The organism is Chitinophaga sp. CC14 (genome assembly GCF_048957795.1).
Lineage (GTDB): Bacteria > Bacteroidota > Bacteroidia > Chitinophagales > Chitinophagaceae > Chitinophaga > Chitinophaga ginsengisegetis.
This window is the reverse complement of record NZ_JARBFY010000005.1, coordinates 807,400-865,070: the sequence shown is the minus strand read 5'-3', so window position 1 is coordinate 865,070 and position 57,671 is coordinate 807,400. Positions and strand designations below refer to the sequence as shown.

The following is a 57,671-nucleotide window of genomic DNA, read 5'->3' as shown; positions in this document are numbered from 1 at the left end:
TGAGAAAGATGCCATGAAGAATTCCGACTATGGCGCGATGTGGATGCTGGCTACTATTACGGGCGACAGCGTATTGCAGCAAACACGCCTGCCTTATGCCCGCAATTTTAAACTGCAGCAACAGGATAACAGCCCCGGCTTTTTCCACGGCGCCGCAGCAGGACAATATTATCTTACAAAAAGTAAAAGATTTACAGAAGAGTGGGGGCCGTATGTAGAACCCATTGGGGTTACTTATTACATGATGATGGACATAGGGAATGTTCTGCTGTTCAATCCCGGCGACACGGTATTAAAGAAAGAACTGCAATCCGCTGCCGACAGGTTGCTCGCCTGGATGCAGCCGGAAGGAAAGTGGGCCGTAGCCTACGACCACGCTTCACAAAAGGAAATGTTTACAGAAGTGGAAGACCTGCGTCCTACTTTTTACGGACTGGTGATAGCCTGGAAAATATTGAAAGACAAAAAATACCTCGATGCCGCTAAGCGTGCAGCCGACTGGTACATCCAGCATGCTACCGCAAAAGGACGCTTTCTCGGTGTTTGCGGCGACGCCCGCTTTGCGCCGGATTTTGCCACTGGTCAAAGCGCGCAGGCACTGCTGGATCTTTACGACATCACAAAAGAACGCAGGTATTTGCAGGCAGCTGTGAGCACCGCACAATTGTATACTACTTCTATTTACACTCACCCTGTTCCTTCCGCCAAAAGTAAAAAGGTGAATGGTATACAACGGCAGGACTGGGAGATCAGCCAGGCCGGACTGAGCTTCGAGCATGGCGGTATCCTCGGTTCTGCCAACCATCGCGGCCCTATTCTGCTGGCCAGTCATGCCGGCATGTTTGTGCGCATGTTCACCCTCACCGGCGATTCCCTGTTCCTGAATATGGCCAGGGCCGGTGCTTTGGGCAGAGATGCGTTTGTAGACAGTGCCACCAGTGTAGCCTCTTACTATTGGGATGTGATGAATAAAGGGGCCGGTCCTTACCCGCATCACGCCTGGTGGCAGGTGGGCTGGATCACCGATTACCTGCTGGCAGAAATGGAGATGCGGTCGGCCGGGAAAATTCAATTCCCGAGAGGATTTATCACACCCAAAGTAGGGCCGCATCAAACCTATGGTTTCGCTGCCGGAAAGGTGTATGGTACCAGTGCGGATTTGTTGTTGAAAGATGGATTGCTGAAAACGGATAACCCTTACCTCGATTACTACTGCGCCATCAACACGCAACAGGGGAAGCTGTTCCTGCTGTTGCTGAACAGCGACGATGATCCGCTGAAGTGCACGCTGGATATTGATTATACCAAACTATTGCCTGGTAAAACCATCAAACCTGTTAGCTGCTACCGGATCAGCAAAAACGGAAGTAAAAAGACGATTGATGCAACGCATTCATTCCGGGAAGATATAATGCCTTATGGCCTGAGTGTAATAGAAATAGATTATGAACTATCCGCTAAGTAAATATTTATTCCTGGCTGTAATGCGCTGCCTGTGCAGCGTATCAGCGGTACAGGCGCAAACCGGCTACCTGGTGGAAGCGGAAGATTTCCAGTTCAAAGGCGGTTGGCAGGTGGAGAGAGTACCAGGAGAACAAGTGTCCGGTAACACCATTCTCCGCGTTTTTTCCGGTAAGGTAAAAGCGGCAGATGCGCTTACCGTGATCAATAGTAAAACTGCCGGTACATATACCGTTTGGGTACGCACGCCGGACTATCCCGCTAATAAGCCCGGAACCCGTTTGTTCCAGGTAGCTATCAATGAACAACCGCTGGAAAAGGAATTGGGTCAGCATGGCAAAGAAGGCTATTATTGGGAGAAAGCCGGTACCACTACACTTGATGCCGGTGAAAATGTGATCGCACTACAGGATACGAAGGGTAATTTTGGAAGATGTGATGCCATCTTACTGGCTACTGCCGGCTTTGATCCGAACACGGAGCCGCTGGCTTCACTACAGCGTTTTAAAACAACGCCACTAACGGTGAAGTATATACCCCCCGCGCCGGCTGCTGCCGCTGTGAAAAGTATATCAACGCAGGGGGCCGTTATCGCGGGTATTAGCAATAGTAAACTCCGGCTTCAATTCCTGAAAACATCCGGTCAGCAGATAGTTGCCGGTAACAGTATCCGGAAAGGCAACCAATGGATCAATAATGAAGGGAGTAGAATATTCCTGCTCACCGCCAAAGATCCGCAGATCAGCTTTGGCAGTTTTTTCCCTTCGTGGAACGGGTCCGCCGCCTCAGGCAGCTTTCAGAGCAGTGGCAAAACGTTCACGGTACTGGCCCCGGAAAGTCTTACCAACCCTTTCCTCGCAGGGGCGTTGCAGGAATGCCTGCCTACTGCTGTGAATCAGGTATCTGAGAAAAAACTGGAAGTTACTTATCAAACTGCCGGCGGACAAACACTGAAAGGCACCTGGCAGCTAACACCAGGTACCCAACACTTGTTACTAACGTTAACATATATACCAAAACAGGCAGGATACTATAGTCTGGCTGTAACCGCTTTTGAAGGAGTAAAGAAAGAAGATGTAACCGCCATCCAGCTGCCTCCCATGTTCCAATACCAGCGCATCCCGGATAACCCCGTAATGCTGCCTTCCGCCATGATGCCGCAACCGCTGGCAATAATGGAAACGAAGCAGGGGATCGCTACTTTTATTTCCGGAACACCGGCAGATTTTCCATTGGATTGGGGAGAAGCCGGTACTTCCCCGATGGGCTTTGCCATTAAGAATAAAGAAAACAGCGTACAGCCGGTAGCGTTATCGCCGGTACTGGGCCTGGATGATTCCAGGCGCGCATCCGGGCAATCCATCACCCGCGAATTTGCACTGGGGGCATTACCATCGGGCTGGAATGATGCACTGGCGTATATCTCAGACAGTATCTATAAAGTAAAGGATTACCGCACGCAGAGACAGGTTTCTCTCACAGAAACCGTTTTCAATATTACAGACCTGATCCGGAACGATACCGCCGCCGGCTGGGCGCCGGAGCTGAAAGGCTTTTACGATATTGAGGCAGATCCGAAAGTGACGCCTACCGTTGTACAGGCTGCGCCACTGGCAGTAGTTTCAGCCGCAGTGCTGGAAAAGGACGAAGCGTTTTTTATCAGCAGGGCATTGCCTACCATTGAGTATACGCTGTCGCGCAGCGGGTTCCGCTGGTCCAGAGGTGTTGCGGGAACACCGTTTAATAAAGATAAGCAGTCGCTGGTGCTGAGTCCTTATAACTCACAATTCACCACGGCCTACTACGAGGGATTACATCAGTTGCTCGGTGAAGCCAATCCCTGGTTAAAGGAAATCGCGCTTCCCGGAAATAACATCAGGCCCGCAAAAGGCTACTCCGTGAACATCCCTGCGTGGACGCAGGAGCTGGCGGCTTACCGTTTCACCAAAGATAAAAGCTGGCTGGCCGCTGCAACAAAACATGCGAAAGCCTATATTTCAACGGAAGTGTATGGCCCTAAAACTACGCCATTAAGTAAGCAACCTTTTTATAATGCTTCCTTTTACGCCTACTGGTGGGACCTCACAGACCTCTACGACCTTACAAAAGATACTACGTTCCTGCATGCCGCAGAAACTTCCGCTTTTCAAACGCTGGCAGGAATAAGGGTGTACCCGGAAGTAAAAGATCAGCTGCAAACCATTCATCCGGACAATACCTACGATGGCAACACTACCTTATGGTGGAAAGGCGGAGAGAAATACCGCCTCGGATTTCCAAGAAAGAAGGGCGATGCACCTGAGAAGCAGGTACCGCAAAGTTTGGTATCTCCCGTAGGACTAGGGTTTGAACAACCCTTTACATTGTTTGATCCGGGCAAGCTGGTACGGCCGGTATTCATGAGCAGCTGGGCGCCTCACCTGTTGCGTTTATTTTCTGAAGATAACAGGACGATATTTGAAACCTATGCCCGCAATGCGGTGATAGGCCGCTTTACGAATTATCCCGGCTACTACGCCACCGGCTTTACCGATATTACCATGCAGCCGGATTTTCCTTACAAAGGCCCGGATGTAAGCTCCGTTTATTATCATCATATACCGCCGCATCTCGTATTTACGCTGGACTTCCTCATTACCGAAGCTATGCAGCGTTCCCTGGGGAAAGTAAATTTTCCCTATGGCAAGCAGGATGGCTTTGTGTGGTTTAATAACCGGGTATTTGGCGGCGGCCGCGGTAAAGTATTCGATGATGAAGCGGTGCGCCTCTGGATGAAACGCGGGCTGGTGCAAATAGAGAACCCCGCCGTGAATTATGTGACCGCTATTTCTGAAAACCGTTTCTGGTTACTGTTATTGAATGAGTCAACAGAAAAAGTATCTGCTGATATTCTTCTTGGAAAAGAAGCAGCTGTGCAGGATAACGTGGCTGCTGCGTATTATGCCACTGCTGCTGCCTCGCCTGTCAACGTTCCTGTGAATAACCGGAAACTGCGTGTATCCGTTGACGGTAAAGGATTCTCCGCCATCTCTTTTCCGTTGAAGATAAAGAGCGAAGTGAAAAGTATAGCGCCGGTAAAGAACGGTATGCAGGTGCTGGACCTCGGCGCGGGCATCGGCAAATGCTATGCCTTCAGGATACGTTCGCCCTTCGGGTGGGATGCTATATATACCTACCTGGAATCGCCGCCTGAAGCAGGTTTGCAGGCGACTTTCAGTTTGAATGGAGAAAGCCGTGTTATCACTGCCTATCCTTATGAAAACTCGTTTTATCCCGTGAACACAACCGCAGGAGTTGTGCTGAAAGTAAAGGTAACCACCTCCGGCGGACAGGTGAAAGAAGGGACCATCACATTTGATAACAACTCTAAATGAGTAATATGAAGCATTATTTTATCCTGGTTTTATGTATAGGTATGTCGTTGAAAATAGCGGCACAAAATAAAGAAGATGCCGAGAGAGCAAAACTCATTGCCGTTTCGCAGGCAGGCGCCTCGCCGCTGCACTTTAACCCGGCTGACAGCACGGTGCCATTAATAACGCCCGGCAACTTCAATAACCCGGTAGAATGCACGGTGCGTAACGGCGCGCCACACTTCTTCAAAAAAGTTTCGTCAGGAAAGCCGGTCACCATTGGCTTCATAGGCGGAAGTATTACGCAGGGGAATCAGTGCTACCGGCCACAGGCCACCCGTTATATCCAGTCGATGTACCCGTCTGTAACCATGAAAGGCATTAATGCCGGTGTTTCCGGAACAGGCACAGATCTGGGCGCCTGCCGCCTCAGGGATCAATTACTGCAATATCACCCCGACCTGGTATTTGTAGAGTTTGCCGTGAACGGCGCCTATACTGATGGAATGGAAGGTATTGTGAGGCAGATACGTCAATATGATCCTACCATCGATATCTGCCTGATCTATACTATCCATAACGGGCATATGAAAACTTACCTGGAAGGAAACATCCCTGAAAACGTGCAGGGGCTCGAAAAAATAGCGGAGCATTATCAGCTGCCATCCATACATCTCGGTATGGAAATCGCCGTACTGGAGAAAGAAGGAAAGCTGGAGTGGAAGAGCGACAGCGCCACTGTACCGGGTAAAATTGTTTTTTCCCACGATGGTATACACCCGGTAACAGCAGGCGGCAACCTGTATGCCGCAGCCATTGCAAGAGGCATGAGTAAGTTGAAACAACACACCGTTATATCTTCCGGCGCATTGCCCGCTCCGCTGATAGCAGACAACTGGGAAGACGCCGGTATGTATGCCCCGCAGGATATTGCCACATTCAGTCCCGGCTGGAGCAGCGTTAACACCGCTAAATCACCCCAGAAACAATTCACCGGCTGGTTCCCTTATATCATGAAAGCAGATCAGCCAGGCGCTTCCTTTACTTTCAGATTCAAAGGCAGCATGTTTGGCTTTTTCGATATCGGCGGCCCCGAAATGGGGCAGGTGGAACTCATCATTGATGGTAAGCCTGCAACACTGGCCGACGGTGGTGTTAAAGGCGCCCGCCAGCTAAAGGTGGTGCCCGCAACAGATCCCAATGGCAGCAATGTGATCAACCGGTTTAATAACTTCTGTAACAACCGGTATCGCGGCCAGTACGAGTTCATCACACTTACACCGGGCATTCATACCATCACCATCCGGGTATCTTCTGAAAAGGCAGATAAGATAAAGATCCTGGGAGATAAACAACTGGAAGATATTACCAGGAACCCAGCTAAGTACGATAAAACAGTGGTGTATATCGGGAAGATCCTTTTAAGAGGAAAGCCCCTGTAATAGCAGCAACTTTTTATGGGAACATTCCCGTGAAATGGGAATGTTCCCAACTTTTTTAGCCGCCCGATATTTTGAAGTTACGAAGCACAGGCTGTTAATTTGAAGGATTAAAAAACTGATACAGTATTATATTATTTCACGTTCATATGCGGTGCTTGTTAATCATAGCCTTATTATTGCCTGTTCGTATTGCAATGGCAACAGATACCTTGTTGCTGGAAAGTCCGCATAAAAAACTGTGTGCAAAACTCTTTACAGAACAGGGCGCCCTCACATACCAGCTACAGGCGGGCAAACAATGGGTGATCCTGCCATCGCGGATGGGCATTAGAGTAAATAATAAAACCAGTGGCGCCCATGTACAGCAGATATCCATCTCCCGAAGGGAGATCATCCGGGAAACTAATCCTACCCGGTTAAATGTGGCCGCAGCTATACAGGAGGGCATTGCTTACACCATCAGCATAAAAGAAAATAATAGCAGCTATACCATAGCATGCAGGATGTTTGATAACGGCTGCGCCTTTCGTTATATAATAGATGGAACGGAAGATAAGCATGTGCAGGAAGAGTTCACTTCTTTTACGGTACCTGCTTCATCCGGCGTATGGTATTTTGAACGCAACAACAGCTGGAAACTCCAATCCTATGCAGGGTTGTGGCAGCATACTTCTATCGGCCAGTTATCCACCATTTCAGAACAGGGGCCTATACAAGGTAAACCGCTGGTAATTGAACTGCCGCAAAAAAAGTATGCGGTGATTACAGAAGCAGCTTTGTATAACTATAGCGGCATGCGGCTCAAAGCATCTGCCAATGGCGGTTTGAATGTGAATTTTACCGAAGGAGATACCGGCTTTGTGGTGAAAGGAAAATTAGTTACCCCATGGCGTACGATCCTGTATGCAGATAACCTCAACGCGCTGGTAAATAACCACGTGATTGAAAATCTTAATCCACGCCCCGACAGCCACTTGTTTGCCGATATCACTTATATAAAGCCCGGTAAGAGCGTATGGAGCTGGATTACAAGAGATGAACACTATATGGAGCCCGCAGAAGAAGCGCGGTTTATCGACGCCGCTGCCACTCTCGGTTTTGAATATACCCTGCTGGATGAAGGCTGGGAAACCAAATGGCCCCGCAAATGGGAACAGCTGAAAACGCTGTGCCAGGATGCAGCAAAGAAGGGAGTACATATATGGGTATGGAAAAATTCCAAGGAGATAAGAGACTCCGCGCAGCGGGATACTTTCCTCGACAGCGTAGCGCTGGCGGGCGCAGTAGGCATTAAAACAGACTTTATGAACAGTGAGGCCCAGCCGCTGATCGCATTTGAAGAAGGGCTGTTAAAAGCAACTGCCGCCAGGAAGCTGATGGTCAACTTTCACGGCTGCCAGGCGCCTACCGGGGAAAGCAAAACCTATCCCAACGAAATGACGCGCGAAGGTATCCGTGGTATGGAACTGAATATCATGAAAGAACCTATTCCCGCGTGGCATAACGCTGCATTGCCTTTCACCCGCTTTCTCTGCGGACATGGCGATTATACGCCCGGTTTTTTCAGCAACAGGGGACCCACTACCAATACGCATCAGCTGGCACTGCTGTACATCTTTAATTCACCGTTTCAATGCATCGCGGAAAACCCGGTTACGCTGTTGAATAATGATACTTACAAACCCATTCTTCCCCTGCTGAAAACATTGCCGGTAACATGGGATGAAACCATTGTGCTGCCCGGCAGCAATATCGGCAGGATGGCGGCTTTTGCCCGGCGGAAGGGACACGATTGGTATGTAGCCGTGATCAATGGAACAGACAGTGCAGCCTCCTTTATCCTGCAACCCTCTTTTCTCGATAAAAAAACAAAATATACAGCAACACTGATCACGGATACACCTGATGGAAACGCCTTTGTATCAGCATCTCCAAAGGTCAGTGCAAAGTATTACGGGAAAATAATTATCCCCGCAACAGGTGGTTTGGTTTTAAAGTTAGCGGCACATAACAATGGGAGTAATTAAAAGAATATATCGCAATATCGGGTTGTTGTGTATCACTGCTGCCACAGTGAATGCACAACAACAGGTAGCTGTGAACCGGCAGCATATTGTTATCACTGCCGCCGGCCGCCAATACGTATTTGCTCCGTCGTTTGTGGTGTTGTATAACACCACAGATCCCGGTATGGCGCTAAAGCCCGCCGGGATTAAAAAAGTAGAATACAATGTGCTTACCTGGAAAGTAGCCGATAGCACGACGGCCGACTTTAAGCAGAAGAAAATAAATGCTTCCGTAGCCGGTGATGGCTTCGACGACAGGATACTGCGCAGCAAAGGAGAATACAGGACCGCGAATATATTTAACGCCGGGGAAAGAACAGAAATCGTGGCCAATAGTATTGAACAAAAGAAAGACACTGTTTTCTTCCGTTTTCCATCTTCCCAAAAATTCCGGTTATCGGCGTATGTTATTATCTCCGCCAAACCTTACCCGGTGTTACGGTACAGCTTCCAACCCTTACAGGACGGCTATTACAGCGTTGGTTATACCGGCGCGCCGGCATCTGCAAAAGATAAAGTCACTGCCATATGGCAACCACTGATCTGGCAGGAAAAGCGGATCCCGGATGCCGCCTATCTTACGCCGGCATTTATGGCCACTTTGCCCACTACGATGGTATACGACGGCGCCGCAACCATAGGCGTGCTGGCAGCTCCGGAGTACCTTCCTTTTCAGCCGCTGCCTGTATTGGCCAACAGCCAGTTTGGTATTGCGCTGCTCAATAAACGGCAACAACTGCAACCACAGGTATACGCGCCCATACCGGGAGGCTACGGCTCCCGCATGAACGCCGGACAAACATTCCGTTTCGGACTTCAGCTGGTAGCAGAACCGCTCGCCATTAACAATACCTATGAACGCATTGCGGAAAAAGTATTTGGCTTCCGCGACTACCGGCATAATGATATTTCTTCGCTCAACACTACGCTGGATAATATGGTGGATTACGCCATGACTGATTACGCCTGGTTTATAGACAGTCTCAAAGGCTGCGCTTACTCAACAGACGTACCCGGCGCGGTTAAAAATGTTTCCAGTCTTAACCCACTGGAACTGGCCCTGGTAAGGGATGATACAGCGATGTTTGAGAAAAGGGCATACCCGTTAATGGAGTTTATGCTCTCAAGAGAGAAGTTCCTTTTCAGCCTGGACAGCACCCAGAAGATCCAAAGCCCATCCCGCAGGTTAAAAGGCCCGGTAGCACCACTGTCGGAGCTGGCGGCCCTCTACGAGCTGTCAGGAGGTACCAATGATTTTTACCTGCAAATGATGCAGCGTGAGTATAACACCGACCGTGTGCGCAACCTGGATGTAAAAGAAAAAGGCAATAACTGGATTAACGCGATGCACCTGTACCGCGCCACCGGCGACAAAAAATACCTGGATGCCGCGGTAGCCAAAGCAAAGCAATACCTGGAACAACGGGTGAACCAGCCACAAACCGCTTTTGATGATCCGTTCTCCGGTAGCTTCTTTTTCTGGCCCACTTATACAAACCGATGGATAGAGCTGCTGCAACTCTATGAACTTACCGGCGATAAACCTTTCCTCGATGCAGCGGTGCAGGGAGCCCGCAACTATACGATGTTCACCTGGATGTGCCCTGCCATTCCCGATAGCCTGATCACCGTAAACAAAGGCGGCAAGGCGCCCATGTACTGGTACCTGCAATCCAAAGGACATCAGCCAATGTACTACCCGGAAGAAAACGCGCCGGCATGGCGACTTTCAGAAACCGGTCTTACCCCGGAATCATCCGGTACCGCCACCGGTCACCGTGCTATTTTTATGGCTAACTATGCCCCGTGGATGTTGCGACTGGGATATTATGCGAAAGACAGCTTTCTCCTGAATGTAGCTAAAGCAGCCGTGATAGGCCGGTACAGGAGCTTTCCTGGATATCATATCAATACAGCGCGTACTACTGCTTATGAAAAAACAGATTTCCCGCTGCATAAACACAAAGACCAGAGCGTAAACTCTTTCCATTATAATCATATCCTGCCTATGGCTTCCATGCTGCTCGACTACCTCGTAACGGACACCTATATACGTAGCAAAGGAAGTATTCATTTCCCTGCCGCCTATATCGAAGGATATGCCTACCTGCAAAGTAATATGTATGGTATGCAGAAAGGTGCTTTTTACCAGGATAAGAACGTGCAGCTATGGATGCCTGCAAGATTGCTGCGCATCAGCAACACTGAGCTGAATTACATCGCCGCGAGGAAGGATGATAAACTGCTGCTGGCTTTTACAAATCAATCGGCGCAACCCGTTACGGCTACTGTTACGGTTAATCCCGCATTGGTGAAGCTGGCCGCCGGAAGTAAAGCGACGTCATACACCGGCGCGGAGCCGCCGCCGGGCAAAGACAGTACTATTGTTGTTACCGTACCGGCTAATGGAATAACGGCTGTGGCGATTACGGATGTAGTATATCGCAGTAATGGGTTTCAACAACAGGTACTATCAGGTGTCAACAATCACAGTCCTGACTATGCCAAACTTAGCACCGGCAACGCACATGCGCTGCTGTTTAAGTTCGGCAGTTATGGCAGGCGCCTGTATATATACCTGGAAGACGATGATACCAAATTGAAAAACGTCTCCCTGTATTATACAAACAATACCGGGAAAGAAACAAAGATCACTGATACGATATACCCGTTTGAGTTTACCGTACCATTAACGGAACAGCAACCGGTGGAATTTCGTTTGTCCGTAACCGGTATAGATAGAAAAACAGAAGAAAGTAAAACAATAATGTTGGGAGATAAAAAATAACATGCCCTATGTACAATTCTCAGATACATAAATTTCTCAGGACAACAGCAGCCATCGTGCTGACTGCCTGTATCCATGTGTCCGCGCAATCCATACATGTAAAGGATTTTCAAGCTATCCCCAACGACGGACAGGATGATGCCAAAGGCATACAGGACGCATTGAATTATGCAAAAGCAAATCATATCGCTACCATACTTTTCGACAGTGGCCGCTATGATCTGCTGCAGGTAAGTGCAGCCGGGCTGAATGCTTATACGGGTCTTACATCATATGCCGGGCTGCACCTGCGGGGCGCCGTGAGTGCGGATCATACGCCTGCCACATGGCTGGTGAAAAAGAATCCGCAGCAGAATAATACGGTACTACCTCCGCACATGCGTTTTGATCAGTGCAGTAACCTGGTGATGGAAAACCTGGTGTTCGATAATGATCCGCAGTATGCCACTGCCGGAACGGTGGTAGAGAAAGATTCCTCGCATGTAGTGGTGGAAGTATTCGACGGATTGCCGGCCATTAATGGCATGGGTTGTTATACCGCCAACATATGGGACAGCGCTACACGTATGCTGAAACAGGTGCCCAGTCTTACTTTCGTTGATGATGTAGCCACGCAGCAACTTTACTGGCAACTGGAAACGCAGGGGCAAAAGAATTATATGCGGATGAATAACGCCCGCTTTGCAGCGCGCCTTACTGTGGGAAATGTAGTCTCCTGGCACTTCGGCGGAGAAACCATGTTCCAGGTGGCGATAAATAACTGTAATGATCTTGTTCTTAGAAATATCTCGATGGTAAACATTGCAGGATTCGGCATCCATACTTATGCCTGCAAAAATATTACCGCGCAACAAATCGTATTCAAAGCCACCGGCCGGCAGCTGGCCGTGGGTCCGCGTGACGCCTGGAAGATAAACAGCTGCAATGGCCTGGTGGCAATAGATAGCATGTATGTGGAAGGTGTTCGCTGGGACGGGCAAAATGTACATAGTTCCTTCTTCCAGGTGAAGGAAAAGCTTGCCTATAATAAAATGCGGGTATGGAAAAGATATACCGGTATAACCCCTTTTTTAAACGACAGCATCGGGCTCTGGAATGGAAATAATGTAGTAAATAAAATGCCCGTCGCCTGGCAGCCGGAACCCGCGGGTGATGGCGGGATTTATGGTGTTATCACGCTGCAGGATTCCCTGCCTGGTTTTGTACAGGCCGGAACACTCGTCACAGTATACGACTGGGATATTGATGAATACAGGTTATCGCATACAGCCTTCAGGAACATTGCCGGATGCGCAGGCGTTATCAAATGCACCAAAGCCAGGCTGCAGCAGATTTCCTATGATCACATCATGTATCCCGCGCTGGTGCTGGGCACGGAAATTACCACGCATAATGAAGCCACTTTCCCGCAGGATGTGATGATCCGGGAATGCAGCTTCAATGCCAGCGGATGGGTGCCGCGCATAGGTAAAGCCGGGCTGGTAGGCATTGGCAACAGCGGTACGGAAGCAATGGCGATAGCCACCATACAGTTTGATCACTGCACCTTTTCCAACGCGCCTGTGGGTATTGACGCCAGTGGTATTAAACTGCTGAAGATTACCAATAATCATTTCATCTCGGTAAATCAATCTTTTAAAGTAAATAATAGTAACACCGGCCAGGTGATCTTTGAAAATAATACTGAAAAATGAAGATGAAAAATATACTGCTCCTGTTATTGTTATGTCCTTTCCTTGCGATGGCGCAGGGAACTTCAAAGGCGCCGCTCAATGGCGTATGGACGTTTGCATTAGATCCGCTTAACAGGGGAGTACCCGATAAATGGTATGCTACAGATTTTGCTTCCACGGGCTTTGATAAGGTACAGGTGCCGCATAGCTTTTCGGTGGATAAGCGTTACTTTTTTTATACAGGAACAGCGTGGTATTTTAAAAAATTCAATGCGCCTGTTGTGCAGAAAGGGGAACGTACTTTCCTGCAATTTGATGCGGTGTTCTATAAAGCAAAGATCTGGCTGAACGGGCAGGTTGCCGGTGAACACGAGGGTGGCTATACGCCTTTTGAAATAGAAGTAACGCAGTTGCTCAAAGATAAAAATACGCTTGCCGTATCGGTAAGCAATGCCTGGGACACTACCACCATTCCCGGCGCAAAAGCCAGCGATGCCAAAGATGCGCCCAACGTGGCGCAACTCTATGCCTGGATGAATTACGGCGGTATTACCAGGCCGGTGCATGTTGTTACGCGGCCCGCTGCCTTTATACAAAACATAAAAGTAGTAGCCGAACCGGATCTGAAGAAGGGAACTGCGCGTATACAAGTAATCACTTTGCTGAAAAACTACCAGTCGCCCGATGTAAAAGTGAACATCTATCAATCGGGTATCAAAAATAATATCCGCTTTAAACAAACATCCGCCAATGCTTCGCAGGTAACGCTGGAAGGCGTGCTGCCGGCTGCAAAATTATGGAGCCAGGATGCGCCGGATCTTTATGAAGCCGAGGTGATTGCCGGTGCTGATACGATGAGGAAAACATTTGGTATCCGCCGGCTGGAAATTAAAGGCACGCAACTGTTGCTGAATGGTGAGTCTATCCGTATGGGCGGCTGTAACCGGCCACTGGACTATCCCGGGTACGGTTCCCTTGATCCGGATGAGGTGTTGGAAAAAGATCTCAACCTTATCAAAAGTGGCAGCATGGAATTGTCCAGGATCAGCCACTACCCGGTATCAGAAAGCATGCTTGATTGGGCGGATAAGCACGGTCTGCTCATCATCACCGAAGCTGGTAACTGGCAAATGACACCCCGCCAGATGGCTGATCCGCTGATGCGGGGAAAGTATCAGTCGCAGCTAAAGGAAATGGTGGAACGGGACTGGAATCACCCCAGCATCATTGCCTACAGCCTGGGGAATGAATTCCAGTCGCAAACACCGGAGGGTATTTCCTGGGTAAAGGACATGGGCGTATTTGTAAAATCACTGGATGCGAGTCGCCTTGTAACCTTTGCCAGCTTTAATGTTTGGCGTGATTATGTAAAGCGCCCCGAAGATGAAGCTTCGCTGTACGTGGATTTTATCAGCACCAATATTTATGGCAACGATCAGCTGGCGCATCTCCGGCATATTCATGAAATATATCCCAACAAACCTGTTTACATCAGCGAGTTTGGTATGCGGCTGCCACAAAACGGGAAAGAAGAAGACCGCATCGCCTATTTCAAAAGAGCGCTGCAGGTGTTCCGCCAGTGCGATTATCTTATTGGCGCCTCCGTATGGACGTTTAATGACTACATGAGCCGGTATCCCGGAACAGACGCAAATGGTTACCGCGCATGGGGACTGGTGGCGCCCGACAGGACCCTGCGTTCCGTGTATCCTGTATGGCAGGAGGAATTTTCTCCCGCTATTATTGAACTGGTAAGAATAAATGAAGATAAAGCCATTGTTAAAATCACAGCCCGTGCTGACTTTCCTTCTTATGTATTACGCAATTACCAGCTCAGGTATGGGAACAATTCGCTGGAGTTGCATACACTGAAGCCCGGCGAAAGCCAGGAGGTAACCATACCCGTTACCGGCAAAACGCTCACGGTAGCATTGGTGAAACCCGGTGGCTTTGTAGTAGTAACAAAAAATATAAAGGAATAGCACACGAATCGCTAAAATTATAACCGTACAATCATGATAAAATCTGGAGAAACAAACAGTCGCTCTTTCCCCGGCATAGCTCTCAACGCCGACCTGGTCATCACGGGTGGTGGCCTTTCAGGTGTGTGCTGCGCCATCACAGCGGCCAGGCAGGGATTAAAAGTAGTACTGGTGCAGGACAGACCGGTACTTGGAGGGAATTCAAGCAGTGAAATCCGCTTATGGATACTGGGCGCCACGTCACATATGGGCAATAACAATCGCTGGGCGAGGGAAGGTGGTTTGGTTGATGAGATCCTGGTAGAGAATACCTATCGTAACCCGGAGGGCAACCCCATTATATTTGATATGGTGCTGCTGGATAAAGTGAAGAAAGAACCCAATATCACCCTGTTGTTAAATACAGCCGTATATGCGGTTGAAAAAAAGGATGCCACTACCATCAGTTCGGTGAAAGCTTTTTGCAGCCAGAACCAGAAGGAATACCTGTTAAGCGCCCCCTTGTTTTGCGATGCCTCCGGCGATGGGGTAGTGGGCTTCCTGTCGGGCGCCGCCTTCCGCATGGGCGCAGAAAGCAGGGAAGAATTCGGTGAAAAATTTGCTCCTTCCGCCACCTATGGAGAACTGCTCGGACATACCCTGTACTTTTACAGTAAAGATACCGGCAAGCCGGTAACATTCATCCCTCCTGAGTTTGCCCTGAAAGACATTACGAAAATCCCGCGGTTTAAAACATTCAATGCAAAGGATTTTGGTTGCCGCCTCTGGTGGGTGGAGTATGGCGGTCGCCTTGATACCGTACACGACACAGAAGATATCAAATGGGAGCTGTGGAAAGTAATTTACGGCGTATGGGACTATATCAAGAACTCCGGCAACTTCCCTGAGGCAGACACGCTTACCCTGGAATGGGTGGGCGCTATCCCCGGCAAAAGGGAAAGCCGCCGCTTTGAAGGCGACTACATGATGAAACAGCAGGATGTTATTGAGCAACGCACCCATGAGGATGCGGTGGCATTTGGCGGCTGGTCTGTGGACCTGCACCCTGCCGACGGCATTTTCAGTGAAAAACCCGGTTGCAATCAATGGCATAGCAAAGGCATCTACCAGATTCCCTATCGCAGTCTGTACAGCAAAAATATTACAAACCTTTTCCTGGCAGGACGCATCATCAGCGCGTCGCATGTGGCGTTCGCCTCCACCAGGGTTATGGCCACCGCGGCTTATGTATCGCAGGCCGTAGGAGTAGCCGCCGCTGTTTGTAAAGAGAAAAATATTTTGCCCGCGGATATTTTTAACAAAGGACAGATCACCACCTTGCAACAACGCCTGCTTAAAACCGGGCAGTATGTTCCCGGGTTGGTATTAAAGGATAGCCAGGACCTTGTGCAATCTGCCGTGATCACAGCATCCAGCGAACTGGTGTTTAAGGAGTTTCCGGGTAAACCGCTTCTGAAGCCGTTAACGCTATCCGTAGCACAGATGCTGCCTTTGCAAAAAGGGGAAGTGGCTCCATTTGTTTTTCATGCAGATGCTACCGGTAATACTGAACTGGAAGTGGAACTGCGCGTCAGCAGTAAGCCCGGCAACTACACACCGGATATCACTTTGGCAAAACAAACCATCCCGTTACACCCCGGCAGGAATTGTGTGGATCTTCGCTTTAATACATCTATAGAAAATACCGCCTACGCATTCGTCACCTTTATGAAAAATCCGGCGGTAGAATTGCATTTTACAGAGAAGAGAGTAACCGGGATGTTGTCTGTATTCAACAGTGTAAATAAAGCCGTTTCCAACTACGGCAAACAAACGCCTCCGGAAGATATCGGCATGGAAGCATTTGAGTTCTGGTGCCCGCAACGCCGGCCGGAAGGGCATAATATCGATTTGAAATATCACCAGGGTATCAATCTGTTTCAGGCAGAAAATATCCGTAACGGAACCGACCGGCCTACGTCCGCACCCAATGCCTGGGTGGCCGACTGGAACGATCCGCAGCCCCGGTTAACGTTGAAATGGAATACGCTGCAACAGATCAGTACCATCGACCTTTTCCTGGATACAGATTATGATCATCCGATGGAATCCGTATTAATGTCGCATCCCGAAACAGTAATGCCGTTCTGCGTGAGACATTACAGGATCAAAGATGCCGGCGGAAATATTGTAGCAGAGAAAAAAGATAATTACCAGACGCACAACCGTATTCAGTTGGAGCAACCCGTTATAACAGATACATTGATCATTGAGCTGGAGCATCCATCTGCCAATGTGCCTGCTGCGTTGTTTGCGGTACGCTGTTATTAGAGAAGCGTTCGTTTTGATTCCTATACTATAAGTGCGGAGAAGCCTTCAGATCGGGAGATTTGGAGGCTTTTTGTTGTAACCCCACTAATCTTCCTCCCCCTCATTCCGGCTTTCTTTTTGTACCGCCTAATCCTGGTACAAAACGTTTCCTATGACACTACCATTCCAGGCAAACACGGATCAACCGGTACTCGATGATCTGAAAGCCCGTATTCTCGCAACCAGGTGGTCGGATGCCGTAAATACAACCGGCTGGGAATACGGAGTGAGCCTTACTTACATGAAAGAGTTGGCTGCTTACTGGGTAAATGATTTTGACTGGAGAAAAACAGAAGCCCGCATCAACGCCTGGCCCAATTTTATCACGGAAATTGATGGCTATAAAATACATTACCTCCACATAAAAAGTAAACACCGGGATGCCATTCCGCTCATTATTTCTCACGGATGGCCGGGTTCTTTCCTGGAGATGCTGAAAACTATTCCACACCTGACGGATAATGAAACAACGCCTTTTGATGTAGTGGTGCCGTCACTATTGGGGTTTGGCTTCTCAGATAAGCCAGCGAAAGAAGGCATAAATGCTTCGTTGATGGCAAGCCTCTGGGTGAAGCTGATGGCGCGGCTGGGATATGATAAATTTATTGCACAGGGCGGCGACTTTGGCGCTATCATCTCTACACATATTGCCATGCAGTACCCGGAGAAGCTGACCGGATTGCACATGAACTATATTCCTTTCAATTATAAACCATTTATGCCTCCCGGTGAAAAACTGACAAAGGAGGAGACAGCGGCGCAGCAACAAACGGTTCAGTTTTTTCAGGCAGAAGGCGCTTATGCCCAGGTCCAGACAACGAAACCACTTACGCTTTCATATGGCCTCCACGATTCGCCGGTAGGGCTGTGTGCGTGGATCCTCCAGATCTTTCGCAGCTTTTCAGATCCCTGTGCAGCGTTGGAGGAGTTGTTTACAAGAGATGAACTGTTATCAAACGTCACCCTGTTCTGGATCACGCAAACGATTCATTCTTCGATGCGTTTATATAATGAGATCCGGAAAGAACCCCTGGAGGTCGGAGAAAAAGACTTTATAAAAGTACCTGTTGGCATTGCCCACTATCCTTATCCTCTCAGCTTTCCTGCGCGGAAATACGTTGAAAGAGGGTATAATGTCTGCTATTGGAAAGATATGCCAACAGGCGGACATTTTGCAGCAATGGAACAACCAGAACTATTTGCGGAAGATATAAGAGAATTTGTGAACACCATTTCACCAGAGTAAACGGTATATACTTTAATCATCCATTTTTCTCCTGGCATTTAAATATTTCCGCACAGGTATGTCATAAAACACCATCACGAGGTAAGAAAAGCCCACCAACAGCAGGGTTCCGGCGGTGATGACAAAGGCCAGCTGCATGGTTCCGGGTTTGTACGCAGCAAAATAGCTGGCAAAGATCCATATCGCGGCATAGTGTGTCATGTATAGCGGATAAGATATCTTCCCGGAAAAAACACAAAGTTTTTTTAACCCGGAAGTAAGGGTAGCACCTGCGCCGAGTGCAATCAGTAAAGGGAAATAAAATAACACCACTATCACCTCTACCAGCCAGTTCCACTGAAAATGGGGCATTAGAAAGGGGACCATCAGTAATACCGACAAACCAATGAAGCCCAGCCGGTTCTTGATGATCCAGTTAAAACGGAATACCAGTAGTCCGGCTAAGAAGGAATAGGAAATGCGTGCGCAGCCGTCCCAAAAGTTATCTTTTCCCCAGCCTCCCATCAGGTTACCGGCATGATAACCCACTATGGCAATACCGGCGGCGGCAAGTATAGTTAATATTACCAGGTAGTGCCGGCTTATTTTAACCAGAATAAGCGCATACAGTATATTAGCTACATATTCCCAGAACAATGACCATGCAGGCGCATTAAAACTAAACAGGTTAAACCATCGCTCTGGCATTTCCGGAAAGGGAATCAGGAGAATACTGGTAAGAAAGAACAACGCTATTTTGCCAAATCCATATAACTCCGGGTGACCGCCAAACGGATCAAAAAGAAAACCCAACAGTCCCAGTACTGACCCGAAAATGACGAGGGGATGCAATCTGATGATCCTGGATTTAAAAAACTCCATGACCCCCATTTTGCCAATGCGGTTATCATAGGCGTATCCAATCACAAACCCGGACAAACAGAAAAAGAAATCGACCGCCAGGAAGCCATGCCCCACGAAGTTCTTGCTGTAGTCGGTATACACAACTTCCATAAAATGAAAAACAACTACTGTTAAAGCGGCTATTCCTCTTAATCCATCTAATATTTCAAAATGCTGTTTGGTTTTTAGCAGGTCCGGGTTCAATTTGTTCACGTTCATTGTTAGAAAAAGGGGTAAATAAATAACATTATTTTCAGATTTCCTAACTGCCGGAATTCCGGCCGGCCAAAGCTGGTGTGCCTTTTGTGAACAGGCTACTATAAATTATATAGTATGGAAACTACAGACATCACCGTTTATATCGACAATAAACCTTACCGTTTTCACATTGATGTGGATTATGAAAATGAGAAAACCACCTACAGGGTATCTACTGATGAGGAACACAGCGAAACGCTTGATTTTATGCCCTCACATCTGCAGTTTAACGAAGACGGCGAAGTAACCCTGAAGGAAAGACTGCATACGGTAGAGCAGGAGCAGATTGCGCGGCTCATCTGGCAGGAGATCATTGATAAGATGAAACCCTGAAACGGTATGTGGCAGGTTTGCTACAACATTGCCTCCGGTCTCAGCCGGAGAAATGAGGAGATGCCAATATAGTATCAAAATTTGCTAATCACTTTGAATTTTTTAGCAAATGATATTATAATTTGATCCCACTGTATTCCCGTTTCCCACAGGGTGGTTTTAAAGTGAGGTCATTTAATGAAAACAACCGAAATCATCAGCGAAGAATGTTATGCCATCCGTCTGCAACAGGGCGATGAGGCAGCATTCCGGTATATAATGAACCGGTATTTTGCGGTCATCACTAATTTTGCCAGGAGGATTGTTGTCAATCATGCGATCGCAGAAGATGTGGCAGAAGAAACATTTATAAAATTATGGAACGACCATGCAAAGGTCGGCTCCTTTCAATCTATAAAGGCGTTCCTGTATATCGCCGCCAGGAATGCATGTTTTAATGAATTGAGAAAAGAGAAGAACCTGCAATACCGTCATCATGCCTACGCCGCCAGCATGACCGCCGAAGCGGATTTTGTAGCCAACGAAATTATCCGCGCAGAAGTAAAAGCAGAGATATTAAGAGCAGTGAACAGTTTACCCGAAAAAATGAAAAGGGTATTCCAGCTCGGCTTCCTGGAGGGCCTGCCCAACCGTAAAATTGCGGAAGAATTACAGGTATCCGTTAACACCGTTAAGGCGCAGAAATTCCGCGCACTGGAACTGGTAAAGGGAAAGCTGCAGGGAAAAGATATCCTGCCCTTTGCTTTAATAGTATTGGCGGCACTTCACAAAGATTAATCCCCCTTCTTCAAAAATATTTTAAAAAACTTTCCCGCCCACTAACCCGAAATGATCCGGGCAGTGTATCCACTATATAACGGCATTATTTTTTTCTCAGCAAAGATGTGCAGTCCGTGGCCCTGTAACGTGTGGTCGCAGTGGTCACGGCTGCATACTATTATTTTCTATGGAAGAAAAAGACGTACAACAGCTATTACATATCGCGGGGCTCATTTACCGGCAGCGATCCGGGGAACTGGATGATACAGAGCAGGAAACGCTGAACAATTGGCTGGCCGCCAGTGAACAAAACAGGCAGCTGTTCCGGGAACTCTCCGGTCAGGACCTGGAAGCCATTACGCGCAACGAGGCGGATCCAACTAATCTGCAGGCATCCATTGAAAGAGTATACCTGGCCACTGGTATTAAACCCGGACCGGCACGTATATATATAAATAAGTGGAGAACCTGGAGATGGGCTGCTGCCGTACTGTTGCTCGCTGTTGCCGGCGCCGCCGGTTTGCAGCTGGCAAAGGAAAAAAATAAACCAATGGCTGCCATCCATACCACCGATGTGGCCCCCGGCAGCCGCAAGGCCACGTTGAAACTGGGCAATGGTACTACCATTGTCCTCGATGATGCACAGAATGGCGTTATCGCCAGCCAGGGTAAAACTGTGATCAAAAAATCAGGCAATGGTCAGCTGGTATATGATGCGTCTGCATCCGTTGCCACGGAAATCACTTACAACACCATTACCACTCCCAACGGCGGCGAATACGAAGTGATTCTGCCCGATGGCTCGCATGTATGGCTGAATGCCGCTTCATCCATCCGTTTCCCGGCAGCATTTACGGGCAGTACCCGTGAGGTGGAAATTAACGGGGAAGCCTATCTTGAAATAGTAAAAAATGCCAAAGCACCCTTCATCGTAGTTTCCGGCAAACACTCGGTGGAAGTGCTGGGAACAACATTCAATATCCAGTCCTATCCAAAAGAAGAAAACATCACCACTACATTAATACAGGGAAGTATCCGCATCGCTGCCGGCAAGTATACAAAGGTATTGCAGCCTGGTCAGCAATCGCTGGTGAGCAGCAACAACGTTAATAGCAAGATCCGGCTGGCCACCGGTGTGAACATCGACGAAGTACTCGCCTGGCGGAATGGCAAGTTCATTTTTGACGACGCCTCACTAAAAACGGTGGTCAGCCAGCTGGAACGCTGGTACGATGTAAATATTGATTATACCGGTATGGAAGACTATCGCTTCAATGGCGAAATATCAAGGAATGTAAGTCTTTCTAAAGTATTAAAAATGATGGAACTCACCAGTAATATCCACTATAAGATAAACGACAGGAATATCTACATGACAAAATAAGCAAAGCAATTAAGACAAAAAACCGGAAGCGCGGGAACGCTGCCGGTTATCGTCAGGCTAATGGGGACTTCGTATCAATAAAATCCTTCAACCTTAACATCGCAAATGTATGAATTTTATCATTCATCGCAAGGACCATCTGCGCCCATCCAAACCGGTGCCAGGGAATTGCTTTATCAACCATTCCAAAGTACTCCTGGTTATGAAACTAACTGCTTTACTCCTAACAGGTATCTGCCTGCAGGTCAGCGCAACGGCCTGGTCACAGGAGGTCACCCTGTCAGAGAAAAACGCGCCGCTAAAAAAGGTATTGCAGCAGATCAGCAAACAAAGCGGATATACCTTTTTTTATGATGCCCGCTATCTCAACGAAGCCAAACGTATCAACCTCGACGTTACCAACACGCCCGTAGATAAGGCGCTGGACGCCTGTTTCGCCGGCCAGCCGTTTACCTACGAAATGCTGGACCGCACTATTATTGTAAGAAGAAAAAAGACGGAAGAAAAAAACACCACACCAACAGCAGCCATCAGCTGGGTGCTGTCGGGTAAAGTGATCAACGAAAAAGAAGAACCCCTGCCCGGTGCTACCATCAAAGTATTGGGAACACCCAAAGGCGTGGTGACAGATGTGTTTGGAAAATTCCTGGTAGAAATCGGCAGTGAAAACGACTCCCTGTCGGTTACCTTCATCGGTTATAAAACACAGATCATACACCCCGGCAATCAGAAAACGATCGTCATAAAATTGCTGCCCGATCTCGAAAACCAAAAACTCAACGATGTGGTGATTGTAGGTTTTGGTACCCAGAAAAAAATATCCGTTACCGGCGCCGTATCTACTGTAAAGGTGAGTGAACTGCAACAATCTTCCACCGCTTCCCTGTCCAACACCATCGGCGGCCGGCTTCCCGGTATTATCACCCGCCAGAACTCCGCGGAGCCTGGATTTGACGCCGCCAGCGTATTTATCCGCGGCCTCGGCACCTTTGCGGGTAACAAGTCGCCCCTCATCCTGGTAGACGGTATTGAGCGTGATATGAACAACCTGAATGTACAGGAAATTGAAACCTTCTCTGTACTGAAAGATGCGTCAGCTACCGCTGTTTACGGTATCCGCGGCGCCAACGGCGTAATCCTCATCAATACAAAAAGAGGCGCGGAAGGCCGGCCTATTGTTTCGTTCCGCACAGAAACCGCCCGTCTTACCGGCATGCGTTTCCCAAAATATATCAACAGTTACGAATACGCCATCCTGGCCAATGAAGCCATGAAGAATATCGGCAAGCCTCCTTTCTATACAGATGAACAGGTACAGAAATACAAAGATCACTCAGATCCTTACCTGTACCCCGACGTAGACTGGATAGACGTGGTGTTGAAAAAACATACCATACAAACCATCAATAACCTCAGCGTAAGAGGCGGCAACCAAACATTCCGCTACTACACCAATGTAGGTTATACGTTTGTTGATGGTCTTTATAAAGAAGATAAATCCGTTCCCTATAAAACCAACACCAGCTTAAAACGCTACAACTTCAGATCCAATGTAGATGCCAATCTCTCTAAAAACCTGACGATGGACCTGAGTCTTGGTGGCATCATTGAAAACGGCAACGCTCCCGGTTTACAAGGCGGCGCCCCCGAATTATTCGACGCACTCAGATGGACGCCCAACAATGCTTACCCGGTGAAAAATCCCAACGGATCTATCCCTGGCCTGGGCACTTTCCTGAATGAAAACCCTTTCACAAAAAGTACGCAAACCGGCTACCAGAAAAGGTTCCGGAATACGATTCAAAGTTCGCTCGGCGCTACCTGGGACTTGTCGTCGCTGGTTACAAAAGGACTGAAGCTGAGAGGACTCTTTGCATACGACTACTACGGCGCCATGACCACCGTGCGCGTTAAAAGCCCCGCGTCTTACCAGTACCTCGGTCCGGATGCCAACGGCGTGGATCAGTATCAGCTCATCAAAACAGAACAGGCGCTGGGCTACTACACCAACTCCGGCGCCAACCGCGCCGCTTACCTGGAAGTATCTGCCAACTACGACCGCACCTTTGGAAATCACCGGATAGGAGGGCTTATACTGGGCAACCGGCGTGAGTATGTAGATCTGCTCGCGGGCAGCTCTATCGGCAACATTCCTTTCAGGAGACAAGGGCTCGCCGGTCGCGTTACCTACGACTATAACTCAAAATACCTGCTGGAATTTAACGTCGGATACAACGGGTCGGAAAACTTTCCCAAAGGAAAACGGTATGGCTTCTTCCCCTCTGCAGCTGCCGGCTGGCTCGTGTCCAATGAAAATTTCTGGAATAAAGATATCATCAGCTTCCTGAAAATAAGAGGCTCCTACGGGCAGGTTGGTAACGACCAGATAGGCGGCGCCCGGTTCCTGTTCCAGACCACCATCGATAAAGCCCCCGGCCACACCTGGTTTGATCCGTATTACATGTTTGGCGCCAACCAAACCTACCAGACCGGCGCCTTCATGGAAAGCCGCATCGGCAATCAGAACGTAACCTGGGAAGTAGCCACCAAAGGGAATGTCGGGGTAGACATGGAACTGCTCAACGGAAAAGTTACGCTCACTGTAGATGCGTTCAAGGAACGCAGAAATGGTATCCTCATCGCACGGCAGCAAATACCCATATCAGCAGGTTATCCGGCAGGGATCATACCCTATGCCAACCTCGGAATAGTGAACAATAAAGGTGTAGATGGCAACATCGAAATAAAAAACAAAACAAGATCAGGCTTCTACTATTCCATCCAGGGCAACTTCACCTATGCCCACAATGAAATAGTAGAAGATGATTCTCCGGTAAGACCACTGGCTTACCAGAACAGCCGCGGGCAAAGCATCGACCGCCCCTTCGGTTATGAAGCCCTCGGCCTGTTCAAAGACCAGGCAGACATCGACAAGAGTCCTTCGCAAACAACGCTGCAGTCGGTGATACGCCCCGGTGATATCAAGTACCGCGACCTGAACGGAGATGGCAAAATAACACCCGACGACAGAACCTATTTCGGCTACGCACGCAATCCGGAAATTATGTACGGCTTCGGCGGCACCGTGGCGTGGAAAGGAGTAGACATGAGCATCTTTTTTACCGGCGCAGCCAAAACAAGCTACCTGCTCAGCGGCCGCAGCTCCTATGCCTTTACAGGTGGTGTAGGCAATTACAACGTGATGCGCGAAGTATACGACAACCGCTGGATACCGGGAGCCGATAATACCAATGCCAAATATCCTACCGTAATTGATATCAATAATACCAACAACTATGTAACCAGTACCCTCTACATGAAAAACGGCAACTACCTGCGCCTGAAATCTGCAGAGATCGGGTATACGTTTACCAAAACGCTCACAAAAAAGGTCGGTATCAGCAGCGTCCGTGCATTTATGAATGGCACCAACCTCGCCGTATGGGATCATATCAAAATAGCGAATCCTGAAATTGATAACGGGGAAAGTCTCTACCCGCTGCAAAGCAGCATCAATGCAGGTGTACAGGTAAATTTTTAAAGCATTAAAATCATTAGGATGAAAACGATCACAACATATTGTACGTTCCTGTTCCTTCTCGTGGCAGCCATATCCTGTAAAAAAGATTTCCTGGATAAAGCGCCGGATGATGATCTCACTATTGCCAACGTATTCTCTAACCGCGATTACGCCAATAACTATCTCACTAACGTATACTCACATCTGCCCGACGAAATGGTATGGGCAGACAATAAAGACAATCCCTTTCATGGCGCTGCCGATGAACTGAAACAGTTTTACCCGCCATCGTTCTGTAACAGCATGACTTCCGGTGCGTGGGATCCCAACTCCACCGTGATTAATCCCTGGGCCAGGAATTATGCGGGCCTGCGTAAGGCAAATATCTTTATTGAAAACATCGACAAAGTACCGCTGGATCAGTTCTATACAAAGGAAGCTCGGGACCGGCAGAAAGGAGAAGCCATCTTCCTGCGCGCATTCTATCACTTCCTGCTGGTAAGGCTCTACGGCCCCGTGCCTATCGCCGACAGCAGCATTTCGCTGGACACCGATTTTAAAAGTATCCGGCGGCAACCCCTGGAGAAATGCGTGGCATACATCGTATCACAATGCGATCAGGCAGCTGCACTGCTGCCGCCACGTATTACTTCCGAAACAGAATACGGCCGGCCCGCAAAATCTGCCGCACTGGCGCTGAAGGCAAGAATGCTGCTGTATATGGCCAGCCCGTTGTTTAATGGCAACCCCGATTATGTGAATGTAAAAGATCATGAAGGCGTGGCCTTGTTCCCCGCCTATGACGCCAGCCGCTGGCAGGTAGCAGCTGATGCCGCAAAAGCCTGTATCGATCAGACACAGGCCGCCGGTTACGCGCTGTATACTTCTCCCGGTAACAACCCGGTGAAAAACTACCAGGAAATATTTTACATGAACAACAACCAGGAAGTATTTTTTGCCTATAACGATGGCACTTACGACGGACTGGATGTTTATAATGAACCGCTTAGTCTTGCTGGCTTTACTTTACATGCGCCTACACAGGATATCGTGGACCAGTATGAAATGGCCAACGGACAACGCCCCATCACCGGTTATACCGGCGATCATTCACCCATCATCAACCCGCTGTCAGGTTATACGGAAACCGGCTTTACGGATGCACCGGGGCCGGATAATTTGTATGTAGCCGGCACCAGCAACATGTACGTGGGCCGTGAGCCACGGTTCTATGCCAGCATTAACTTCTCCGGGTCGGTATGGAAAACACGTACCGGCGGACTGGAATTCTGGTTTAAAGGCGCCGACGGAAAGCAACGCGCCGGCGGAGGGAATTACAGTGTAACAGGTTATCTGCTGAAGAAATTATCTGACCCGAATTTTGTTTTTAAACCACAGGAGAAGAGAACGCTGCGCACCTGGATTTTCTTCAGGCTGGGAGAGCAATACCTCAACTATGCAGAAGCCCTCAATGAAGCACAGGGCCCCGTGGCAGACGTGTATAAATACGTAAACCTGATCAGGAACCGTTCCGGGCTGCCCGCGCTGCCTGGCGGATTAGGGAAAGATGAAATGCGTGAACGCATTCATCACGAACGACAGATAGAGATGGCGTTTGAATCGCACCGGTATTTCGACTGCCACCGCTGGAAGATCTCTGAAACAACAGACAACGCCAACATGTATGGGCTGAATATCTATGCAGGAGAATCAAAAACAGATCCTGTCTTCTTTAAAAGAACCGTTTTTGAACGGAGGGTTTTTGAAAAGAAACATTACCTGTGGCCCATGCTGAAATCTGAAACTGATAAAAATCCTAATCTCCTGCAAAACCCAGGATGGTAAAAAAATAAACCGGATGAAAATAATATTGATGATGTTAATCCTTCTGCCATTGAACCTGGCGGCGCAGGAGCTGTATAAGTTTCCGGCAGATGCAGATACCCGCTGGATCAGCTTTGAAAACCGCTCCGGCGCCAAAGGGAAGGCAGGAATAGAAAACAAAGGCGCCAAAGGACACGCATGCGATACGCTGAAAGCAGGCGGCAGTGTGACTTTACTGGATTATGACGGCCCTGCTGTTATTAACAGGATCTGGCTCACCACTTCCCATAAACCGGAATCGCTGCGGTCCATTCACATCGATATGTATTGGGAAGGCGCATCCAAACCCGCTGTGTCCGTGCCTTTGGGCGATTTCTTCGGCATCGGGCTGGCACGCAGAACTGCGTTTCAATGCGCCCTGTTTTCCGATCCGGAAGGAAGATCTTTTAACAGCTATATCCCTATGCCTTTTAATAAACATGCAAGGATAGTACTGGTGAATGAATCAAAGGAAACACACCTGCTGTTTTATGATGTGAACATCACCGCGCTGAAGAAGCCGCAAAAAGACCTGCTGTATTTTCATGCGTATTGGAGCAGTAATCAACAAACCAAACTGGGAGATGATTTTGAAATGCTGCCCGCCATCAAAGGGAAAGGCCGTTACCTCGGCAGCAACATGAGCGTAATAGCGGATACCGCGTATGGCAATACCTGGTTTGGTGAGGGCGAGGTAAAGATGTACCTGGACGATGATACGCAGTATCCTACATTGGCTGGTACCGGCACAGAGGATTATATAGGCACCGGCTGGGGACAGGGCGTGTTTGCACACCTTTACCAGGGCTGCCCCATTGCAGACGCTGCAAAAAAACAATATGCTTTCTATCGCTATCATATTCCTGACCCGGTTTATTTCCACAGTGGTTGTCGCGTTGTGATCCAGCAAATGGGCGGAGGCGGAAGAGATCAGCTGAGAGAAATTGTAAAAGCGGGCGCGCATTTGAAAGCAGTAACAGTGACCACGCCGGCCACCATCGTTAAAATCCTGGAAGAACCTGGTTACCCGGATCTCTTTGATGAAAAATTCCCCAACGGCTGGGTCAATTTTTACCGGTTGGATAATTATTCCGCCACTGTTTATTTCTATCTCGATAAACCGGAAAATAACCTGCCAGCGCTGGCGCCACTGGCGGAACGTTTGGCTGGTATACTATCATCAACGGGTAAATGAATTTTATGAACTGGAATCAACTGGATCTGTGGATAGTTATCAGTTATTTATTGCTCATGCTGGGCATGTCTTTCTGGCACCGGCGTTTCTCCGGCTCCAACCTGGAAAACTTTTTCCTCGGTGGCCGGAAAATACCCGGCTGGCTGAATGGCATTTCTTATACGGCCGCATTGGTAAGTCCGGATGCGGCTACGGGTTATGGCGGCCTTGCTGTAGTAACGGGCGCTTTTATCTCCTGGTGGTACCTGAGCCGGTTCGGACTCGCCTTGTTTTTTGGCGGCGTACTGTTTGCCGTTTTCTGGCGACGGCTGAATCTCTTCACCACGCTGGAGTTTTATGATCTTCGTTTTCCCCCGCGTGCGGCTGCAGCCATGCGCTTATGGATTGCCATCCGTACTTCCATGATCGCCATGCCGGCATGGACGGGCATCACCTTACTGGCGGCGTATAAAATTATGGGTCCAGCATTCGGACTCACAAAGGCGGAAACACTGTACCTCGTAGTGCCCATCTCTTTCCTGTTTGTTTTCTTTTCAGGATACAAGGGAGTGGTGATTTCCAACCTGATCCAGATGGTGATATTTTTTGCGGGCACGCTTACACTGGCAGCGCTTACGCTTTCATATTTCGGCGGCGCTGCTGCCATGACTGCCGCACTGGGACACGCTTTCAATAGTACACATCCTGAAGTATTACAACTGATGCCACCGGGCGAACATCCGGTATTTCCGCTGGCTGCCGCTATGGCCTGGATGGTAGGGCAAAGCATTGGCTACGGCGGTGATGCGGCGCCTATGGGCGGTGCAATGGAAGGACAACGGATCCTGTCTACCCGCACACCGGCGGAGGCGCTGACTATGTATGTGGTAACTGCGCTCAGCATGTTCCTGCTGTTACTGCTGGTTACGCTTCCAAGTATATCCGCTGCCGTTATATGGCCGGAACTGCGCGTGGAAGGGGCCGACAGGGAACTGGTTTACGGAAAGCTCATGAAAACAATGCTGCCTGCCGGCGCAATGGGGTTGCTGGTGGCCGCTATGATGGCAGCTACCATGTCTACCGTAGGCGATAATCTCAACTTCGGCAGCCAGGTGCTGGTAAGTGATATCTACCGGCGCTGGTTTGTAAAAAACGCCAGCGAAAAACATTACATGCTTATCGGAAAGCTGGGAATGGCACTCATCCTTTCACTGGCCGTGGCGGTGGTATTCAACGTGAGCATTATTACCGACGTAGCCATTTTTATGTTACAACTCAGCGCTGCAGAACTGCCGGCCAACTGGGCACAATGGTGGTGGTGGCGCTTCAATGGCGCGGCGCGTATCGCTGCATCTTTCGGCGGCGCCGCTATTTTCTGCATAGTGGTGTTAGGTCCAAAACTGCTGATGTACCTGCATGTACCCTGGGCATCGCAGCTTGTGCTGCCGTGGTGGTGGCAAACATTGGTGGTGATGGCGCTTACTACAGCGCTGTGGGTTACTGTTGCATTGCTCACACCGCCTGATCCGGCGGAACTGCTGCATTCATTTTATGAACGTGCGCGTCCACTGGGTTGGTGGAAGCAACACAGTGGACATGTGATACAACCAATCATACGCGGAATGGGTATTGCCGTAATTGGCTTTGCAGCTACGGCTATGCTGATCACAGGATTAACACAGGCATGGTTTGCACGTTATGGGCAATGTGCAGGGTTGTTGTGTGGTTCGCTGGTGTTATTTTTTGTTTTTAGAAAGATGGCCAACAGGTACTTGTCGTGGCTGGCCGCCAGGGCAACGGTGAACAGAGCTGTACTGGAGCAGCAATCCTTCGAATCTTTATCTCAAAAAGTATAAAAAAATAATTATGTCTGTTAAAAAAGAAGTCAGGACAAAAGAAGAACACGTACTGTATTTGGGAGATTGGGTATTTCACCTGGGTCCTACGTTTATAGAAACACCTTTTGGTACAGAAACAAAAGATGCGGATCTGCACTTTTACGGCGAACGCTTAACGGAAGCACTGGAACATGTAGCGGATGTTACCACGCTTGCCAACTGGGAGCTGTACCGCCTTGCGCCGGGTAAGCTGGAAACCTTCCTGGAAGAATCGGTAAGTCTTATTATCAGCGATGTGGAAGCAAAATGTTTCCATCTCTATCCCAGTTTTTTCGACCGCTCCCGGCGGGAAAATAAAGTGGTTACATTCCCCGACAGGCTTACCCTCATCAAAGAATGGATCAATGATGGCGGCGGGCTGATGATGCTTGGCGGCTGGTTATCGTTTAGCGGTGTGCAAGGCAAATCAGGATGGGGCAGGTGTACGCTTACCGATGCGCTGCCGGTCAAATGTCTTGTAACCGAAGACCTGGTAGAATCTTCCGCAGGATTTACGGCAGAAGTACTGGCGCCTGATCATCCCGCGGTGAAAGGATTGCCGTGGCATACCTTCCCGCCGATATTTGGTTACAACGAAGTAAGTGCCGCCGGTACCGGCGAAGTACTGGTACGGGTAAAAGAAACCGGTCACCCGCTGGTTGTAGCCGGCAGCTATGGCAAAGGGCGGGTATTAACATACATGTCTGATCCCGCGCCGCACTGGGGAATCAATTTTGAATTATGGGAAGGGTATGATGCCTTCTGGCAGCAGTCATTGCAATGGGTGAAGAAACAAAACAAGTAATTGATGAATCATTCCATATTACGTGCAGGAACAGCGGTAGCGGATATCACCCCGCCGCTGGAAGTGGGATTGCTTACCTCTTCGGTGGAAGGGCGTTACGATCCTTTTACTTCGGTGCGGTTGCCGCTGAAAACCAGGGTGCTGGCGCTCATCACTGTAGATACCACCGTGGTGCTGGTATCGCTGGACCTGTTAGGGTTAAGCGATACGGCTACCGGCGGGTGGCAGGCATTCAAGCAGGGGCTGTCGGATGAAATACCGCCGGAGCACATTATCATAACGTGCACGCATACACATAATGCACCGGAATCGGTGGCGTTGTCGGCACTGTATTTAACGCCTGTATACCGCACATGGCTACACGAAGTACAGCAAAAAATACATAGCGCTATTCGTATAGCCTTGAGCGATGCAAAGGAGTGTAATGTAAGCATCAGCTGCGGGGTGCTGGAAGGCTACTCGCTGCAACGCCGCATTCCCACGCCAACGGGCATTGTGATGTCCGATTCCATGCAGCCCATTGCACCCGAACTGATGCTTCGTGAACCGGCGGATCGCCGCGTACATACGCTGCGGTTCACCGGGGAGCAGGGGATCATCGCTACAGTAGTGCATGCGGTTTGTCACCCTGTTCATGAAATGTGCCTGCCGCATGTATCGCCGGATTTTCCGGGGGAACTCTGCAATGCGTTGGAAGCCGCCGGTGATCATGGCATGGTACTATTTCTTAACGGCGCTGCCGGCGATATCAATCCGCCTACGGTATCCGAAGGCCCTGCTGCTGCAAAGCAACATGGCGCCGCACTGGCGGCAGTAGTGCAACAGGAGGCGCAGAACAAACTGCTGAAGCCTGAGTTGCTGTTTGCGCACGATGAAATCAGCTTCGGAATACGCACCACCGCCGTCACTAATAAAGAAGACGCACGTGCACGGATAAACGCTATCGTCATCGGCCAGCTGGCCATCGTTTTCCTGCCGGGTGAACCATTTACCACTACAGCGCTGGAAATAGAAAAAGCATCACCGTTTCCATATACACTCGTTGCGGCATATGCCGAAAATACTATTGGCTATATGCCCGATATAAAAGGATTCGCAGAAGGAGGATATGAGGCCGGACCCGGCAAATGGTCGTTCCTGGAAACCGGCGCCGCTGCTAAGTTACAGGCAACCTCACTTCACCTGCTGAACCAGTTAAAAAGCAACCCATGAAAAAGAAAATACTGCTGAGCATCCTGATCTGCCTGTTGTGCAACTGCCTGCAGGTTTATGCAAAAGATAAAACGCTGTTGTTTTGCGGAAGCAATAAAAACGGCCTCTATCTCCTCTTAGTACAGGAGGGATACAAACTGAAACAGTTCAGCACACCGGCTGCCGCTATTGCCGCTGCCACCGATGGCGCCGCGGTATTCATTGTATCGGATACCTACCCGGCAATTGATCCAAAGGAACGCATCACGGAAGAAGTGCTGGCTGCTGCCAAACAAAAACACCTGCAGCTATACGTGGAATACCCTGCCGCATTCCCGGGGCTTGATACTCCCGCGAAACCGCTGGAAACACGCCTGGAGCGCGGCGTGGTAACAACCGGCGATTTCGGCGCGCCATTACAGCTGATGAGCGTGCTGGGCATCCATAACTGTTATATCCTGCCCGTTACCGCAACTGATCCGCTGATTGTACTGGCTAAAGTGGTGGGATTCGATAAAGCAGAATACGGCCTGGACAGCACCAAATCATACCCGCTGCTTTTCAAACAGGACAATGTTTTTATTGCCACCACTGCGCTGAGTAATTTTGAGAGAGGCCGTTACGGCCCTGCGGCGTCCATGAAACAGGTATGGACGTATATCCTTGCCCGTATGACCGGCAACCCGGATCTTACCATAAAGCACTGGCCAATGGATGTAAAGCCCATGTACACCCGTAACGCGCCACTGCCGGCCACTGCAAGGCTCAACGCCATCCGGAAGGGAACGGCCTGGTTCTTTCACGGCCGCTTCTTTGTGCATCCGGCCTGGGCAAAAGAATGGGAGGAATACAATTCCCGCGAAATGCCAACCGGTCCGCCTATAAGTGCTGATAAACCGGATGGCGACGGCTCGCTCGGTATCATGGAAGGACATACCTCCACCATCAACTACGATGGCACCCAGCAATACCGCTACTGGATGCGTGCAGATGTGCAGGGGGAAGTAAGCATGGCCTTATCTGCCGCAGGCAGATTACTGAATAATAAAAGCTATCAGCAAAACGCGGTAAACCTGATCAACTATACGCTGAAAACCTCCAATATGAGGGCCGGTCCAAAGCGCGATCCCAACAGTTCCGCGTATGGCCTCATCGGTTGGGCAACGCCTAACCCTACTACCTTTTACGGAGATGATAATTCAAGGGCCATACTCGGTATCATCGGCGCTTCTGCCTACATGAATACTAACCAGTGGGACCAGGAGATGGCCGCCGCCATACTGGCCAACTTCAGAACCACCGGCAAAGACGGCTTCCGCGGCGAACGGCTGGAAGAAAAAGATATCATCAAAAACGGCTGGCAGTTTTACAGCAACCGGTCTTTGGTACATCCTTCCCCGCATTTTGAATCGTGGATGTGGGCGCTGTACCTATGGCTCTATAACAAAACCAAATATGAGCCACTGCTGACTAAAACAAAAAATGCCATTAAAGTAACAATGGAAAGCTACCCCGACAACTGGCGCTGGGGCAGCAGTATGCAAACACAACGCGCGCGTATGATCCTTCCACTGGCCTGGCTGGTGAGAGTGGAAGATACGCCGGAACACCGGCAGTGGCTCGATAAAATGGTCACCGAAATCATGAAGTACCAGGATGAAAGCGGTGCTATCAGGGAAGAACTGGGCGTAAAAGGAAAAGGCATGTTCAACCCGCTGAACACTAATTCTGCTTACGGTTCCGATGAAGGCTCGCTCATTTTCAAAAACGGGGAAAAAGTATCGTGTCAGTTATACACCTGTAATTTTGCGCTGTTTAGTTTGAATGAAGCTGCCCGCGCAACAGGCAATAAAAAGTATAAAGAAGCCACCGATAAATTGTCAGCCTATCTCACCCGGATACAAGTGCAAAGCAGTAAACACAAAGATCTCGACGGCGCCTGGTTCCGCGCATTCGATTATGGCCGGTGGGATTACTGGGCATCCAATTCAGACGCAGGCTGGGGCGCCTGGTGTACGCTGAGCGGCTGGATACAAAGCTGGATCATCACTTCACAGATCCAGATAGAACAACACCAGAGCTACTGGGAAGTAACACAAAAGTCGGCGATCGGCGAACCCGCCAAATCATTGATCAACACCATGCTTAAATAGTTGTATGAAGATGAAAGTTCCTCTGCTGCTATGGTTACTCACCAGCTGCGTATTATCCTCGCGGGCAAATATCCGTTTGCCAAAGGTGCTCAGCAGCAATATGGTACTGCAACAGCAAAGCCAGGTAAAGCTATGGGGCTGGGCAGATCCGGGAGAACGTATCTCCATTACCACTTCCTGGAATCAGCAGGTATACACGGTAACCACGGCGGGTGATGCCGGTTGGATCACTACCATTATTACACCTGCCGCCGGCGGTCCTTACTCCATCACGCTGAAAGGAAAGAATACTATTGAATTGCAAAACATCCTCTTGGGCGAAGTATGGGTGTGCTCCGGGCAAAGCAATATGGAAATGTGCGGCAACTGGGGACTGAAAGATATCAAAGCCATTCAGCCTACAGCTTATAACAGCAATATCCGTTTCTTTAAAATTGCCAAAACCACTGCAGCACATCCACAGGATGATGTAACCGCGCAATGGGCTACGTGCGACAGCGCCGCATTGAATACCTTTAGTGCTGTCGGCTATTTCTTCGGGAGGAAACTAAACGAACAGTTGAATGTACCCATCGGCCTTATAGATGCGAGCTGGGGCGGCACTGCTGCAGAAGTATGGACGCCGGATAGCATCATCAGCAATAACCCGGTATTAAAGGAGGCAGCTACCCACATACTACCCAATGGAATGTGTCCGCACCTGGCAGGCGTAGCCTGGAACGCTATGCTGGCGCCGGTTACAAGCTATACCATCGCCGGCGCTATCTGGTACCAGGGAGAAAATAATACCGGCACCGCCGCCACGTACCGGTTGTTATTTACTGCTATGATAGATGCATGGCGCAATGCGTGGCATCAATCGTTTCCCTTTTATTTTGTACAGATAGCCCCGTTCAATTACCGCGAAAAAAATACCGGCGCCCTGTTGAGGGAAGCACAGCAACAAAGTATGCAGCATCCCAATACGGGTATGATAGTAACCACCGATATTACCGGCAATGTATACGATGTGCATCCGGCCAATAAACATGATGTAGGCTACCGGCTGGCTAATTGGGCGTTGGGAGAAACTTATCACCGCCAGGGATTTATCTACAGAAATCCTTTGTTTAAAGAGATGATGATCAGGAAAGATAAAGTGATCATCTCCTTTGAACATGCACAACAGGGACTATTAATAAAAGGGGATAGCCTAACGGAAGTATTCATCGCTGGAAACGACCGGCAGTTTTATCCCGCCAGGGCTACTGTGAAAAACAACGCACTGGTAGTATGGAGCAATGAAGTGAAGCAACCCGTAGCCGTACGCTACGCTTTCAGTAACACCGCTATCGGTAACCTGTTCAGTAAAAATGGTTTGCCGGTAGCGCCTTTCCGCACTGATCATTGGGAGGTGCCAACAAAATAAATTTAATCGCATGAAACAACTCGTTTTCTTATTACTCATACTATCGTATACTGGCTTACAGGCGCAGGATCTTGCAGGTCTGGCGCAGATCAGGGAGCATGTTACCACAAAACGGATCAGCAGTTACGACAGGGCCGGCGGTCCCAACGATAACCTGCAACACATCGAAAACGGCGGCAAAAGAACGCTGGTGGATATCAAAGGTCCGGGCATTATCAATCATATCTGGATCACCATGTGGCCCGCCCCGGATAAACTAAGCCGCAACGATGTGATCATCCGCATGTATTGGGATGGCAAACCATATCCTTCCGTAATATCGCCTATAGGCCCTTTTTTCGGACAGGGATGGAACGAATCTTATCCTTTTACATCGCTGCCGCTGGCAGCGGCGCCAATGGACGGCACAAGCATGGTGAGCTATTTTGCCATGCCTTTTTCCAACGGTGCAAGAATAGAAATAGAGAACCAGTCGGGTACGGAAATACAACCTTTTTATTTCTGTGTGGACTATGTGGAAATGCCCAAACTGCCCGCCAACACCGGCCGCTTTCATGCCTGGTACAACAAACAGCTCATGGGATCGCAGGATAGCATCGAGAACGAACATTGGATGTTTGGCCCCGAAGGACAAAATACCGATGGCCGCAACAACTATGTAGTAGCGGATATTAAAGGCGAAGGGCATTTCATCGGCATGAATTATTACGTGCAATCGCCTACGCCTTTGTGGTATGGGGAAGGGGATGATATGATTTTTATAGATGGAGAAACAAAACCATCCCTCAATGGCACGGGTACAGAAGATTATTTTAATACTGCCTGGGGACCAAAAGTACTATACACGCATCCGTATTTTGGATATGCAAGGGTGAATAACGATATCGGTACACTGGGCCGCACACATCTCTATCGCTTTCACATTACTGACCCCATCTACTTCAGCAAGTCGCTGAAGTTTACCATCGAGCATGGTCATAATAACGAGATGACACTGGACCTCGCCAGCGTGGCCTACTGGTATGCAAAGGAAGCGATGCCGGTACCGGACATCCCGGATGCCAAAGCCCGCAAGCCTATGCCGGCGATTAACTCGTACGATATCCACCGCTGGCGCAATGAGTGGCGGAAAAACAGGGGCAAAGATCCGAAGTTATGGAACTAACTATTTCCTCATCATACATCTTACTAAATGAAAAATATATCATGGTTATTACTGCTGTTTTTTAGTATGTCTTGTGCAGGCAAAGCGAAAGACTCTACAGTAGCGCCTCCGCCGGTTAATGCAGATACTACTTTCTCCAATCCCCTGCTGGATGGTGGTGCCGATCCCTGGGTATACAAAAACGGCAACGCTTATTATTTTCTCTGTACCAACGGCGGCAATATCACGATCCGTAAAACAGGCGCCATGTCGGAATTGAAAAATGCCCTTCCAAAAGTAGTGTGGACACCACCCGCCACCGGGGCCAATTCAAAAAATATCTGGGCGCCTGAATTGCACCGCCTGCAAGGCAAATGGTACCTGTATTATACGGCCGGTGCTACATCCAACCTGGCTACACAGCGTTTGTTTGTACTGGAAAATGAGGCAGCAGAACCATTGGAGGGTGTTTGGAAAGACAAGGGGAAGATAGGTGATCCGCAGGCCGACTTTTTTTCTATCGATGGTACGGTGCTGGAGTATAACAACAAAAACTATTTTATCTGGAGTGGTCAGATTTCCGGGAAAGACATCACACAACGCATCTATATCGCGGAAATAGAAAACCCCTGGACCCTCAAAACAGGCAGGGTCCAGATTTCCATGCCGGATTACGACTGGGAGAAAAATGGCTCACCGGTAAATGAAGGTCCGGAAATATTAAAGGGCCCCGGTGGACAAATTTTCCTCATCTATTCTGCCAGCAGCTGCGGTACGGATGATTATGCACTCGGTATGCTACGCCTGCAAAAAGATGGTGATCCGCTCAATCCTGCGCACTGGACTAAAGCCGCTAAACCGGTGTTTACAAAAAGTATCGCCAACAGCGTATTTGGTCCCGGTCATAATGGTTTCTTTAAATCAAAAGACGGAAAGGAAGACTGGATCATTTATCATGCAAATCCTCATGCCGGCCAGGGCTGCGGCGGCACAAGGAGTCCGCGTATCCAGCCGTTTACCTGGCGAGCCGATGGTACCCCCGATTTTGGAGAGGCCCTTAACCCTTATTATAAACTTAAAAAGCCATCAGGCGAATAAATATTATGGCTGTTTTTTTAAAAGAAGGAAAGAGTGAAGCGGCATTAAAAGCTACCGATGCCCGTGTAAAAGAAACGGTAGAAAAAATGATCTGCGAGATAGAAGAACATGGCGATACTGCCGTGATGAAGTATTCTGCTTCCCTGGATCACTGGTCGCCGGCGGCTTTCCGGCTATCGGCGGAAGCGATACAGGAAATTATGGCGCGTATGCCAGGGCAGGTGATCCACGATATTCAGTTTGCGCAGCAACAGATCCGTTTTTTTGCAGAGCAGCAACGCGCTTCTATCCGCGATATCGAAATAGAAACGCTGCCGGGTATCTTCCTGGGGCATAAAAATATCCCGGTCAACAGTGTGGGTTGTTATATTCCCGGTGGCAGATACCCGATGGTGGCCTCTTCGCACATGAGTATCCTCACCGCAAAAGTAGCCGGTGTGAAACGGGTCATTGCCTGTACGCCACCTATCAACGGACAGGTACCGGAAGCCACCGTTTGTGCCATGCACCTCGCGGGCGCCGATGAAATCTATATTTTAGGCGGCGTACAAGCGCTGTGTGCAATGGCGATAGGCACCGGGTCCATTATGCCGGTCGACATGATCGTAGGGCCTGGAAATGCCTATGTAGCGGAGGCCAAGCGGCAACTCTATGGCAGGGTAGGCATCGACCTGTTCGCAGGCCCCACAGAAGTACTGGTAATTGCAGATGAAACGGCGGATGCTGAAATGGTGGCCTGCGATTTATTAGGACAGGCAGAACACGGACCTACATCGCCCGGGGTGCTCATCACCACCTCTGAACAACTGGCGCGCGAAACCCTTTTGGAGATAGAAAAACAGCTCACCGTACTGTCCACCGCAGACATCGCAAGGGTGGCCTGGGAAAATAATGGTTCCGTGATCCTGGTAAAAGATGAGGCAGAGGCCATCAGTGTGGCGGATGAACTGGCCAGTGAACACGTGGAAGTGCTGACCCGCAACCCCGGTGTGTTCCTGGAAAAAATGACCAACTACGGCGCACTGTTCCTGGGGCCGGAAACAAATGTAGCTTACGGCGATAAAGTGATTGGTACCAATCATACCCTGCCCACCCGCAAAGCAGCAAAGTATACCGGCGGATTATGGGTAGGCAAGTTCCTGAAAAACTGTACGTACCAGCGTTGTACGCCGGAAGCCAGCGCTATGATTGGCGGGTATGCCATGCGGCTGTGTGAGCTGGAAGGATTTGCGGGGCATAAAGCGCAGGCAGCGCTGCGTGTAAAACGGTATGGTAAAAGCTAACCCGTTTTGGCCTGCACGTATACCTTCTGATATTGCAGCGGCGTTTTTTGTGTAAGCAGTTTGAACTGCCGGTTGAAATTGGAGAGGTTGTTGAACCCACAGGTATAGCCTACCTGCGACATGGGCAGGTTGTTTTCTATGAGCAGCTTACAGGCATAACCGATGCGTACTTCCATCAAAAACTGCCAGTATGTTTTCAGTGTCCTGGATTTGAAGTACCGGCAAAATGAATTGGGACTTACGTTAGCGGCAGCAGCAACTTCTTTGAGGGTGATTTTATTGCGGAAATTATTGAAGGTATAATGATAGATCTTGTTGATGTTATCGGTATTGATGATGTTGTAGGAGCTGGCGAAACCGATGCTCGACAGCAGGGTGCAGTCTTTCGAGCCGGCAATGGTGTCCAGTATGTTAAGCAGGGAGGAGATTCTTTGTACCTTTCCGGCTTTCAGGATATTCTCCATTTCCCGGCTGATCAGTTCACGGGTAACGCCATGTATCCGGATGCCGTGCCTGGCCTTTGTAAGCAGTTCTTTTACCGCTTTCAGTTCCGGCAGGTCCAGGAAACCAGCTCCCCAGAACTGGTCGCTGAAATGTATGGCGATGGCTTCTATCTGTAGCCCAGGCTGATCCTGGAAGTAAATGGCGTCGCTTCGCCACATGTGCGGAAGTTCGCTGCCCAGTAACACCAGGTCGCCATCTTCAAATCTTTCCATGCTGTCGCCTACCAGCCGCATCCCGCTGCCCTTGCGGATCAGCGTGAGCTCTATTTCCGGGTGGTAATGCCAGTGATTATAAAGGTAAGGGAAGATGTCTTCCCGGATGCTGAACGAATAGTTATGGCCTGTATCAACCTTACGCAGAATCGGTTTCATACAACGGAATTATATAATGAAGCTAATACAATTTATGATAGTTGCAAAACACATACATCCGCTGAAAACATGCGTGACAACGTATTTACGGTATAGCTGCCTGCTGCTTATCTTCCTTTGTAAACCAGTGTTGCTTCCCGCCCAGCGTCTCCCTGTAATACCCGCCGGCGCCGATGCATACCGGATGTGGGATAAATGGCCTGAGCAGCGGTTCGGAATGCGAACTTATATGAGAAGTACCTACGATCGTACCGGCGGCAACGATGCGGCCGATGCCAGCCACTATCTTTTTATGAACGGCGAAACCGATAATGTTACGCTGGATGTAACGGGAACGGGTATACTTTATTTTTTTCGCACCAACCACTGGCACGGCAGTCCCTGGCGTTTTACCACCGATGGACAGGAACATCTCATAAAAGAAACAGCTACGGAGGATCCTGTAAATGCGTTACGGAATATTAAATCCAGTGCATTCATTCCGTTCACGCCATTCCCACGGCCGTTGGCATGGACCTGGGGCGACACCAAAGGAGCAGACCTCATCTGGACACCCATTCCATTCCGGCAATCTTTACGCATCGCTTATTCCCGCACGCATTACGGCACGGGTTATTACATCTACCAGTTGTTCGCCAACCCTGCAAATCTTTCGCAACGCATCAACAGCTGGAACATGGAGAAGGCGCCCGACAAGGACGTGGTGGATCTTCTCAGTAAAGCAGGACAGGATATTGCACCAGCACATATTCCCACGCGCCGGGGAAGCGTGCTGCTCAACCAGGAGAGAATAACGCTCACGGATATACGGGCAACTGCCGTAGTGAGAGCTCTTAAATTCACCCTCCCCCTGGCAGATGCGGAAAAGCTGGAAAGACTCCGCCTGCTGGTTACGTGGGACTATGCATCCCAACCTTCCATAGATGCGCCGCTGAGCCTGTTCTTTGGCGCAGGTACCCTGCACAACAACGACGACCGCGAATATCTGGTAAAAGGTTTTCCTATTAATATCCGCTACGATAGTGCCCGCCGGCAGGTAGTGCTGGCCTGTTATTACCCGATGCCGTTTTTTAAGGCGGCAAAGTTTGAACTGGCCGGTATCACACCAGGGGAAACTTCCATCAGCTATGAAATCCGCTATCAGCCGGCCAAACTGAAGCCCGCATTCAGCAGCTATTTTCATGCTACGTACCGCGATTTCCCATCGCCGGAATTAGGAGCCGATCTAACGTTACTGGATACACGTGGAGCAGAAGGCCAATCCGAATGGTCCGGTAATTTTGTTGGCACCTCGTTCATTTTTACACACAGCGGCGAGCTGGGTACACTGGAAGGCGATCCTCGCTTTTTCTTCGACGACAGCCAGTCGCCACAGGCGCAAGGCACCGGCACAGAAGAGTGGGGCGGTGGGGGCGACTACTGGGGCGGCAGGAATATGTCGCTTCCCTTTGCCGGGCATCCCTGCGGCGTAGCCCGGAAGGAACTGGCAAAAGATAAAAAAGATCTCATCCATTCGGCTTACCGCTTCCTCCTGGCAGACCTCATGCCCTTCGGACGCAACGCCCGCATCCAGCTGGAACACGGCGGGGATAACCGCTCCACGGAACATTATGAAAGCGTTACTTACTGGTACGGATTACCGGCTCCTTCACTGATAAAAACAGATGAACTGGATATTGGCGATGAGCAGAGCGAACAACAACATGCCTATAGCTCTCCGCAGGCATCGCCGGTTGAAACCATTAGCTCCCGCTATGAACTGGGGGTTGATTCGCTCACTATTAAGGGACAGGGCAAGAAGGAGATTTACCCCGCACACACAGAAGATGGCCGTTATACTACAGGCGTATCGGAATTTACCATCCGCCTCGATCCTGCGAACGTTGGCGCCCTGCTGCGGCGCACACTGGATTATAGTCATCCTAATCAAAAAGCCGAAGTATATATCGCAGATGACCATGCAGATACTACCCGCCGTAAATGGACATTGGCCGGTACCTGGTACCTGGCCGGCGCCAATACCTGCATGTCCAGTCACCCGCCAAAAGAACTGGATAAAAGGTTATACAATGTACAAACCAGTAACCGCCGTTTCCGGGATGATGAATGGCTGATACCGGCGGCCCTGACCAAAGGACGCAGCCGCATCCGGGTGAGGATGGTGTTTGTACCGGTAGCACAGGAACTGTACCCCGGATTTAAATTCCCCGGTACAAACGCATGGAGTGAGCTGCGCTATACAGCGTATAGTTATGTGGTGCCTGTATTAAAAGATTAAACATCTTCCAGCAGGATCTTCACCATGTTTTTATAGTCGTTGATAAAACGGTGAGATATCTTGTAATTTTCTGTTTCGGTGTAACTGGTTTTTTTGATCCCGTTTTCTGTGAGCTGGTAAATAATGGAATCGGGATAAGCCATTACAATAGGGGAGTGCGTGGCAATGATAAACTGCGACTGCTGCCCGATCAGCTGGTGCATCCTTGAAAGCATGGCCATTTGCCGCGTAGGGGAAAGCGCAGCTTCGGGTTCATCCAGTATGTACAGGCCATTGCCGGAGAAGCGATGCACCAGCAAAGACCAGAACGCTTCTCCATGTGATTGCTCGTGTAAGGACACACCGCCGTAACTGTCAATCACTCTCGGACCGATACCTTCTTTATCCAGTTCCTCAATATTGGTACCTACATTAAAAAAACTCTCACCTCTCAGGAAGAATCCATTCTTTGCGCGCACCGCTGCCCTGGCTACCCGGATATACTGATGCAGCACGGAATGGGAAGCGCGGGTGGAGAACGTGAAATTCAACGATCCGCCTTCCGGGTTAAAACCACAGGCCACGGCAATCGCTTCTATCAGGGTGGATTTACCCATACCGTTTTCACCGGAAAGATAAGTAACCTTGGGATGCAGCTGCAGGGTTGAAAGATTTTTCAACGCCGGTATGTTAAAAGGATATTCTCCCGGGGCAGTGATCTTGTCCCTGTTGAGTGTAATGGCGGTTAAGCCCCTTTGCGTAAGCATAGCTTTTCCTTATTTGGGGTGAAAATAAGGGAAATCTCCTGTATAACGCACAACGCCCGCGCTAGGCGCAGGCGTTGTAGGTTATAGTAATAAATCGTTTAAAACAGTGGTGTAGCGAGCTTAATAAAATACACCGTATTGAAATCCGTTTTACCGGTAAGCGGCAGTATTTTCTGGATATAGGTATTGTTAACCGGATCGGGAGGAACGATACCAAAGTCGTCATCGTTGCTTACCGCCAGGGTAGTACTGTTCACGAGTACAATGCCTTCCGGTTTATCATGCGGATAACCTGCGATATCTTTCAACAGATCAACCACCAGCGATTTGGAAACGGTTTTGATACCGGCTGCCTGTAGTTCTGCATCAGTCAGTACTTCCACTGTTTTACCATTCACCAGTTTGCCGCCGGCGCCATCAGTTGCATCAGAAATATCAGTAGCCGCCGACAGATCAATTTTATAGATTCTTTTAATCAGCGATGGTTTAACCGGATCTCCCGGGAACTCTCCGTCGCGTTCCAACACCAGGAAGGTAGTGCTGCTGATCACAGTGATTTCGCTGTTGGCGGTATTTTTGTTTTCCAGTTTATAGAGGTATTGCTTCGTTTGACCGGAGGCGATATCGTAGGTGAGGATACGGGTATACAGGGAGTTCTTCACCGCATCTTTGGTAGGATTGTATAAAGGCGATTGCATAATGCCTACCAGTGTTTTGCCGTCGGGCGTAATGGTGAGCCCTTCCATGCCACGGTTGGCACGGCGCATAGCAAATACTTTCGGGATCTTCCGGCCACCGGTGCCGGTGCCAAAGGGGTTGATCCTCTCCAGCGTTTTACCGCTTCTGTCGAGATGTACCAGGTGTGGTCCGTACTCATCACTCAACCAGAAAGTTCCGTCGGCTGCTACAGTAAGACCTTCGCAGTCGATGCCTTCTGCATCTTCAGGAAGCGTTTTGCCATCTTTATCCAGCGCCACTTCTCCTGTGCCACCTGATCCTGCAGGATTTGGAAGTCCTGTTACCGGTACATTAGCAGCGGATTTGATATGAATGGTTTCTACCAGTACCAGTGAATCGCCGTTTAATTTAAACTTCCCGATCTGTGGATTAAATCCGGGTACGGCAAATACTTTGGAGTCCTTGATAATGCCATCTGCGTTCGGGCCACGATCGGTCATGAGGTAAAAATAACCAGGCTGCCCGGGTACGTTTGCAATAGAAGATCCATAACCGCCATTATACACTTTTACGCCGGCGGCGTTGGTGGTCATTACTACAGCACCCGCGAGAGTGGCTTTGGCAGGATAAGAAATATTATTGTTGTCAGGAGGGGTGTCGTTTTTCTTACAGGCAAAAAGGAACACAAATCCTAATGGAGCAAAGTAGCGTACTACGGTCATAGTGGTTGATACGTTTAAGGCGCAAATGTGCCCTTTCCGTATGAAGACTATGTTACCGTAATATTATCAAATCGTGAAATTGTTATTCCTTCTCAGGTTCCCTTTCTACCGTAATACTGCACTCGCCGATGAGGGCGGCCAGCGCGCCAACAGCCGCAAAAACGGGCGCCAGTATTGCGCCTACTACTCCAATGGTAAGCGGGAAGCTCATCAGTTCTTTTCCTTCTTTATCTGTGATGGTGATCTTTCTTACATTGCCTTCTGCTATCAGTTCTTTGATTTTTTTTAACAGGTTCTCACCGTGGAGGGTGAACGTTTCTTTTGTGGTCATAGTAAACAGGTATTTGATCTTTTAAGGTACTAAGAATTGATGAGATAATCTATCAATCTGTCAACTCTATCCATACCGGCGCATGATCGCTGCTTTTCTCCCATCCGCGCACATTGCGGTCTACTCCGCCGGCAACAAGACGGCTCTCCAGTTGCGGGCTCAGTAAAAAGTGATCGATACGCAAGCCCGCATCACGGCCGTACGCATTGCGGAAATAATCCCAGAAGGTATAGATCTTTTCATCAGGGTATAGTTTCCGGATGGCATCTGTCCAGCCCTGATCTCTCAGATTTCTGAATGCCTCCCGCGTTTCGGGGCGAAACAGTGCATCATCCACCCAACGTTCCGGTTTGTATACATCCAGTTCGGTGGGCATTACGTTATAGTCGCCCGTAAGTACTACCGGTGTTTTTGCCGCCAGCAGCTCTTTGGCATGCGCTGTCAGGCGTTTAAACCAGCTTAGTTTGTAATCGAATTTAGGGCCGGGAGCGGGGTTGCCGTTTGGTAAATAAAGACAACCGATCGTGATGTTATTGATTTCGGCTTCTATATAACGGCTATGGATATCTTCAGGATCTCCTGGAAGTGTTCTCCTTATTTCTTTTGGCTCACCTATCCGGGAGAGGATAGCTACGCCGTTCCAGCTTTTTTGTCCATGCCAGATAGGATGATAGCCGGCATCGCGGATAGCCTGCTCCGGGAATTTTTCGGGAGGCGCCTTTAGTTCCTGTAAACAGGCTACATCAGGAGCCGTTTCCTTTAACCAGCGAAGTAATACCGGAAGACGTCCATTGACGCCATTAACATTGTACGTGGCTATTTTCATGGATGCTGTTATTTAGTTGGGTTTGTAATTCAGCAGCATAATTCCGCTGCGAGGCGTTTGTGAATATATGTAATTATCTGCTTCCGTTTGCCCCGGCAAACGGAAAAACTTACTTTTGTAAAACTGCTATCACCCGGTAGCAGGTTTTATAAATTACGGAAACATCATGGCTAAGAAACATATATCACAACCACATATACACCCGTCGGGCTTTAATTTTTTAAGTAAATTAAAAGAGAATAATAACAGGGATTGGTTTAATACCCACAAACCCACTTACCAGAAAGAACTGGCCCTGGTAGAGGAATTTGCAGAAGCACTACTGGCTGAGCTTTCGGTACATGACCTGATAGAAACGCCGTCCGGGAAAAAAAGCCTGTTCCGCATTTACAGGGATACCCGCTTCTCCAACGATAAAACTCCTTATAAAACCCACTGGAGCGGCAGCTTTAAACGCGCCACCAAATTCCGCAGGGGTGGATATTATTTCCATATTGAAGAAGGTAACAGCTTTGTGGCAGGTGGCTTCTGGGGCCCCGTTCCGGAAGACCTGAAGCGGATCCGGGAAGAAATCGCGTTTGATCCCGCACCATTGAGAAAGATTCTCAACAGCAAATCTTTCAAAACTTTCTTTAAAACGCTGGAAGGAGAACAGCTAAAAACGGCTCCCAAAGGTTTCGCCCCGGATCATGAAGCCATCGACCTGTTGCGTCATAAACAGTTTGTGCTGGTGAGAAAGTTTTCTGATAAAGAAGTATTAAGTGAAGATTTTCTGAAAGAAGTAAATCTCACATTTAAGGCCATGCGCCCTTTTTTAGACTACATGAGCGAAGCGCTTACAATGGACCCTAACGGCCTTACAGAGTAGATGTAAGTGGTTTGATGCCGCTGCCGGCGGAGTATATAAATTATTTTCATAAATTCAGGTATGGACAAACTACAGATGGCCATCAACGTTTTTGATAAACGCGCCGTCCAATACCAGGATAAATTTATGGACGTGGCATTATACCACGACTCATTTGATCTTTTCTGCAACAGCATCCCAAAACAAACGGCGGCTGTTTTGGAGATTGCCTGTGGCCCTGGCAACATCACCAGGTACCTGCTGCAAAAGCGCCCCGGTTTTCAACTGCTGGGAATCGACCTGGCGCCCAATATGCTGGAACTAGCCCGCAGCAATAATCCACAGGCGGAGTTTATGCTGATGGATGGCCGGGACATCCTCCGGCTGAACAAATTATTCGACGGGATTATGTGCGGCTTTTGCCTGCCGTATCTCAGCCGGGAAGAGGCGGTGAAAATGATAGGAGATGCTGCCCGTTTGTTGTTGCCCGGCGGAGTATTTTATATCAGCACTATGGAAGATGATTATGCCAGATCCGGTTTCCAGCGCTCGGGTGCGGGCGATGAGCTGTATATGTACTATCATCAGGCAGATTATCTGGTAAACGCATTGAACGCAAACGGGTTTAAAATAATGGATATCCGGCGGAAGCAATACCCGGCCGCCGATGGAAGCACTACAACAGACCTGATCATCATTGCAGGAATATAACTTGTTAAGAAGGAATTTATATATTGTCCCTTAAATCACCCCTATGACCAACGACACTTCTTCCATTTTTGACAAGGATTTTTCAGACAAATCAGCAGTACGCCGCCGCGATATAATGCCGCTTGCGCTGAGAATATATGCCTGGTTTTTTATGGTTTCTTCCATTTTTTCGCTGTTAAGCAACTGTTTCCAGTATATCCGGTATCCGGATATATTTAAGTTGAATGAATTTAATCTTACCGTAATATTTTCTATTGCCACTGCCATATTGTTTCCGCTGATAAGATTCTTGCCCAACCTTTTAATTTTGCTGGAGAAGAAGTATGCTGTACTGTTAGCCCTGGTAACGGTGGCGATTTCTATGCTGGAGTGGTGTTACACCTCTTACATTAGCATGGCTCACGGAATTATGGGCTACGCAGTAGTGGCAACGAATATTTTCTGGTTATTAGTAGATATCCCTTATCTCATCATCCTGCTACGGATCAGGAAAGATTGGGAAAAGGGCAGGGGACGGCCCTAAGGAATATAAGGCCCGCCCGGTTCTCCCCAACCCCACTTCGGCATCGGCTCATCCGGCTTCATGGGCACTTCCGTTTCCTGCGAATTGATCACTGCAATACGTGTACCCCATTCGATATACGCCACAAAAGCAGACCTGAACTCAGGATCATCCGGAAGATTCAGCGTGTCAGCTGTTTCTATCAGCAACTGTACCCATCTTTTCCGGTGCTGTTCTGTGAGATGTTTGCCCAGGTGCTTTTGGATCATCCTGAAATGAGAGCCTTCTTCTTCACTGTACATTTTTGGTCCGCCGAAAACTTCAGCAATAAAATGCGCCACATGCAATTGATGCGCGGGCGACATATGCCGGAATACCGGCGCTAATAATTCATCCTGCAATACCTTATCGTAAAAGGCATTCATCAGTTTTTCAAATACGGGCATACCACCAGCCCATTCGTATAGTGTGGGGATTTTTTTCTCTGAAGTCATTACCAGGTTGCTTGATTATTCTAAAGATAGTAATTAAGCCGCCAAGTTAGCAGGAGCAACAATGTAAAACAAGCGCCTACCAAAAAGTAGGGGGCATCAACTGTTTAATACCCCGGATGAATTACCTTTACAAATACCTTCAATCAACGGTTAATATTATTTCAATGGAAATAAAAGACTTATCACCAAAACACTTATGGCAGCATTTCGCTGAACTGAATGCCGTTCCCCGCGCTTCCAAAAAGGAAGAGCGGGTAATCGCTTTTATGATGGATTTCGGAAAACGCCTCGGCCTGGAAACAGCCAAAGACGCCATCGGGAATGTAGTGATCAAAAAGCCGGCAACACCCGGCATGGAAAACCGGCAAACGGTCATCCTCCAGTCGCACCTCGATATGGTTCATCAGAAAAACAGTGATACCGTATTTGACTTTGATACCCAGGGTATCGATATGTATGTGGATAACGACTGGGTAAAAGCGCGTGGCACCACCCTCGGCGCAGACAATGGTATCGGCGTCGCCGCTATCATGTCGGTACTGGCCGCAAAGGACATCCCGCATCCCGCCATTGAGGCCATGTTTACCATCGATGAGGAAACCGGCATGACCGGCGCCAAACAACTGGACCCGGCTAATTTTTCCGGGAAGATCCTCCTGAACCTCGATACAGAAGAGGAAGATGAACTGACCATCGGTTGCGCCGGCGGCATCGATACCAACACCAAAGGCACTTATAAAGAAGTACCTGTAGTGAAGGATGCTGTTGCCTTTCACATCAGCATCAAAGGGTTACTGGGCGGCCACTCCGGCATGGAAATCCATAAAGGCAGGGCCAACGCCAATAAGGTGATGAACCGGCTCCTGTATAAAGCCGCAGAGCAGGTGAATGTACAGCTGGCCAGCTTAGACGGCGGCAGCCTCCGGAATGCCATCCCCCGCGAATCACAGGCCGTTGTTGCCGTTCCGTTAGCAGATAAGGAAAAGTTCACCCGCGTTATCAGTGAATTTGAAGCCACTATAAAAGAGGAATATAAAACCATAGAACCGTCCTTTGTACTGGAATGCAAAGAAACCGCGGTGCCCTCACTGGTAATGGACCCCGTGTATCTGCGGCTGTTGCTGCGCGCCATTTATGCCGTACCAAACGGCGTATTCCGCATGAGCCCTGATATCGCCGGACTGGTGGAAGCTTCCTCCAACCTGGCCAGGGTACAGGCTAAGGACGGTGTGTTCATTACACAGTCCCTGCAACGCAGTAGTGTGGAAAGCACCAAAAATGACGTAGCCACTGCGGTAAGCGCCGCATTTGAAATTATTGGCTGCGAAATAAACCAGGGCGGCGACTATCCCGGGTGGAAACCCGATGCCGATTCCGCTGTGCTCCGGTTATTACTGGAACTGTATAAAGATCATTTCACGCATACGCCTAACGTAGGCGCCTGTCATGCAGGGCTTGAATGTGGTATCCTAGGCGCACACCTGGGCAATCCGGATATGATCTCTTTCGGCCCCACCATCCGCGGCGCACATTCCCCGGATGAGAAAGTACAGATCTCTTCCGTTGGGAAATTCTACGATTACCTGCTGCATATTCTCCGGGAAATACCGGTTAAATAAATAAGGGTCATAAATAACAAGGCTTCCGTTCGAAAGAAGGGAAGCCTTGTTATTTATAGTAAAAAAGATTAATCGTTCTTCAAACACCTCACCGGGTTCGTGAGCGCCGCCTTTATAGATTGGTAGCTGATCGTAGCCAATGCAATGAAGATCGCCATCACACCTGCCAGTGCAAAAATATGCCAGCTCACCGGCGCGTGATACACATAATGCTCCAGCCAGCGCTGAATAGCATACCAGGCAATAGGAGTTGCAATAAAAATAGCTACCAGGATCAGTTTAATAAAGTCAACAGACAATAACTGCGTAATGCTCATTACAGAGGCGCCTAATATTTTCCGCACCCCAATTTCTTTGGTCCGGCTTTCCGCCATATAGGCAGAAAGACCTAATAACCCAAGACAGGAAATACTGATAGCCAGTGCGGCAAACAAGCCAGCCAGTACTTTGATACGTTGCTCATTATCAAAATTCCGGGCATACTCATCATCTATAAACCGGTAATTAAAAGGATAATCAGTATTATATTTTCTGAAGATGCCCGCCGTTTGCCGTAGGTTGTCTGCCATCGGCCTTTCCCTGCTGAACCTGATATGCAGGGTGTTAAACCAGCTGCCGGGGCCTTCTATCATCAGCGGTGGAATTTCTTCATAGGGAGAGTTCAGAATATAATCTTTCACCACACCTACCACATGCCAGCTCGTTTTATGATCTGCCTGGGTAAGGATTTGTCCCACAGGTGCATCAAAACCCATTGTTTTTACAGCTGTTTCATTCAGCAGTACGGCGAAGGAGTCTGAAGGATACTGATGGATATTGATATCCCTTCCGGCCACTAACTGTAGTCCCGCTGTTTTTACAAGATCCGCGTCTGTACTGAACAGTGCAATGGTAGGATCATTGTCCGCATTTTTCCCTTGCCAGTGCAGCCCCCACATGTTGGATCCCCGCTCGGTAATGGTGCCCATCGTTTTGGTAACGCTTACGGCTATACCGGAACTGATAAGATCCTGTTTGATAAGTGCATAATTCTTTTCAATATCACCGGCAAAATCTACCCGGATCAGGTCGTCCTGTGAATAACCGGTCTGGCGGTCCTGGGCATAGCGGATCTGGTTGCGTACGGCAATGGTGGAGATAATGAGCACAATAGCAAAGGTAAATTGTATCACTACCAATACTTTTCGCGGTGATAACCACGCACTTGTTCTTTTGAATTTCCGTTGAAAAATACCTGCCGGACTAAAAGACGCCAGGTAGAAAGCCGGATAACTCCCTGCCAGTGCGCTCGTAAAGAGAATGAAGACAATAGCCGCTATCCAGAATGAGGTCTGCTGATAAGGGACTGTGAGTTGTGCATTCACCAGCTGATTAAATGATCCGATCGTAAAAAATACCAGGATCATTGCGCCTATAACTGCAATACTCACCGTTACAAAGGATTCCGTCATAAACTGCCGGATCAGTAATCCTTTGCCTGCACCGGCTACCTTGCGGATGCCAACTTCTTTAGCGCGTTTTTCGCTTCTGGCGGTACTCAGGTTCATGAAATTGATACAGGCTATTAACAGGATAAAACCCGCTATCACACCAAATAAACGAACAGTGGTAATTCTCCCGCCGGTTGCTTTTCCATTTTCAAAAGATGAATACAGGTGCCATTGACTCAGTGGATGCAGAAAGTGTGTCCATACATCCATCTTTCCGGAATGCCGCCGGGTGAAATCGCTGAACTTATTGTTAAAGGCAGTTACAGAAACATGCGGCTTTAACAGCACAAAAGTAGACGTATTGTTACTGAGCCAGCTCTCATTATTCCATCCTTTCTGTTTTAATAACGACCAGGGGAGAAGATATTCAAAGTTAAAGCGTGTATTGGAAGGAAGGTCTTTCAGCACGCCGGTTATGGTTACCACATCTTCGGTATTTAACCGGAGTGTTTTATTCAATGCCTCCCCGTTACCAAATAATTTCTTCGCCAGCTTTTCAGTGACCACAATGGAATGAACATCTTTTAGCTGCCCGCCGGGTGCACCTTCTGCCAATAGAAAATCAAACATCTCCAGGTAAGCAGGATCTGCAAACCCTCCTTCAACACCGGTGAGTTGTTTATTTTCCGCCGTAATCAGAAAGCTGTTCACACTGCTGAAGCGGGTGGTGTTTTCCACATCCGGGAATTCCTGTTTTAACGCAGGCCCCAAAGGCTGCGAGGTGCTGCTGATGGCAAATAAACTACCGTTCATGGTGGAAAGCCCATAGGCTTCATACAGCCGGTCCTTATGCGGGTGGAACTTATCAAAGCTGATTTCATGTTGTATCCATATCAGGATCAGGATTACACCAGCCATGCCTATGCTTAGGCCCGAAATATTTATAAAAGAAAACCACTTATTGCGGATTAAATTCCTCCAGGCAACTTTAAAATAATTCTGCAGCATGGCAATGATAATGATTTAGAAAAGATCCCTCCAGTCAGATGCCAGTATTTTACGAGCTGATTGCCAGCTGTTTATATTTTCATTTTTTGGATGACCTGTACGTTTTCAGGAGGGGAATGTTCATTTATGAACATCTCATGAGGTGAAAAAATACCGATGGAATAAGTATAATTATTACTTTCGCGTCTTAATCGACTAATCTAAAGTAACTAAAATCCTTTTAATCCGATTTATCCAAAAAAGTATCTATGAAGCTGTTAACTAAAATTCTCGTCTGCCTGACGACAGGCATTGTAGTTTTATCATCCTGTAAAAAAGATCATCCGGATGACCACAAAATACCTGCTGCTACTATTTCCAGAATCAACGCACTTGGATTTGATACCCTGAACGTTACAAAAGTAGATGGTGGCTATGTTGTAGAAGGGGATATTTTTTTAACAGAAAATGACCTCGCAACCAGGCAAGGCTATACCACACTCTCTATAGGGGAATCTGATCAATATAAATTTTCCTATACGCTGAATGCATTACCACGTGAAATCAATATATCGGTATCCGGTTTACCGGCAGCTTATGTTGCTGCTACAGAAATTGCCATCGCCAGGTACAATGCGCTAAACCTCCGTGTAACCTTTAAGAAGGTTACCAGCAGTGCCAATGCAGATATTGAAATCCGTGATAATAATCTCGGTAACACCACATTGGCGCGGACCCCTGCTTATCCGGCCGTTCCGAGAAATCCTTCCAGCCCTGTTTTGCTGAATGTAGCCGCGCTGGGTAACAGCCCGGATGAAAACCGCCTGGCAACACTGATCACCCATCAGATTGGTCACGCTATCGGTTTAAGACATACCACTTATGCTAACAACCCTTATAGTTGTACATATAACCAGGTAGACAGAGCCGGAAATAACCAGGTGGAACTGATCAATATTAACGGAACACCTACAACCGGAGCGGCCTACAGCTGGATGCTGGGTTGTATGGACAGCGGAGATCATCCGTTTAATCCAAATGATGTAGTGGCCTTGAATTACTTCTATGGGAATACGCCGGGCGATTTTGCTGTACCTGCAGCTGCGTATAGAAGAGGTACGAAAGAACTTCATCTGTTTTTAAGAAGCAAAACAAATACGTTACTGGAAAAGACTTACATACCTGGTACGGGCTGGTCTGCATGGAAAGATCTGGGCGGTACACTTACATCTGATCCCGGCGCGGCTTCTAAAGATGAAAACAGTATAGATGTATTTGTAAGAGGAACAGCTAACAACCTGCTCTATAAAACCTGGACTACCACCGGTGGCTGGAGCGACTGGAAAAACCTGGGAGGTAATTTAACTTCAGCACCCGCTGCAGAATCGAGAGCCCCCGGGTTACTTAATATTTTTGCAAAAGGAGCCAATAATGTTTTGCAGACTATTTATTACGGAGATGGTGCTGGTTGGCTATACTGGCAGAATTTCAATGTAACGGTTATCTCTGCTGCTTCTGCAACATCCCGTTACCCAACTTCTATAGAGATGTACGCACGTGGCGAAGATAACCAACTGGTACAGGGGGTTTGGACAAGAGAATCTGATAGAACGGTATGGAACAGTGTTGGTGGCTATATTACTTCTGCCCCCTCTGCTGTAGCAAGAGGTTTTCTTACCGTAGATATTTTTGCACTGGGCGTAAATCATAACCTGATAACAACCAACTGGTCTGTTACATCTGCCTGGAAAACATGGGAAAGTATCGGCGCCAATATATATTCAGCACCGGCAACAGCTTCAGCGGACTCCCTTTCAGTGGATATCTTCGCAAAAGGGCCAAGTGATAACCTGATGCAGAGAACCTGGACGAAGGCTGCTGGCTATGGTCCCTGGATAAATCTGTAACAGATTTATATTATCTTATAAAACAACCGGCAGTCTGTTTATTTTAAACCGGCTGCCGGTTGTTTTTATAAGATCTGGTATCATTAATCAGCGCTAGGATGTTTCGTTGCATTAGCCACAAACACATTAATCGTCAACCTACTCCCTCACTTCACATAACGGAAACGGATCATCGCATTTTCTGTTTCTGAAGAAGTCACCTTCAGCTCATACCGCTTGTCGCTGGTAAGAATAATCATTTTAGATGTATTGGGCGGAATATCGCCGAGGTTGTTGGCATGTAACACCAGTTCCTGGTATTCCCGCGAGGCATCTGCTGTAAGATGAATACGCAGCGGGCTCCCGGTAAGCTCCTGCCGGTCGGCTACTTTTACCCCGTTAAAAAATACGGTTACGGTATCATGATCAATGGTGCCGTAGTCATACAGGCTGATATCTATAGCCGGACTACTGATATCATAACTTCCCTGTACGCGGTTTTTGCGTTGGTCCGGGGCGGGTTTCACTGTATCCGGTTTGGATGGAGCTGCGCCTGCTACCGGGATCGTTTTGCGGCTGCCGGGAATTTCCAGCGCCGCAATTTCCGCCCCGCTGAGTTTCGATAACCGCAGCACTCTTTTGGTATGCACTTTCCCGGTATATTTTGAATAGCTGATCATGCTTCCCTGTAATACTATTTCTCCATCAATATCAAACAACTTCAGGTTCATAACCGCCAGCCGGGCGCTGTGATTTTTGGGTATGGTGAGGGCATTGAATTTTATTTCTTCAAAGCGCCAGTTATCGGCGCTGTCGTTTCGTTGGCCGGTAACCGTTAGTTCACCATAAAGTTGTGGCGTTTCATAAAACCAGGCGGTGCCGGTGTATTTCCCGGCAGTGGTTTGTTTTATATCCATGATGTAACCGCCGGTGCCATAGTACCATCCCTGCGATTCGGCGGCGGCATAGCCTTTCCATACACCTTCGAGGTTTTGGGCACGGAGGGCGGTTAACAGGAGAAGTCCGCAGCAGGTCAACAGTATTGTTTTCATCTGATTGGTTAACATATTACCTTAAAGATAAGGTTTCCAGGCATGTGCCGGCAATCCGGTTGCGGGTTGTAATTGTTGCTGCCGGAAAAGGAGCCCGCCGATAATGATGGTCACCACGCCCTGCAGCAGCACGGTATTGGGGGTGCCTATCCATTGGGAAACAGCGCCTACCAGCAATCCGCCGAGTGGCTGCATCCCGAAAAATGCCATCGCATAAAAGCTGATCACCCTGCCCCGCATCGCCGGATCTACCGTTGTCTGGATCAGGGTATTGCTGATCGTGATCTGCGACATCATGCCAAAACCTGCTATGGTAGCGAATATCAATGCAATGGGGTAAATGGTGGAATGGGAAAACAGTACGAGCCCGGCGCCGAATACCAGCGTGTTAAGCGCCAGTATCTTCCGGAGATTTTTTCCAGGTTTCAGGGAAGCGAGGAAAATAGCCCCGCAGAATGCGCCCATCCCGATGGCGCTGTCTATCACTCCAAAGGTGGAGGCATTGCCTTTGAAAATATCTTTGGCATATACCGGCATCAGCGTGCTGTAAGGCAATACCAGCAGGCTCACGGATGCCAGTGTAAGTAATATCAGCGAAATAGCCGGAGTGGCCCTGATATAGGCAAATCCTTCTTTCAGTTCGCCCAGCATATTGGTAGTACGCACTTTGGGGGTGTAAGCCGGGAGCTTCATATACAATAACGATCCTATTACGGCAATAAAGCTGATGGCGTTGATACCAAAACAGATGTCCTCCCCGAATTTTTCGAGCGCCAGCCCGGCGATGCCGGGGCCAATTAACCTCGACAAATTCACCATCGAAGAATTCAGCGCCAGTGCATTGGGCAGGTCTGCTTTGTCTTCCACCATTTCATATACCAGCGACTGCCGCGCGGGTACGTCAAAAGCGTTGATGAGGCCCAGGAAGGCGCTCAGTGCAATGATCTGCCACACCTCATAGTGTTTAAAGTAGATCAGCACGGTTAATAAAACCGCCTGGATCATAGAGGCAAACTGGGTCATCAGCAACAGCTTGTACCGGTTATACCGGTCCGAAGCCACACCGCCCAGGAACGAAAAAACAAAGGAAGGAAACATGCTCGCAAAAAGAGTGAGCCCGAGCATGAACTTGGAATGTGTTTGGGAATAGATCACCCAGCTGACGGCAGTTTTCTGCATCCAGGTACCTATCAGTGATATGGATTGTCCGCTGAAATATAACCGGTAATTACGACTCTTGAAAGCATTAAAAGTGCTGATGTTCATGTTAGTTCCCGCTTTTATTCGTACTCCACCAATTTTGATAAAGGCCCGATCGCTGCCTGCAGGATCGCCTGTTCTTCTTTTGTACAAACCTCGCTGATGGCCTTACTCAGCCACTCGTTCCGCTCTTTCCGCACCCGCTGCATCCGCTCTTTACCGGCGGCCGACAAGGAAATGTGAATCTTCCGCTTATCGTCGGGAGATGCGGTTCTGTTGATTAAACCCTGCTGGAAAAGATGCTGGAGTAATTGTCCCATCGATTGCGGCGTCATTTTCTCCATTACCGCCAGTTCGGCCGATAACAGGTACTCGTGCTGGTCCAGTAATACCAGCACAGAGCGTTCACTCTGCGATAACTGCTCGTTGGCGGGCGACAGTTTTCGCAGCTTTCTCACCAGCCTGGCAAGCAGGGGACGGAGTTGTGCAGCAAGTTGATTCGGATTTCCGGAAGCCATATAGTAAGGTAAAGTTATAAGTTTACCTTACAAATATATCAAATTATTTCCGGAGAGAATAAAAAGAAATAGTTATTTCCCGGAGAAACGGCTCAGCGTTTCACGCGATACCCCAAGATAGGCGGCAATCAATGTTTTGGGAACCCGTTGGAAAAGAGAAGGGTATTGCGCCAGTAATTGTTCGTAGCGCGACTGTGCATCATTATTAAGCAGCGACAGGATCCGCTGCTGTGACGCCACATAGCCGGAAGTGGCTTTCACCCGGAAGAAATGCTCCATTTTATGGGAGGCTTCACAGAGCTTATTTTTATTTTCGAAAGATAAGCACAGCAGGGTGGATGCTTCGATACAATCGATATTGAGATTGGTAGTTGTTTGATTTACGTATGCCTGGTAATCGGTAATCCACCAGTTCTCCATCGCAAACTGGATAATATGCTCTTTCCCCGCTTCGTTAAAATAGGCCGCTTTTAATAA

The 57,671-nt window shown here is 48.7% G+C and carries 41 protein-coding genes (2 of these 41 only partly in view); 29 read left to right on the top strand and 12 right to left on the bottom strand.

Features of this window, described 5'->3' with window-relative positions; all coding sequences use genetic code 11:
- From PV783_RS23015 to PV783_RS22975, 9 genes are all read left to right on the top strand, one after another.
- Window positions 1-1,465 carry the 3' portion of a glycerophosphoryl diester phosphodiesterase gene (locus PV783_RS23015; protein WP_420989737.1) on the top strand. It extends 1,115 nt beyond the left edge of the window, so the window shows 1,465 of its 2,580 coding nt (coding positions 1,116-2,580); its start codon lies off the left edge, out of view; the stop codon is at window positions 1,463-1,465.
- Window positions 1,446-4,835, top strand: a complete 3,390-nt coding sequence (locus tag PV783_RS23010) for a hypothetical protein (RefSeq protein WP_420989736.1) — start codon at window positions 1,446-1,448, stop codon at window positions 4,833-4,835. The genes PV783_RS23015 and PV783_RS23010 overlap by 20 nt, the downstream gene beginning before the upstream one ends.
- 5 nt (window positions 4,836-4,840) lie before the next feature.
- On the top strand, window positions 4,841-6,256 hold the full coding sequence (locus PV783_RS23005; protein ID WP_420989735.1) for an SGNH/GDSL hydrolase family protein: 1,416 nt from the start codon (window positions 4,841-4,843) through the stop codon (window positions 6,254-6,256).
- Window positions 6,257-6,402: 146 nt separating this feature from the next.
- Complete coding sequence (locus PV783_RS23000) at window positions 6,403-8,283, top strand: glycoside hydrolase family 97 catalytic domain-containing protein (protein WP_420989734.1); 1,881 nt, start codon at window positions 6,403-6,405, stop codon at window positions 8,281-8,283.
- Window positions 8,270-11,110, top strand: a complete 2,841-nt coding sequence (locus PV783_RS22995) for a hypothetical protein (RefSeq protein WP_420989733.1) — start codon at window positions 8,270-8,272, stop codon at window positions 11,108-11,110. Before PV783_RS23000 ends, PV783_RS22995 begins: the two co-directional genes overlap by 14 nt.
- 8 nt (window positions 11,111-11,118) lie before the next feature.
- Entirely contained in the window at window positions 11,119-12,804 is a 1,686-nt protein-coding gene (locus PV783_RS22990; protein ID WP_420989732.1) for a hypothetical protein, read from the top strand.
- A gap of 2 nt (window positions 12,805-12,806) precedes the next feature.
- A complete protein-coding gene (locus tag PV783_RS22985) occupies window positions 12,807-14,765 on the top strand; it encodes a glycoside hydrolase family 2 protein (protein WP_420989731.1) in 1,959 nt (652 codons plus the stop codon).
- A 33-nt stretch (window positions 14,766-14,798) separates the two neighbouring features.
- Window positions 14,799-17,075, top strand: a complete 2,277-nt coding sequence (locus tag PV783_RS22980; protein WP_420989730.1) for an FAD-dependent oxidoreductase — start codon at window positions 14,799-14,801, stop codon at window positions 17,073-17,075.
- A 151-nt stretch (window positions 17,076-17,226) separates the two neighbouring features.
- Window positions 17,227-18,360 carry an epoxide hydrolase family protein gene (locus PV783_RS22975; protein ID WP_420989729.1) on the top strand — a complete coding sequence of 378 codons (1,134 nt, stop codon included), beginning with the start codon at window positions 17,227-17,229 and terminating at the stop codon, window positions 18,358-18,360.
- Between the two features lie 12 nt (window positions 18,361-18,372).
- Here PV783_RS22975 and PV783_RS22970 read toward each other — a convergent pair whose 3' ends face one another.
- Complete coding sequence (locus PV783_RS22970; protein WP_420989728.1) at window positions 18,373-19,461, bottom strand: acyltransferase family protein; 1,089 nt, start codon at window positions 19,459-19,461, stop codon at window positions 18,373-18,375.
- Window positions 19,462-19,575: 114 nt separating this feature from the next.
- On the opposite strand from PV783_RS22970, the gene PV783_RS22965 reads away from it, so the two are divergent.
- The 14 genes from PV783_RS22965 to hisD all read left to right on the top strand — a co-directional run bounded on the left by PV783_RS22965 (window position 19,576) and on the right by hisD (window position 39,492).
- Window positions 19,576-19,833 (top strand): hypothetical protein, encoded by a 258-nt coding sequence (locus PV783_RS22965; protein ID WP_420989727.1) that lies wholly within the window; start codon window positions 19,576-19,578, stop codon window positions 19,831-19,833.
- A 177-nt stretch (window positions 19,834-20,010) separates the two neighbouring features.
- Complete coding sequence (locus tag PV783_RS22960) at window positions 20,011-20,610, top strand: RNA polymerase sigma factor (protein WP_420989726.1); 600 nt, start codon at window positions 20,011-20,013, stop codon at window positions 20,608-20,610.
- 169 nt (window positions 20,611-20,779) lie between these two features.
- Window positions 20,780-21,976, top strand: coding sequence for a FecR family protein (locus tag PV783_RS22955; protein ID WP_420989725.1), 1,197 nt, complete (start codon window positions 20,780-20,782; stop codon window positions 21,974-21,976).
- A 109-nt stretch (window positions 21,977-22,085) separates the two neighbouring features.
- Complete coding sequence (locus PV783_RS22950; protein WP_420989724.1) at window positions 22,086-25,517, top strand: TonB-dependent receptor; 3,432 nt, start codon at window positions 22,086-22,088, stop codon at window positions 25,515-25,517.
- 18 nt (window positions 25,518-25,535) lie between these two features.
- Window positions 25,536-27,341 (top strand): RagB/SusD family nutrient uptake outer membrane protein, encoded by a 1,806-nt coding sequence (locus PV783_RS22945; protein WP_420989723.1) that lies wholly within the window; start codon window positions 25,536-25,538, stop codon window positions 27,339-27,341.
- Between the two features lie 13 nt (window positions 27,342-27,354).
- Window positions 27,355-28,554, top strand: coding sequence for a glycoside hydrolase family 172 protein (locus PV783_RS22940; RefSeq protein WP_420989722.1), 1,200 nt, complete (start codon window positions 27,355-27,357; stop codon window positions 28,552-28,554).
- A gap of 5 nt (window positions 28,555-28,559) precedes the next feature.
- Window positions 28,560-30,389: a sodium:solute symporter family transporter gene (locus PV783_RS22935; RefSeq protein ID WP_420989721.1), complete on the top strand. Its 1,830-nt coding sequence runs from the start codon at window positions 28,560-28,562 to the stop codon at window positions 30,387-30,389.
- A gap of 10 nt (window positions 30,390-30,399) precedes the next feature.
- On the top strand, window positions 30,400-31,215 hold the full coding sequence (locus PV783_RS22930; RefSeq protein ID WP_420989720.1) for a glutamine amidotransferase: 816 nt from the start codon (window positions 30,400-30,402) through the stop codon (window positions 31,213-31,215).
- 3 nt (window positions 31,216-31,218) lie between these two features.
- Window positions 31,219-32,427, top strand: a complete 1,209-nt coding sequence (locus PV783_RS22925; RefSeq protein WP_420989719.1) for a hypothetical protein — start codon at window positions 31,219-31,221, stop codon at window positions 32,425-32,427.
- The gene (locus PV783_RS22920) at window positions 32,424-34,559 is read left to right on the top strand and encodes a hypothetical protein (RefSeq protein ID WP_420989718.1); all 2,136 of its coding nucleotides are present in this window, start codon (window positions 32,424-32,426) and stop codon (window positions 34,557-34,559) included. The genes PV783_RS22925 and PV783_RS22920 overlap by 4 nt, the downstream gene beginning before the upstream one ends.
- 10 nt (window positions 34,560-34,569) lie before the next feature.
- A complete protein-coding gene (locus PV783_RS22915; RefSeq protein ID WP_420989717.1) occupies window positions 34,570-35,967 on the top strand; it encodes a sialate O-acetylesterase in 1,398 nt (465 codons plus the stop codon).
- Window positions 35,968-35,977: 10 nt separating this feature from the next.
- Complete coding sequence (locus PV783_RS22910; RefSeq protein ID WP_420989716.1) at window positions 35,978-37,132, top strand: glycoside hydrolase family 172 protein; 1,155 nt, start codon at window positions 35,978-35,980, stop codon at window positions 37,130-37,132.
- A gap of 27 nt (window positions 37,133-37,159) precedes the next feature.
- The gene (locus tag PV783_RS22905) at window positions 37,160-38,209 is read left to right on the top strand and encodes a family 43 glycosylhydrolase (protein ID WP_420989715.1); all 1,050 of its coding nucleotides are present in this window, start codon (window positions 37,160-37,162) and stop codon (window positions 38,207-38,209) included.
- 5 nt (window positions 38,210-38,214) lie between these two features.
- Complete coding sequence (gene hisD / locus PV783_RS22900; RefSeq protein ID WP_420989714.1) at window positions 38,215-39,492, top strand: histidinol dehydrogenase; 1,278 nt, start codon at window positions 38,215-38,217, stop codon at window positions 39,490-39,492.
- On the opposite strand, the gene PV783_RS22895 is transcribed toward hisD, so the two are convergent.
- A complete protein-coding gene (locus PV783_RS22895; RefSeq protein WP_420989713.1) occupies window positions 39,489-40,367 on the bottom strand; it encodes an AraC family transcriptional regulator in 879 nt (292 codons plus the stop codon). The genes hisD and PV783_RS22895 overlap by 4 nt on opposite strands.
- Before the next feature lie 73 nt (window positions 40,368-40,440).
- Between PV783_RS22895 and PV783_RS22890 the strand changes: the two genes are divergently transcribed.
- Window positions 40,441-42,645 (top strand): DUF2961 domain-containing protein, encoded by a 2,205-nt coding sequence (locus PV783_RS22890; protein WP_420989712.1) that lies wholly within the window; start codon window positions 40,441-40,443, stop codon window positions 42,643-42,645.
- Here PV783_RS22890 and PV783_RS22885 read toward each other — a convergent pair.
- The 4 genes from PV783_RS22885 to xth all read right to left on the bottom strand — a co-directional run bounded on the left by PV783_RS22885 (window position 42,642) and on the right by xth (window position 45,948).
- Complete coding sequence (locus PV783_RS22885) at window positions 42,642-43,391, bottom strand: AAA family ATPase (RefSeq protein WP_420989711.1); 750 nt, start codon at window positions 43,389-43,391, stop codon at window positions 42,642-42,644. The genes PV783_RS22890 and PV783_RS22885 overlap by 4 nt on opposite strands.
- A 98-nt stretch (window positions 43,392-43,489) precedes the next feature.
- A complete protein-coding gene (locus tag PV783_RS22880; RefSeq protein ID WP_420989710.1) occupies window positions 43,490-44,791 on the bottom strand; it encodes an esterase-like activity of phytase family protein in 1,302 nt (433 codons plus the stop codon).
- 82 nt (window positions 44,792-44,873) lie between these two features.
- Entirely contained in the window at window positions 44,874-45,122 is a 249-nt protein-coding gene (locus PV783_RS22875) for a DUF4342 domain-containing protein (RefSeq protein WP_079472534.1), read from the bottom strand.
- Window positions 45,123-45,174: 52 nt separating this feature from the next.
- Window positions 45,175-45,948 carry an exodeoxyribonuclease III gene (gene xth, locus PV783_RS22870; protein ID WP_420989709.1) on the bottom strand — a complete coding sequence of 258 codons (774 nt, stop codon included), beginning with the start codon at window positions 45,946-45,948 and terminating at the stop codon, window positions 45,175-45,177.
- A 166-nt stretch (window positions 45,949-46,114) separates the two neighbouring features.
- On the opposite strand from xth, the gene PV783_RS22865 reads away from it, so the two are divergent.
- From PV783_RS22865 to PV783_RS22855, 3 genes are read left to right on the top strand one after another with little or no spacing between them, the layout of a single operon-like run.
- Window positions 46,115-46,816 (top strand): DUF2461 domain-containing protein, encoded by a 702-nt coding sequence (locus PV783_RS22865; protein ID WP_079472536.1) that lies wholly within the window; start codon window positions 46,115-46,117, stop codon window positions 46,814-46,816.
- A 60-nt stretch (window positions 46,817-46,876) separates the two neighbouring features.
- Window positions 46,877-47,506 (top strand): class I SAM-dependent methyltransferase, encoded by a 630-nt coding sequence (locus tag PV783_RS22860; protein WP_420989708.1) that lies wholly within the window; start codon window positions 46,877-46,879, stop codon window positions 47,504-47,506.
- Between the two features lie 43 nt (window positions 47,507-47,549).
- Complete coding sequence (locus PV783_RS22855; RefSeq protein ID WP_420989707.1) at window positions 47,550-48,029, top strand: hypothetical protein; 480 nt, start codon at window positions 47,550-47,552, stop codon at window positions 48,027-48,029.
- On the opposite strand, the gene PV783_RS22850 is transcribed toward PV783_RS22855, so the two are convergent.
- Window positions 48,026-48,502, bottom strand: coding sequence for a group II truncated hemoglobin (locus PV783_RS22850; protein WP_420989706.1), 477 nt, complete (start codon window positions 48,500-48,502; stop codon window positions 48,026-48,028). The two genes, PV783_RS22855 and PV783_RS22850, sit on opposite strands and share 4 nt — an antisense overlap.
- A 164-nt stretch (window positions 48,503-48,666) precedes the next feature.
- On the opposite strand from PV783_RS22850, the gene PV783_RS22845 reads away from it, so the two are divergent.
- The gene (locus PV783_RS22845; protein WP_420989705.1) at window positions 48,667-50,121 is read left to right on the top strand and encodes an aminoacyl-histidine dipeptidase; all 1,455 of its coding nucleotides are present in this window, start codon (window positions 48,667-48,669) and stop codon (window positions 50,119-50,121) included.
- A gap of 68 nt (window positions 50,122-50,189) precedes the next feature.
- On the opposite strand, the gene PV783_RS22840 is transcribed toward PV783_RS22845, so the two are convergent.
- Window positions 50,190-52,559 (bottom strand): ABC transporter permease, encoded by a 2,370-nt coding sequence (locus tag PV783_RS22840; RefSeq protein WP_420989704.1) that lies wholly within the window; start codon window positions 52,557-52,559, stop codon window positions 50,190-50,192.
- A 248-nt stretch (window positions 52,560-52,807) separates the two neighbouring features.
- On the opposite strand from PV783_RS22840, the gene PV783_RS22835 reads away from it, so the two are divergent.
- On the top strand, window positions 52,808-54,445 hold the full coding sequence (locus tag PV783_RS22835; protein WP_420989703.1) for a M57 family metalloprotease: 1,638 nt from the start codon (window positions 52,808-52,810) through the stop codon (window positions 54,443-54,445).
- A 146-nt stretch (window positions 54,446-54,591) separates the two neighbouring features.
- On the opposite strand, the gene PV783_RS22830 is transcribed toward PV783_RS22835, so the two are convergent.
- From PV783_RS22830 to PV783_RS22815, 4 genes are all read right to left on the bottom strand, one after another.
- Window positions 54,592-55,476, bottom strand: a complete 885-nt coding sequence (locus PV783_RS22830; protein WP_420989702.1) for a hypothetical protein — start codon at window positions 55,474-55,476, stop codon at window positions 54,592-54,594.
- A gap of 21 nt (window positions 55,477-55,497) precedes the next feature.
- The gene (locus PV783_RS22825) at window positions 55,498-56,742 is read right to left on the bottom strand and encodes an MFS transporter (protein ID WP_420989701.1); all 1,245 of its coding nucleotides are present in this window, start codon (window positions 56,740-56,742) and stop codon (window positions 55,498-55,500) included.
- A 14-nt stretch (window positions 56,743-56,756) separates the two neighbouring features.
- Window positions 56,757-57,194, bottom strand: coding sequence for a MarR family winged helix-turn-helix transcriptional regulator (locus PV783_RS22820; RefSeq protein ID WP_420989700.1), 438 nt, complete (start codon window positions 57,192-57,194; stop codon window positions 56,757-56,759).
- A 72-nt stretch (window positions 57,195-57,266) separates the two neighbouring features.
- On the bottom strand, window positions 57,267-57,671 hold the 3' portion of the coding sequence (locus PV783_RS22815; protein WP_420989699.1) for a Crp/Fnr family transcriptional regulator. It continues 162 nt past the right edge of the window; 405 of the gene's 567 nt are visible here — the last part of the coding sequence; its start codon lies beyond the right edge, outside the window — the gene reads right to left on this strand; it ends in the stop codon at window positions 57,267-57,269.

Excerpts from the sequence above, each read along its gene's own strand:
- PV783_RS23000 (WP_420989734.1), top strand. The coding sequence starts at position 6,403 with ATGCGGTGCTTGTTAATCATAGCCTTATTATTGCCTGTTCGTATTGCA.
- PV783_RS22990 (WP_420989732.1), top strand. The coding sequence starts at position 11,119 with ATGTACAATTCTCAGATACATAAATTTCTCAGGACAACAGCAGCCATC.
- PV783_RS22970 (WP_420989728.1), bottom strand. The coding sequence starts at position 19,461 with ATGAACGTGAACAAATTGAACCCGGACCTGCTAAAAACCAAACAGCAT.
- PV783_RS22910 (WP_420989716.1), top strand. The coding sequence starts at position 35,978 with ATGAAACAACTCGTTTTCTTATTACTCATACTATCGTATACTGGCTTA.
- PV783_RS22935 (WP_420989721.1), top strand. The coding sequence starts at position 28,560 with ATGAACTGGAATCAACTGGATCTGTGGATAGTTATCAGTTATTTATTG.
- PV783_RS22920 (WP_420989718.1), top strand. The coding sequence starts at position 32,424 with ATGAAAAAGAAAATACTGCTGAGCATCCTGATCTGCCTGTTGTGCAAC.
- PV783_RS23005 (WP_420989735.1), top strand. The coding sequence starts at position 4,841 with ATGAAGCATTATTTTATCCTGGTTTTATGTATAGGTATGTCGTTGAAA.
- PV783_RS22835 (WP_420989703.1), top strand. The coding sequence starts at position 52,808 with ATGAAGCTGTTAACTAAAATTCTCGTCTGCCTGACGACAGGCATTGTA.
- PV783_RS22960 (WP_420989726.1), top strand. The coding sequence starts at position 20,011 with ATGAAAACAACCGAAATCATCAGCGAAGAATGTTATGCCATCCGTCTG.
- PV783_RS22985 (WP_420989731.1), top strand. The coding sequence starts at position 12,807 with ATGAAAAATATACTGCTCCTGTTATTGTTATGTCCTTTCCTTGCGATG.
- PV783_RS22940 (WP_420989722.1), top strand. The coding sequence starts at position 27,355 with ATGAAAATAATATTGATGATGTTAATCCTTCTGCCATTGAACCTGGCG.
- PV783_RS22930 (WP_420989720.1), top strand. The coding sequence starts at position 30,400 with ATGTCTGTTAAAAAAGAAGTCAGGACAAAAGAAGAACACGTACTGTAT.
- PV783_RS22975 (WP_420989729.1), top strand. The coding sequence starts at position 17,227 with ATGACACTACCATTCCAGGCAAACACGGATCAACCGGTACTCGATGAT.
- hisD (WP_420989714.1), top strand. The coding sequence starts at position 38,215 with ATGGCTGTTTTTTTAAAAGAAGGAAAGAGTGAAGCGGCATTAAAAGCT.
- PV783_RS22830 (WP_420989702.1), bottom strand. The coding sequence starts at position 55,476 with ATGAAAACAATACTGTTGACCTGCTGCGGACTTCTCCTGTTAACCGCC.
- PV783_RS22980 (WP_420989730.1), top strand. The coding sequence starts at position 14,799 with ATGATAAAATCTGGAGAAACAAACAGTCGCTCTTTCCCCGGCATAGCT.
- PV783_RS22895 (WP_420989713.1), bottom strand. The coding sequence starts at position 40,367 with ATGAAACCGATTCTGCGTAAGGTTGATACAGGCCATAACTATTCGTTC.
- PV783_RS22955 (WP_420989725.1), top strand. The coding sequence starts at position 20,780 with ATGGAAGAAAAAGACGTACAACAGCTATTACATATCGCGGGGCTCATT.
- PV783_RS22840 (WP_420989704.1), bottom strand. The coding sequence starts at position 52,559 with ATGCTGCAGAATTATTTTAAAGTTGCCTGGAGGAATTTAATCCGCAAT.
- PV783_RS22855 (WP_420989707.1), top strand. The coding sequence starts at position 47,550 with ATGACCAACGACACTTCTTCCATTTTTGACAAGGATTTTTCAGACAAA.
- PV783_RS22905 (WP_420989715.1), top strand. The coding sequence starts at position 37,160 with ATGAAAAATATATCATGGTTATTACTGCTGTTTTTTAGTATGTCTTGT.
- PV783_RS22850 (WP_420989706.1), bottom strand. The coding sequence starts at position 48,502 with ATGACTTCAGAGAAAAAAATCCCCACACTATACGAATGGGCTGGTGGT.
- PV783_RS22860 (WP_420989708.1), top strand. The coding sequence starts at position 46,877 with ATGGACAAACTACAGATGGCCATCAACGTTTTTGATAAACGCGCCGTC.
- PV783_RS22845 (WP_420989705.1), top strand. The coding sequence starts at position 48,667 with ATGGAAATAAAAGACTTATCACCAAAACACTTATGGCAGCATTTCGCT.
- PV783_RS22875 (WP_079472534.1), bottom strand. The coding sequence starts at position 45,122 with ATGACCACAAAAGAAACGTTCACCCTCCACGGTGAGAACCTGTTAAAA.
- PV783_RS22965 (WP_420989727.1), top strand. The coding sequence starts at position 19,576 with ATGGAAACTACAGACATCACCGTTTATATCGACAATAAACCTTACCGT.
- PV783_RS22925 (WP_420989719.1), top strand. The coding sequence starts at position 31,219 with ATGAATCATTCCATATTACGTGCAGGAACAGCGGTAGCGGATATCACC.
- PV783_RS22945 (WP_420989723.1), top strand. The coding sequence starts at position 25,536 with ATGAAAACGATCACAACATATTGTACGTTCCTGTTCCTTCTCGTGGCA.
- PV783_RS22950 (WP_420989724.1), top strand. The coding sequence starts at position 22,086 with ATGAATTTTATCATTCATCGCAAGGACCATCTGCGCCCATCCAAACCG.
- xth (WP_420989709.1), bottom strand. The coding sequence starts at position 45,948 with ATGAAAATAGCCACGTACAATGTTAATGGCGTCAATGGACGTCTTCCG.
- PV783_RS22995 (WP_420989733.1), top strand. The coding sequence starts at position 8,270 with ATGGGAGTAATTAAAAGAATATATCGCAATATCGGGTTGTTGTGTATC.
- PV783_RS22825 (WP_420989701.1), bottom strand. The coding sequence starts at position 56,742 with ATGAACATCAGCACTTTTAATGCTTTCAAGAGTCGTAATTACCGGTTA.
- PV783_RS22885 (WP_420989711.1), bottom strand. The coding sequence starts at position 43,391 with ATGCTTACGCAAAGGGGCTTAACCGCCATTACACTCAACAGGGACAAG.
- PV783_RS23010 (WP_420989736.1), top strand. The coding sequence starts at position 1,446 with ATGAACTATCCGCTAAGTAAATATTTATTCCTGGCTGTAATGCGCTGC.
- PV783_RS22820 (WP_420989700.1), bottom strand. The coding sequence starts at position 57,194 with ATGGCTTCCGGAAATCCGAATCAACTTGCTGCACAACTCCGTCCCCTG.
- PV783_RS22915 (WP_420989717.1), top strand. The coding sequence starts at position 34,570 with ATGAAAGTTCCTCTGCTGCTATGGTTACTCACCAGCTGCGTATTATCC.
- PV783_RS22880 (WP_420989710.1), bottom strand. The coding sequence starts at position 44,791 with ATGACCGTAGTACGCTACTTTGCTCCATTAGGATTTGTGTTCCTTTTT.
- PV783_RS22865 (WP_079472536.1), top strand. The coding sequence starts at position 46,115 with ATGGCTAAGAAACATATATCACAACCACATATACACCCGTCGGGCTTT.